A 56,788-nucleotide genomic window follows, 5' to 3' on the forward strand; every position below is an offset into this window, starting at 1 on the left:
TGCGGCGATCGTCATCGCCTCCGGCCTCTATACGTTCTATCGTGAGGCCAAGCGCCGCGTTGCACCGCTGGCGCAGGAATCCGAACCGAGAAGCCCAGTCTGAGATCCACCATGGCCGATTTCCCGCCGCAGAAGACCAATATCCCGGGCGTCATCCTCGCCGGTGGACGCTCCTCGCGTATGGGCTCCGACAAGGCCTCGGCCCGGCTCGGCGGCCGCACGCTGCTCGACCACGCGATATCGCGGCTCTCGCAGCAGGTCTCGTCGATCGCCGTCAACGCCGGCAGCGAACGGCAATGTGGCCTCGCCTTCATTCCGGATATCATCCCCGGCAAGGCAGGACCGATGGCAGGCATCCACGCTGCCATGGCCTATGCGGCGAAGCTCGAAGGCGTCAGCCACGTCGTTACCATCTCGATCGACAGCCCCTTCTTCCCGGCCGAACTGGTAGCAGATTTCATCGGTGCGCTCGATCACCCGGAAAGGGTCGCGATCGCCGCATCGGAAGGCCGCAGCCACCCGGTCTTCGGCCTGTGGCCCGTCGCGCTCGCGGCAGACCTGGAATCCTGGATCGTCACCGACGAAAAGCGCCGTGTCCGCGACTTCCTGTTACGGCACGACGTTGCGGAAGTTCAATTTCCGCTCCGCCCGACTCGTGCCGCTATGCTCGATCCCTTTTTCAACATCAACACCCCTGACGATCTCATCGAGGCCGAGCGCTGGCTGCAGGCGCTGCCGTCATGAGCTGCCCGCGGGTCTTCGGCATCGCCGGCTGGAAGAACTCCGGCAAAACCGGACTTGCCGTGCGCCTCGTCCAGGAGTTCACCCGCCGCGGCTATCGCATCTCCACGATCAAGCACGCCCATCATGACTTCGACATCGACAAGGTTGGCGCCGACAGCTACCGCCACCGGCAGGCCGGCGCCCATGAGGTGACGATCGTCTCGGGTACGCGCTATGCCATCATGCACGAGCTGCGCGGCGAACCAGAGCCCGCCTTTGAAGAGATACTGGCTCGCCTCGCCCCTTGCGACCTGGTGCTGATCGAAGGCTACAAGCACGAAAAGATCCCGAAGATCGAGGCCCGCCGCCTGCAGGCCGCCAAGCGCGAGCCGCTGGCGCCCACTGATCCTTATATCTGCGCCATCGCCGCCGACCATCCCGTCACGGATACGGCCCTGCCGCGCTTCGACCTCGACGACACGCTGGCGATCGCCGATTTCATCGCCGCAACCCTCGGCCTTCCAGCCTTTCAGCCATAGAAAAAGCCGCCGGTCGCCCGGCGGCTCTTATTTCGATATCGGCCCCGCCTCAGTTGTTGGAGGCGACCGGACGCACCAGCGGCGTGACGCGGCGGATGGTGACGCGGCGGTTTTCCTGGTTCGGACCGGCCGTGTTGACCTTCAGGTAGCGCTCGCCATAACCCTGCGTCGCCATGTTTTCAGGCGGGATGCCATAGACATCTGACAGCACGTTGGCGACCGATTCCGCGCGCTGGTCCGAGAGAACCAGATTGCTCTGATCGGAGCCGACGGCATCCGTGTGACCTTCGATCAGGAAGGTCTCGCTCGGATCCTTCTGCAGCACCTCGTTTAGCGCATCCGCGACCTTGCGCAGGCTGCGCGCCTGGCTCATCGGGATTTCGGCACTGCCGGTGGCGAAGGTGATGGTATCGAGGTCGATACGGCGCACCTTGTCGCGGATACGAGCCGAATACTTCACTTCGTTCAGCGAATAGACTCGCTCGACCGGCTCGACCGGTGGCTCGCGCAGGAAGTCGTAATAATCGCGATCCGGATCGCTGCTGGTGTCGATGATGTAGTCGCGAACCGGGATCCGCAGACGCATCGGCGGCAGATCTGCACCCGGATCCTCGAAGTAATCCTGATCCGGATTGTCGTAGAGCTCCGGCGAGTAGTAGAGGACATACTCACGGCCGCGGCTATCGACACGCGAACGCTGGATGATGTCGCCATAGCGGTTGCGGATCGTCACGATGCGATAGCCGTCCGGGCGGTCGATCGTTTCGCGATAGCGGTCACGCGGCAGCTGCTCATACATCGGCCGTTCGCCATCGCGGATGAAGCGGCGGTCGTCGTCGCTGCGCACCACGATATTGTTGTTGATCTGCAGCAGAACGCGGTTGTCGTCGCCGACACGTCCTTCGACCTGCGCGCCGTCAGGACGCTGGAACTGCGGACGGCGGTCGAGCCGGCGGCCTTCCTCGGCGGTAACGGCTTCGATCTTGACCGGCGGACGGGCTTCGCCGCCAGCTGCGCGCTGTGCATCAGCATCAGACTTCGGCACGAAGACCGGCTGCTGCTCGTCCGCACGCTGCTTGTCGCGCTGGCGGCGGCCGTCACGGCCGCCCGAACGGTCGGCATCCTTGTCGCTATCGAGAACGGCCGCACCATTCTCGACCGGCAGAACCACCGTCTCAGTGCTCTTGCTTGGATCGGCAGCGATCTGCTTGCGGCGCTCAAGCTCCTGCGGCGTCACCTTTTCAGGTGCCGGGATTGCCTGCTCGGCCACCGGCTGCTGACCGTTCACGGCGGGCTGTTCCGCAGTATTGGCACCGGGCTGCTGACCGGGAGCCGGCTGCTGCTCACCCTGCTGCGGCTGGCCTTCGACTGCAGGCTTCTGCGCCTGGCCGGGTTCTGCCGGAACCGGCGGCTTTGCCGGTACCGGCGATTCGGCCGGTACGGGTGCCTGATCGGGGGCTGGCGATTCCGTCGGCACAGGCGTCTTGCCTTCGGCAGGCTGCTCGGCCTGCTGAGCATTCTTCTTGCCGGGCTTTGCGGCAGGCTCTTGATGCTGCTCGCCTTCGGTCGCCTGCTGCTTCTTGTCGCCCTTGCGCGGACGCTGCTGATCGGGCTGTGCCTCTTCGGTTACTGCAGGCTTCGCTTCACCGGCCTGCGGCTTGGCCTCTTCTGTCTGCGGCTTGGCTTCTTCGGCCTTTGGCTTTGCCTTTTCTACTTCCGGCTTCGCCTGCTCTACCTGAGGCTGGGCTTCATTCTGGACCGGAGCGGCCTCCTGCTGTGCAGGCTGCTGATCGCGCTTGCGGCGCGGCTTCTCGGCTGGCTGTTCGGTAGGTTCTGCCTGCGGAGCTGCCTGCTCCTGCTGTTGAGCTTCGGGAGCCGCCTCGCGCTTCTTGCGGCGTGGCTGTTCCTGGTTTTCAGCGGGCTGTGCCGGCTCGGCCTGAGGGGCAACCTGCTCCGCCTCGGGGGCTGCTTCCCGCTTCTTGCGGCGCGGCTGCTGCTCTTCCGATGGCTGCGCCTGTTCTGCCTGCGGGGCTGCTTCCTCGGCCTGCGGCGCGGCCTCGCGCTGCTTGCGGCTCGGCGCCTCCTGCTGCTGCTCGGCCTGCGGAGCAGCCTCCTGCTGTTGCTGCTGTTCGGCCTCCGGCTGCTTGTGGCGCTTCTTCAGCAATTCATCTTCCGAAGGCGCATCCTGGGCAACCTCATACGAGCCGCTGATCGCCTGGGGCGACTGCGCCGCGCCGGTGCCGCCGAGCGCTGACGCATGCACCGGCGTGACGGCCAGTGTCAGCGAAAGCAGCGGAAAGGCAGCGCTGGCGAACAATCTCGATTTCATTCCCATAGGGTTTCCTCGTTCCTTATTGGCTTTTCAGAGTGCTTGTTGCGCGCACTCCGCATGTTGAGTCGGGACCGAAATTTCCGAGGCCCGGATTTGTTCCATGCGTTTTTTAGGAACACCTCCATTAACCCGCTATGAACACCTCGGTCCGCCTCCGTTCATCTTCGCCATAGTTTGCGACGCAACAAAGGCGCGCGGATTCCAGTTGCAATTTGCGCCAAAAAGGTTTGATTATCGCGTCAAGGCGGTGCTCATGCCCGCCGCATTCTGGCCGCTGGCGGATAAAAAGAAGACGCAGCGGTCGCCAACAGAGAGGATCTCTATGCGTATCTCCAATCTCCTCGCCGCAGCGTCGCTTGCAGCGTTGTCCCTCTTCGCCGGCTCGGCAATGGCCGATGGCGAGAAGCTCGTGATCGGTACCGATTCCACCTACCCGCCTTTCGAATTCGTCGACGCCAGCGGCGAGATCAAGGGCTTCGACATCGACATCGCCAAGGCTCTCTGCGCTGAAATGAAGGCTGAATGCTCCTTCGTCAGCAACGACTGGGACGGCATCATCCCGGCTCTCCAGGCCAAGAAGTTCGACATGATCGTTTCGTCCATGTCGATCACGCCGGAGCGCTCGAAGCTCGTCGACTTCACCAACAAGTACTACAACACCCCGCCGGCAATCGCCGTGCCGAAGGATTCGACGATCACCGACGTCGCCGGCCTGAAGGGCAAGACGATCGGCGCCCAGACCTCGACCACCCACGCCAACTATGCTGAAAAGCACCTGGCCGACACCGAGCTGAAGCTCTACCCGACCGCCGACGAGTACAAGCTCGACGTTTCGAACGGCCGTATCGACGCCGTTATCGACGACGTCGTCGTTCTCTCGCAGTGGGTCAAGTCTGACGCCGGCGCTTGCTGCAAGATCCTGACCACGCTTCCCGTCGACAAGGAAATCAACGGCATCGGCGCCGGTATCGCAGTCCGCCAGGGTGACCCGCTGAAGGACAAGCTGAACACCGCGATCGCCGCGATCCGCGCCAACGGCAAGTACAAGGAAATTCAGGACAAGTACTTCGATTTCAACGTTTACGGCGATTGAGAAAAACTGTAACTGACCTGTAAAGATGATGGCGGAAGGCTTGCTCTTCCGCCATTTTTGTCTGACAACATGCTAAAGATCAAAACGGCATAAGCCGTGAGGGGAAAAGTGGATGGGCGGATTGTTTTCCGCGCTGGGCTCGCTCTGGGCCTGGATAGGGTATGTTTTCGATCCGCTATGCGGACCTGCCGGTCTTTTCACCTGGTTCGGCCAGTCGACGATCCTCGCCTGCGGCGATACCGGCTGGGGCGATGAAATCGCCGTCGGCCTGAAGACCACGGTCGCCGTCGCGCTATTGACGCTACCCGTCGGTCTGGTGATCGGCTTTCTGGTGGCACTCGGCCAGCAGTCGGAAGAGAAGTCCGTGCGGCTCGCCGCCGGCATCTACACCACGATCTTCCGCGGCCTGCCCGAGCTGCTGACGCTGTTCATCATCTATTACGGCATGCAGATCCTGATCCAGTCGGTGCTCGCCTCTTTCGGCTATGACGAGCGGATCGAGATCAACGCCTTTGTCGCCGGCATGATCGCCCTTTCCGTCGTCTTCTCGGCCTATTGCTCCGAAGTGCTTCTCTCGGCATTTCGCGCTATTCCGAAGGGTCAGTACGAAGCAGGCGATGCGCTCGGCTTCCACCGCGGCCGAACCCTGCGGCTGATCGTTCTGCCGCAGCTGATCCGCATTGCGCTTCCCGGCATGACCAATCTCTGGATGATCCTGCTGAAGGATACGTCCTACGTCTCGATCATCGGGCTCGCCGACATCCTGCGCCAGACCGCCGTTGCCGTACGTGTCACCAAGGAAGCCTTCTTCTTCTATCTCCTCGCCTGCATCATCTATCTGGTGCTTGCAGTCATCTCCTCCTACGGCCTCAGCTATATCGAACGCTGGGCCAAGCGCTCGGAGGTTCGCCGGTGAGCGTCGCAGAAACCCTCATTCCGCCGCAGCCGGCGCCGAAAGACATCGCCAAGCCGCTTTCGGCGGCGCGCGTCACCGGCACGGTTCTCGTCCTCATCTGGCTGGCGCTCGCGGCAACGCTGATCTACATGGTCGTCGCCGGCTGGGATCCGGACAAGTTCACCCGCTACGGACCGCGCTACCTGCACGGCCTGATGACGACGATCATCTTGGTGGCGATCTCAGTCGTTTGCGGCGCTGTCCTGTCACTGCCGCTGGCCTTCGCCAGAATGTCGAAGAACCGGATCCTCAGCACCTTTGCCTATTGCTACGTCTACGTCTTTCGGGGCACGCCGCTGCTGGCGCAGCTCTTCCTCATCTATTACGGCCTCGGCGGCTTCCGTCCGCAGCTCGAGTCCGTCGGCCTCTGGTGGTTCTTCCGCGATGCCTGGTATTGCGGCCTGTTCTCGATGACCATCAACACCGCCGCCTATCAGGCCGAGATCTTGCGCGGCGCCCTCGAAAGCGTGCCGAAGGGCCAGCATGAGGCGGCGGATTCACTCGGCGTGTCCAAGGCAGTATCCTTCCGCAAGATCATCCTGCCACAGGCGCTGATCGTCGCACTCCGCCCCTACGGCAACGAAATCATCCTGCTGATCAAGGGCTCAGCGGTCGTCGCTATCATCACCGTCCTGGACCTGATGGGCGAGACCCGCTACGCCTTCTCGCGCACCTTCGACTACCAGACCTATCTCTGGGCTGCGATCTTCTATCTGACGATGGTGGAAGCGTTGCGCCATTTCTGGAACTGGATCGAGCGCCGCCTGACCAGGCATCTGATCCGCTGACAGCTTTGGCAGCACTCGCGATGCGATGCTGCCAAACTATTGAAATCAAACAAAAATGAATGGTTCTTTTACCCGCTTGGTGTCAATCTTCGGTTAACCACGCCGTGTTTCCATTTTAACTGCCGCTCATCAGCGGGAGTGGGAACGAAAGCGAGACTGACATGACCAAGGACATGGAAAAGCAGCTCCAGGGTTACGGCCTGACGACGGCCCAGATCCTCTATCGCATGCCGGATCACCCGGCGATCCTGCAGACCTATCTCTGGCAGGAATACGACCTCGCCCCGGATTTTCCGGAGATGCGCGGCTTCCTGAAGTTCTGGCAGGAAAAGCTCGACGGCCCGCTGCACTCCGTCCGCTACATCCACCGCAAGCTGATCTCGGCGACCGAATGGCGCGCGCTACGCGGCGAATTCATCATTCACTGAGCGGCCCGCCGCGTTCCATCACCGTCACGCTTGCCATTGCCAAAGCCGCCTCGCCGCCTTAGAGGCATCCATAAAGCGAAAAGGTGGACCGGCAATGGCAAAGAAGATCGACGAAGACGCACTGGCAGAAGCCTATAACCGCGCGCTCGCCCTCGAAAAGGCAGGTGATGTCGATGCGGCCGTCAAGGCTTACGAAGACGTGCTTGCAATCGATCCCGACGACCACGGCGGTGCTGCCGTCCGCATCGCCTCGATGGGCCGCGGCGAAACGCCGGCAAAGGCGCCGGACGCCTATGTCGAGACCCTGTTCGACCAGCATGCCGAAGTCTTCGAAGACGTGCTCGTCGAGCAGCTCGGCTATCATGTGCCGATGATGGTGCGCCAGCGCCTGCAGGAGCTGAAGCTCGGTCCCTTCAAGCGCCTGCTCGACCTGGGCTGCGGCACCGGACTGACCGGCGGCACGCTGCGCGATCTCTGCGAAGACATGACCGGCATCGATCTCTCCGAAAACATGGTCGAGATCGCCCATGAAAAGGATCTCTATGAGACGCTGTTCGTCGCCGAGGCCGAGGATTTCCTCGAAGACAACGACGAAGACGCCTTCGACCTGATCACCGCCACCGACGTTCTGCCCTATCTCGGCGCCCTCGAACCGCTGTTCTTCGGCGCCGCCGAAAACCTGGCGCCGCGCGGCCTCTTCATCTTCTCGTCCGAAAGCCTGCCCGCCGCCGACACCCGCCCCTACGCCGTCGGCCCGCACCAGCGCTTCCTCCACGCCGATACTTATATCCGCGACCGCCTGACGGCGACCGGCTTCGAGCTGGTCGAAATGACCGAGATCAACGTGCGCATGCAGGAAGGTGAACCGAGCCCGGGGCATCTGGTGATTGCGCGGCTCGCTGGGTGATCGCCGAATACAATCTATGAGATCATATCGTTGGTAGACAACGTCTGACAACGGCCAGAAGCTCTCGACGGGAAATCGGGGGCTTTCTTGATGAGCATTTCGGACCAGCATCATGTTTGGGGCCTTATCGTGGCCCTCTTTGCGGATGTCCGGCTTTCGGCCATGGCGCTCGCGCTTTTCGTACCGATACTCCTGCTCTACAGCAGGAACGAAATCCGCGTCCGACGGCTGAGAACCATATCGGACTTCATCGGCACCTATCCCGCCACCAAAGTTCATCACGACGATGGCAGCGATGGCGGCAACCCATCGCTGGAATTCGTCGCATCGAAATACATCGCCGATCTCATCACACCCAAAGCGTCCTCCCACACCAGGAAATGGGACGCCGACAAAATGGTGGAGGAGATCGAGACGGCGATCCGCTCCTCCAGAACGATCGGCAATCTCGGCGATCTCAGGCTTTTCCTGTCGTCGCTTGGTCTTGTCGTCATTTGCTATTTCGGCTTCACCGCGCTCTACGACGTACTGGCCAAAGGCCTGCCGGTCTGGTGTGGACCGACACGCGCGGGCGGAGTTGGTTGCAGCGGCGACGTGGAATCGCTCAAGATTATCGGTGCTCTCGCCTTCGCCGGCGCCTTCGTTGCCGCCGCCCGCCAATTCGTTCGCAGCCTCGCCGTTTTCGATCTCTCGGCCTACACTTTCATCTGGCAGACGGTCGAAATGTTTGCATCGGTCATCTTCGTCCTCATTCTTTTCAGGACATTCCCTGATCCCGTCGGAGACGTGGCCGAGCTTTTGACCGGGCCGAAGACTCAGCCGTCAGGGAGCGGAGTTCCACTGACTTGGGTCGCCTTGGCACCCCTGCTCGGCCTCCTGCCTCAAAGTGCGACCAAATTTTTGGCCTTGCGCATGCAGTCCATCATCTCCTGGGTGAAGATGGATGACGACCGCTTCAACAGCGTGACGCGTCTAACGCCTCTCGATGTCATTGACGGCATAGACTACTTCACGCGCTTCCGGCTGGAAGAATGCGGAATCTACGATGTCCAGAACCTCGCGACCTATAACCCGATCCTGCTGCATATCGAATCGCCGTTCAAAATATTCCAGGCGGTCGATTGGATCAGTCAGGCACAGCTATGCCAGACAGTCGGCCTGGACCGCTTCCTGCTCCTGCGACAGATGAATGTCCGCACCATTTTCGATCTGGAACGTGCGTTGAGCTACAAGCGTAAGGATACCAAGAAAAACGATCCCGACGAGTTCGATAGAATTTTCGCCGGTTTGCTGTTTGCCGCGACAGATGAAATGCGAACGATTGCGAAGATCAGCGGCATGAAACCATTCATGCTGAAATCGGCGCCTTCAATTGAGCAGCCTGCTGACCAAGCGACGACCAGTGCGCAGGCCACAGCTTCTGTCGCTTCAACGCCCCCAACTCCAACGGACACGACCACATCACCGTCACCGTCACCGTCACCGTCACCACCGGAAACGTCACCGGCCGATAAGGTCAAGACGAAAGCATCAAAAGGCTACATCGTCGAGCAGACTAATATCGAGAACTATTGCCGCTGGGTCTGCGAAGTTATCGCAAACCACCCGGAAACGACAACTCGATGTGTCGAACACATGATGAGCTGGATTGCGGACGACCTGCATGTAAGGCGGCTACGGCGCATCTGGCTGGAGATGTCCAAAGATCTGGGTCCGGCATCGAGAACGCTGGATTCCGAGGAGGATACACCATCAAAGAAAGAGGAAGCGAGTGAGACGAAGCAATAGTTACCCAATCAGCAAACTATCCCTTGCCACAACCACCCGATCCTGATACTTAGCCAATCAGCAAAGTTTTATCCCAGCTGAAAGGCCGCCTCATGTCGCTCGTGCTTTACGGACATCCGCTCGCCTCCTTCTGCCACAAGGTCCTGATCGCGCTTTACGAGAACAGCACGCCCTTCGAAGATCGGCTCGTCGATCTCTCGGACGAAAGTTCGCGGGCGGATCTCTTCCGCTACTGGCCGGTCGGCAAGATGCCGATCCTCAGGGATGAGGCGCGTGACAGCACCATTCCCGAAACCAGCATCATTATCGAATATCTCGACCGGCACTATCCCGGCGAAGCGCATCTGATCCCGGTTGATCCGGACCGCGCCCTGCAGGTCCGCCTGTGGGATCGCTTCTTCGATCTCTATGTCCAGACGCCGATGCAGAAGATCGTCGCAGACACGATGCGCGCCGCCGATGCGAACGATCCTCAGGGCGTTGCCGACGCCCGCGGCACGCTTGAGATGGCCTATGACATGATCGAGCGGCAGCTTGCAGGCAATCTCTGGATATCAGGCGATGCCTTCACCATGGCCGATTGCGCTGCCGCCCCTGCGCTCTTCTACAGCGAGACACTGGTGTCCTTCGGTGCGGAACGGCCGAAACTTGCCGGCTACTACCGCCGGCTCGTCGAGCGCCCCTCTTTTTCCCGGGTATTGAAAGAGGCGCTGCCCTATTTCAAATTCTATCCCTACAAGCACCAGCTGCCCGAGACGATCCGCAAGGCTATGCCTGCCGAATGATCATGGAAGCCGCCACACTCGACCGGATGTTCCACGCGCTCTCGGATCGCAGCCGCCGCGGCATGATCGATCGCCTCGGCCGCGGCCCGGCATCGGTGACGGAACTTGCCGAACCCCTGACGATGGCATTGCCGACCGTCTTAAAACATCTGAACGTGCTGGAAGACAGCGGCCTTGTTCAATCTGAAAAGACCGGCCGCGTCCGCACCTACCATCTGCGGCAGGAACGGCTGGCAGAACTCGAGCGCTGGATCGGCGAGCGCAAGGCCGGGTGGAACGCTGCTTTCGACCGCCTGGACCAGTTTCTTGCCGAAGAGGAACCGACACCGTGACCCAGCCATCCGCAACGCATACGACCTTCACGATCGAGCGTCAGCTGAAGGCGAAGCCCGAGCGCGCCTTTCGCGCCTGGGCCAATCCTGCATCGAAGCAGACCTGGTTTGCCTGCCATGACGGCTGGGCGACGATCGAATACCGGCTGGATTTTCGCGCCGGCGGCAGCGAGCGCAACCACACCAGTGATGGCGAAGGATTGCTGCATGCCTATGACGCTCACTATCTCGATGTCGTCGAGAATGCCCGCATCGTCTATGCCTACGAGATGAAGCTCGGCGAGACCCGCATCTCCGCCTCCCTTGCCACCATCACTTTCGAGCCGTCAGCGGCGGGCACCCGCATGCTGTTTACCGAGCAGGTAGTGTTCCTCGACGGCTATCCCGATGATGGCCTGCGCCGCCAGGGCACGGAAATCGGCCTCGACAATTTCGAGGCCTTCCTGGATCGCGAGGCCAGCGGCACCCATTGACGCTTTCAGCGGCCGGTGCCCAGAATGGCGCCGAGCAGCTTGCCTTCGAGTTCGGCGAGCTCCGGATTGCCATGACGGCGCGGATGCGGATGGGGAACCGCAACATCAAGCGCGATCCGTCCCTCTTCCAGCACGATGACGCGGTCAGCCAGATGCACAGCTTCGCTGACGTCATGGGTCACCAGCACGGTGGTAAAGCCGAGTTCGCGCCAGACGCGGTTGATCAGTTCCTGCATGCTGATGCGGGTCAGCGCATCGAGCGCGCCGAGCGGCTCGTCCAGCGCCAGAACGCCGGGCTTGCTCACCAGCGCGCGCGCCAATGCCACGCGCTGACGCTGCCCGCCGGATAGCCGCGAAGGCCATTCCTTCGCCTTCTCCGCCAGCTGAACTTCGGACAGCACGGCCGCCGATTCTGCAAGCGCCCGCCGCTTGTCGACGCCGTCGCCAAGGCCGACCGCTACATTCTCGACAACGCTCAGCCATGGCAGCAGCCGCGGCTCCTGGAAGACGATGCGAGCGTTCGGCTGGCTTTCCTCGCCATTGCTGCTTTCGAAGCGAATGCTGCCCGCCGTCGGCTGGTCGAGGCCCAGCAGCACGCGCAGCAGCGTGCTCTTGCCGCAGCCGCTCTTGCCGATGACGGCGATGAACTGGCCGGCCGGGATATGCAGGTTGATGCCGCGAAGGACGCGGTTGCCGTCAAAGCTCTTCTCGAGCCCCGTCAGGGTGATCGCGGCAGCAGTCCCCGGCGCAATCCGGGCGGCGTCGATGTCTGCCTCGTATTCGGCCTCGACAGGTTCGCGGAAGCGTTCATGGCTGATCACGGTCATCGTCTCGCTCCTACTTCTGATAGATCGGGTTCCAGGTGAGCGTGCGCCGCTCCAGAGCCCGCGCCACGACATCGGCGAGCTTGCCGAGCACAGCGTAGATGACAAGCGCCAGCACCACGACATCCGTCATCATGAATTCGCGGGCATTGTTGGCCATATGGCCGATACCTGAGGAGGCGGCGATCGATTCCGAAACGATCAGCGTCAGCCACATGATGCCCAGCGCATAGCGCAGGCCGACGAAGATCGAAGGCAGCGCGCCCGGAAAAATGACCTTCCGGAACAGCGTCCAGTTGCCCATCCCATAGACCCTGCCCATCTCGATCAGGTCGCGATCGACATTGCGAACGCCATGATAGGTGTTGAGATAGACGGGGAAGAGCACGCCGAGCGCCGTCAGGAATAGCTTCGACTCTTCGCCGATGCCGAACCACAGGATGACAAGCGGGATCATCGCCAGATGCGGGATGGTACGCAGCATCTGCAGCGTCGTGTCGGTCAGCTGCTCGGAGAGTTTCGACACGCCATTGGCGATGCCAAGCAGGAAGCCGATCGAGCCACCAACCAGCAGGCCGGCAAAGGCGCGCCCGGCGCTGACCAGCACGTCATGCGGCAGCTGGCCCGAGGTCGTGGTCGACCAGAAGGCGACGGCGACATCGGCGGGAGACGGCATGATGCGCGAGGAGATGACCCCTGCCGACGAAGCGATCTGCCAGCAGATGACGATTGTCACCGGCAGGAGATATGGCAACAGCGCGGAACCGTCCGGCAGCCGCGGTAGCGCCCTGCCCTTGCTGCTTGCCTGCCCTGTGGCAACGCGTGCGAGCGGCGTTTCGAATACCGACATGCTCTTCTCCTCGCTTATCTGTCTTAGGAGCCCGACACGACCTTCAGGTTGCCGCCATGGCTGCCGCCGCCGAACACCTGCTTCGAGCCAAAATCATTGCGGAGACCGTGACGCTGCTCGCTCTGGCCAAGGCCGAGTTCGGGGAACAGCAGCTCGGCGACACGGTAAGCTTCTTCGAGATGCGGATAACCGGAGCCGATCACCGTCTCGATGCCGAGCTCCTGATATTCGCGAAGCCGCGCAGCAACCGTCTTCGGCGAGCCGACGAGCGCCGTTCCGGCACCGGCGCGCACCAAGCCGACACCGGCCCAGAGGTTCGGAGAAACCTCCAGATTGTCACGGCGGCCGTTATGAAGTGCTGCCATGCGAGCCTGGCCGACGGAGTCGGATTCTTTGGCGAAGCTCGCCTGCGCTTCCTCGATCGTCGCATCATCGAGCTTGGAGATCAGCCGGTCGGCAGCGGCCCATGCCTCCTCATCCGTCTCGCGGACGATGAAATGCAGGCGGATGCCGAAGCTGACTTCGCGGCCCACTTTCGCGGCAGCCGCACGCACGCGCTCGATCTTCTCGCCGACTTGTGCCGGCGGTTCGCCCCAAGTCAGATATTTGTCGACGCGGCCGACCGCAAAATCGATCCCGGCATCGGAGGAGCCGCCGAAATAGAGCGGCGGACGCGGGTTCTGGTAGGACGGGAAACCGAGGCGCGCATTGGTCGCCTTGATATGCTTGCCGTCGATGCTTGCGACGCCCTTTTCGAGAAGCTCTTCCCAAACATCAAAGAACTCGTTGGCATGGTCGTAGCGCTCGTCATGCGGCAGGAAGATGCCGTCACCCGCCAATTCGGCGGGGCTGCCGCCGACGACGATGTTGAGTAGAACGCGGCCGTTCGATACGCGGTCGAGCGTCGTCGCCAGACGTGCGTAATAGGCGGGAGATGCCGTGCCGGGACGGATCGCCACCAGGAACTTCAGCTTCTCGGTATGCTGCGAAAGAGCCGCCGCCGTGACGAAAGATTCCTCGCAGGCAACGCCGGTCGGCAGCAACACGCCGGAAAAACCGAGACGGTCGGCCGCCTGGGCGATCTGCGTCATGTAGCCGATTTCAGGCGCGCGCGTCTGGTCGGACGAACCGAGATAGGCGCCGTCACCTGAGGTCGGGATGAACCAGAGAAAATCGATTGGTTTGGAAGTCATGAAATCTACCTTTCTTCAAAAACGGATCAGCTCGCCTTCGGGCGCCAGACGATGTCGCCCGTCGTCAATTTCTTCGGCACGATGCCCAGATCGTAGAACTCGTCGGCCAATGCCTGCTGATAGGCGGCTGCGCCATCGGTAATCGTCGTCACCGCGCCGAGATCGGCGCCGGGACGGCTGAGCGTCACCCGGGTCACCTCGGCAGGCACTCCGGTGATCTCGGAAAGCTCCTTGGCCGTCTCGTCGAGCTTGCCCTGCGCCGACTTGCCGACCTTGGCGAGTTCGTCGATCACATCGACGATCACCTGGCCGTTGTTGTCGGTGAAATCCTGGTTGGCCAGGAAGAAGCTGTAGGAATCGACGAGGCCTTCAGCCGTCGTAAGGATTCGCGTATCCGGATCGGCTTCGGCAATAGCCAGATAGGGATCCCAGATCGACCAGGCATCGATGCTGCCGGTCTTGAAGGCGGCTGCGGCGTCCGGCGGCGACAGATCCAGCGCCTGCACGTTTTCGACCTTGAGGCCACCCTTGCGCAGCGCCTTGACGGCAACGTTATGGGCGCTCGATCCGCGCTTGAAGGCCAGCTTCTTGCCCTTCAGATCCTCAAGCGTCCGGATCGGTGAATCCTTGTGCACCAGGATCGCGGAACCGGCCGGGCTGCCGCGATAGGTGCCGACGTAATAGAGATGGCCACCGGCTGCCTGGGCAAACAGCGGCGGAACGTCACCGGTGGCGCCGAAATCCAGGGCACCGGCGCCAAGCGCCTCCAGCAACGGCGGTCCAGACGTGAATTCCGACCAGCTGACAGTGATCCCCTTGTCGGCAAGCCGCGCTTCCAGCGCCCCGCGGCGCTTGGCCAGCGCCAGCACGCCATTCTTCTGCCAGCCGATGCGAAACTCCGTTGCTGCGGCGGCACGCGCCGGCTTGATGGACGGAAGCACGGCTACAGCGGCGGCCGCACCAAGGAGACCGAAGGTCTGACGGCGTGAGATCATGGCTTTCCCCTTTTCGGCGGCAGTGCGGACGGCGTGCCTGCGCGTTGTGAAGGCTGATAATGAGAAACTCTATAAATTAGATCGACATTTATATTTGTGAGTTTTGTCCCAACAGAAACTTTCCTCACCTCAAACCGGCGATCCCGCAGAATTTTATTCCCCGGCAGCCGGCAGCGGGCCGTACCGCGCTTGCCCGTGATGACTTTTCAGCAACGGCGGTTTCCGCTAAGCATGCCCCCACATCACGAAAAGGATCTGGCATATGGCAAAAGTCGCTTTCATCGGTCTCGGCGTCATGGGTTTCCCGATGGCGGGTCATCTGAAAACGAAAGGCGGCCACGACGTCACGGTCTATAACCGCACTGCCGCCAAGGCCGCCGATTGGGTCGCCAAGTTCGGTGGCGCCTCCGCACAAACCCCGGCCGAAGCTGTCGCCGGTGCCGATTTCGTCTTCACCTGCGTCGGCAACGACGACGATCTCCGCTCGGTGACCACGGGCAAGGGCGGCGTTTTCGAAGGCATGAAGAAGGGTGCGATCCTGATCGACAACACGACGGCCAGCGCCGAAGTCGCCCGCGAACTCGATGAAGCCGCCAAGGCCAAAGGTTGCGACTTCATCGACGCACCGGTTTCCGGCGGCCAGGCCGGTGCCGAAAACGGCGTGCTCACCGTCATGTGCGGCGGCGACGAAGCCGTTTTCGAAAAGGCCAAGCCCGTTATCGCCGCCTATGCGCGCATGGTCGGCCTGATGGGACCAGCCGGTTCCGGCCAGCTGACGAAGATGATCAACCAGATCTGCATCGCCGGCGTCGTTCAGGGTCTCGCCGAAGGCATCCATTTCGGCAAGCGCGCCGGCCTCGACATCGAGAAGGTTGTCGATGTCATCTCCAAGGGGGCTGCGGGCTCCTGGCAGATGGAAAACCGCCACAAAACGATGAACCAGGGCAAATACGATTTCGGCTTCGCCATCGACTGGATGCGCAAGGATCTCGACATCGTGCTGACCGAAGCCCGCCGCAACGGCGCCAAGCTGCCCGTCACCGCGCTGGTCGACCAGTTCTACGGCGACGTTCAGGCGATGGGCGGCAATCGCTGGGATACGTCCTCGCTGCTCGCCCGCCTGGAAAAATGATCGGGCCTCCGTCCAGCGCAGCGGATTTGATCACGCTGCGCAGGACCTACCACTCGCAGGCGCTAAAAACTGGCTCGCCGCCCTGCGGATGGTTCCGGCAAGACGGCGAGATGGATCGGCAATGATGCAGTGCGCGAACTGGCGAGCGATGCTGTTCATCGCCCGCCTGAAATAACTCAGTCCTCGTTGGACTTGGCGCTGTCGAGCAGCATGTAGTCGAGCGGCAGCTGTGTCGAATACTTGATCTGTTCCATCGCGAAGGCCGATGACACGTCGCGGATCTCGATCTTGGCGATCATCCGCTTGTAGAAGGCGTCGTAGGCGGCAATGTCAGGCACCACGACACGCAGCAGATAATCGACATCGCCGCTCATCCGGTAGAACTCGACCACTTCGGGGAATTCCACAACGACCTCGGAGAAACGCTTCAGCCATTCGATTGAATGCGTCGCCGTGCGGATCGAGACGAAAACCGTGACCTTGGTGTTGACCTTCTCGGGGTCGAGGATGGCAACGCGGCGCTTGATGACGCCATCTTCTTCCATCTTCTGGATACGGCGCCAGCAAGGCGTTGTCGAAAGGCCGACCTTCTTCGCGAGATCAGCGACCGCCAGGGTCGAATCTTCTTGCAGCAGGCGCAGTATCTTACGGTCGAGACGGTCCATATGCGAAAGCCCTTTCGAATTATATTCTCTGTATATCGCGATTCCGGCGCAGGAAAAGAATTTTGTTTCAGTTTATAAGCAGTTTAATTCTACTGCGAAGAACTGGAAGCAACTCTTCCTCGAACCATGGATTGCGCTTCAGCCAGCCACTGTTGCGCCAGCTCGGATGCGGCAGCGGCAAGACCGCGGGTGACCGGTTCGAAAACAGCGTGTCGCGCCACGCCTTGACCGTATCAGTCATGTTGGCCTGCCGCGCCGTGCCCATATGCCAGGCCTGCGCATACTGGCCGACAGTCAGGATCAGCTCGATCTGCGGCATCAAATCCATCGCTTGATTTCGCCATTGAGGCGCACATTCCCGGCGCGGCGGCAGATCGCTTCCTTTCTCGTCATATCCCGGAAAACAGAAGCCCATCGGCACGATCGCAAAACGGCTTTTATCGTAAAAGGTCTCGCGGCCGACCTGCAGCCAGTCGCGCAGCCGATCGCCGGAGGCATCGTTGAACGGAATGCCGCTTTCATGGACGCGAAGGCCCGGCGCCTGTCCCGCGATCAGCACACGCGCGGTTTGCGACAGGATGACAACAGGACGCGGCTCATGCGGCAAAGGTTTCGACGGATCAAGCGGCGCATCCCGGCAGATGCGGCAGGCGGCAATCTCGCCATGCAACGTCTCGATCGTCATTCCCATCCGACCGCCTGCCCGATCATCCTGACGATGCCGCCGGAATGCAGTCTCTCGTCATCGCGAAAGTCCCGCGGCCGCTCGAATGTCCCTGCCCAGAGACCCGAACGCCTGGCGCGTGCCTCGTCCTCCTGCCGCCGGTAATCGCCATAGGAGACGGCCATGCCGGTTCGAACCATCTCGCCATTGATGTCGAGAGTGCCGCTCCGGCAGATCACCAGCAGCCGTTGATACTGGTCGCGCTCGGTCCCGCCGCATTGCGTGTCAGCGCCGACGACCAGCCGCTGTAGCGCATCCCGGGCCTCCCGGCCACATGACCACGGCCTGCCGTTCCGCTCACAGCTCTGCACGAGCTCCGGCGCATCGATGCCTTTCAGCCGCATGCGTTCGCCGCCGATCGCCAGACTATCGCCGTCCGCCGCATGAAACGCGCCGCTATGCACCGTTTCCGGCTGATCGTTGAGCTTGGCCGCGATCAGCCAGATCAGCGCCAGCATGGCAAAGGCAGTCACGCCGTCGCGTATCGTCCTGAAGCCGCGCGTCACGCTTCCGCCTCCTTCAAAAACAAACCGTTGAGAGAAATGGCAAACACCTTCTTAAGATTTGCCGGTTACGGTGGAAACACCCGCGGATCAAGTATTCAAGTGCAAATGAGTAACGGCGTCAGCACATCGACCGATAAGATTATCGTCGACAAGTCCCGCAGTCACCGCAACAAGCCCGTTTCCAAGGCTGTTCGGCAGACACGCGAGCGCTTGCAGTCCGGCCATTCCTCGACCGCAGCTTTCGACCGCGACGTCCTGCGCATGTATATGACGGCCTTCACGCAGGGTGCCGCCCTGATGCCGCTCTTCGTCATCATCATCGCCGCTCTCGGCATCTATTTTACCGGTGACACGCAGATCTTCTTCTGGGCGGTCGCAACGCTGGTCGCCTATGCCGCCAACGTCTATCTCGTCCGCCGCGCCCGCAAACAGGAAATGACGGCAGAATCCGCCCGCAAATGGCGCCGCGCGCTTCTCGCCGGCCAGTTGCCGATCGGACTTGCCTGGGCCTTTTTCGCCTTCCAGAGCTGCCCTGCCTGCGAGCCCTCGAGCTTCATTCTCTACAAGGGTGCGACGCTGCTGATCGCCTTGTCAGTCACGGCAATGTCGAATTTCATGCTGGCGCCATCGGTGCTCGTCACGTTTACGCCTGCGATCATAGCGCTCGCCGCCAAGGCCGGGATTTCCCGCGACGTCCTCGAACTCAGCCTGACGGCACTCTTCACCACCACCGTTATCTTCTTCAGCTATATCAGCGACCGTCTGTTTAAGCAGAACCTGCGCATCCTCTCCTTCCAGTCGGAAAAAGACGACCTGATCGCCGAGCTCGAAGTTGCCAAGTCGATGTCGGACGAAGCGCGCCGCCGCGCCGAAGAGGCAAACCTTGCCAAGTCCCGCTTCCTCGCCTCGATGTCGCATGAGCTGCGCACGCCGCTCAACGCCATCCTCGGCTTTTCCGAAGTCATGTCGTCGGAAGTGATGGGCCCGCTCAACAACCCGACCTACAAGGAATATACCGGCGACATCCACCGCTCCGGCCAGCATCTGCTGAACCTGATCAACGAGATCCTCGACCTCTCCCGCATCGAAGCCGGAAAATACGAGCTCAGCGAAGAGGCGATCTCGCTGCTCGATATTTCCGAGGATTGCATCGGCATGGTGCAGCTGCGCGCCAGCGGCAAGAACATCACCATCAGCCAGCAATTCGAGCCGGAACTTCCCTCCGTCTGGGCCGACGAGAAATCGATGCGCCAGGTGGTTCTCAACCTTCTTTCCAACGCCGTGAAATTCACGCCCCAGGGTGGCGAGATCCACGTCAAGGTCGGCTGGACGGCCGGTGGCGGCCAATATATCTCGATCAAGGACAACGGCCCCGGCATTCCCGAAGAGGAAATCCCGATCGTGCTTTCTGCCTTCGGTCAGGGCTCGATCGCCATCAAGAGCGCAGAACAGGGCACCGGCCTCGGCCTGCCGATCGTCCAGGCGATCCTCGCCAAGCACGACGGCCAGTTCGTGCTGAAATCGAAACTCCGCGAAGGCACCGAAGTCATCGCCATCCTGCCCGGCAAGCGCGTCCTGCAGAGCCTTCCTGCTGTCGAGGAAGCGCATGCCGTGTCCCGTAAGCGCAAGAGCTTCGCCTAACGTCAGCCTGCGAGAAGCGCAAGGAACGCCGGGTCATCACGGAAGTCTCCCAGGTCGTTGTCGATACTATCCAGCCGCGTCAGGTTTCTCAGATTCTCCTTGTAGGACGGGTCGAGCAGGATCGCCTGCTTTGCCGCACTCAGCACCGCCTTCTTCGTCTTCGCCAACTCTTCCGGAGCAGCCTCGCCGACGCGCAGTGCGCGATGCCTCTGCCCGTAGGCCGCAGCCATCAGGAACCAGAACTGGGCGATCTTCGAGGCCGGTGTGCTCGCAAGCTTGGTGCCGATCGCGATCGCCTGCTCATAGCCGCCGGGCTGGTAGAGCAGGTCGAAAATGATCTCGATCCCCTGATTGACGGACAGACGGTCACTGCTCGTCAGGTATGACAGAAAGGCGTCTCGATCCTCGACAGGCACGCTATCGACGATCTGCTTTGTCGTCTGCTCGCCGAGCTTCTGCTCACCCGGATCCTTATCCAGCAGGATCTCCACCTGTTGGAACAGCGGCGACAGATAGATCCTCGTGTAGAGGTAGAAGAATATGAAGCCGGCGATAAGCCCGAAGACAAGCAGGAAAGGCGACGAGACGGTGACCGCATTCAGCAGCGGCGCATTGGCTCCGGCAAAGAGGCCACCGGCCTGCTTGTCGATAAAATCGGCAAATGAATTCAGATGCGAGGGCAGACTCGCCACCTGCGTCAGCCCGACGCCGACCAGCATCGTTGTCAGCCATTCCGAAATTCGCTCCAGGTTGGTATTGGACGCCAGCAACCTCTCGCGCCGCGGCGATTTCCCGCCGTCCGCGCCGGCCTTCACATCCGCAGTTGGAACGGCAGGCGCCTCTTTCGTCATGATACGCGGCACGGAAAACAGGAACCCCATGACGCCGCCGACGGCGGCGGAGGCAGCAACGATAAGCCCGCCGATGCCGATCGCCGACGAGACGCCGCCCTGTTGAGACAGCCATAAGAAGAGAAAGGTCAGGCCAAGCGCGGCCAGCCCCATATAGCCAAGGTCTCTGGCCTTCTGGCCGCCTTCAACCTGGTGAACCGAATTCGCCTGAAGATGTGCCAATGGTCGCCCCCGTATGCACCTGTCGCGCAGAACGAAAACAACCTAAACGTACAATTATTGCTTATACAACCTTAATATTTAAGGGTTGACCTGAATATCAGCCGAAGACGATGGCGATCAGATGCTTGCCGACGGTGAATAGCAGGTAGAGCCCGCAGGCGCCGAGCATGCAGAGCACAGCGAAAGACCCGAGGTCCTTGGCATGCTTGCCGACCATCGAGATTTCAGGCGAAATGCGGTCGATGACCTCTTCGATCGCCGTGTTGAGTGCCTCGACGGCAAACAGTGCCAGCAGCAGGATCACCGCGATCACCAGTTCGGACAGCGTCGCGCCGACGGCGATCAGCAGGATCAGCGAAACGGCGCCGAACAGCAGTTCCTGCCGGAAAGCCGATTCCTTGATCAGACGCTGAAATCCCGCCCAGGAATAGCTCGCAGCGGCAAAGAAGTGGCTGACACCGGTCAGCTTTCGAACGGCAGGTTTTTCCAAGGCGTCCTCGTCTTGCGGTCGGGGACGGCGTCCTGCACCGTCCATCAGTGAAAATGCGAATACCGTTTCCCGGTCCGCGCCGCAAGCGTCCGTCATCAACCTGTCACAAAGCTGAACGCTAGGCGCCCGATCAATGCTTGTTGGTGACACCTGCCTGCGCGAAGGTCGCCATGCCGGAATGGCAGGCGGCAGCCGCCTTGACGATACCGGCCGCCAGAGCAGCACCAGTGCCCTCGCCAAGCCGCATGCCGAGCGCCAGAAGCGGCGTCTTGCCGAGCATCTCGATGGCCCGGAGATGGCCGGGCTCGCCAGAGACATGGCCGATCAGGCAGTGGTCGAGCGCCGACGGATTGGCCGCCTGCAGGATAGCACCGGCAGCCGTCGCCACATAGCCGTCGATCAGGACGGGGATCTTCTCGACGCGCGCCGCTAGGATCGCCCCGGCCATCGCCGCGATTTCGCGGCCGCCGAGACGGCGCATGATCTCCAGCGGATCGTCGAGATGGTCGCGGTGCAGCTCGACGGCGCGCTCGACGGCGGCCACCTTGCGCTCCAGCATCTCGCCTTCCGACCCAGTTCCCGGACCGACCCAGTCGCGGGCCGAACCGCCGTAAAGGGCGTAGTTGATCGCTGCAGCAATCGTCGTGTTGCCGATACCCATCTCGCCGATGCAGAGGAGGTCCGTACCGCCAGCAATCGCTTCCATGCCGAAGGCCATGGTGGCGGCGCAGTCGCGCTCGGAAAGTGCGGCTTCCTGGGTGATGTCACCGGTAGGGTAATCGAGCGCCAGGTCGAACACCTTGAGGCCGAGATCGTAGGCGACGCAGATCTGGTTGATCGCAGCACCGCCAGCGGCAAAATTCTCGACCATCTGCTGCGTGACGGATGGCGGGAACGGCGTGATCCCCTGGCGGGCAACGCCGTGGTTACCGGCGAAGATCGCCACCAGCGGCCGGTTGACGGCAGGCGCCCTGCCCGTCCATGCCGCCAGCCAGAAGGCGATTTCCTCCAAACGGCCGAGAGCGCCCGGCGGCTTGGTCAGCTGCGCGTCACGTTCGCGCGCCGCAACCAGCGCCCGGGCATCCGGTCCCGGCAGCTCGCGCAGCAGCGCACGGAAATCGTCGAACGGCAGGCCTGAAACGCTCATGGATGGGGATTCCTTGTCTTCTTGCTCTTTCCCGGCGATCCGGGGCCAACTTGTCTTTTCGCAGCAAATCGGCTTCTTTCGTCGCGACTCTCTTAAAGCCAGCGGCAGAGGCGAACAACTCCAAAAGCGCCGCAGCTTCCATGCATGAAGTGGGGACATGATCATCAAGGCCTATGCGATCGATACCGCCCGAGCCGTCGCGTTCCTGAGCCGTATTCCCATGCCCTCCTTCGTCTTTGCAGGCGACGACGGCAAGCTCGGCCGGACTGCCCGCGCCTTCCCGCTGGCCGGCCTGTTGATCGGCATCATCCCTGCTGCAATTTTCCTGATGATGCTGGGCCTGCGTGCCGACCGGCTGATGTCGGCGCTGGTGGCGATCGCAGCGCTCACCGTCATCACCGGCGCGCTGCACGAGGATGGCCTGGCGGATGCCGCCGATGGCATCGGCGGCGGACGCGACCGCGACCATGCGCTCCTCATCATGAAGGATAGCCGCATCGGCAGCTACGGCGCCATTGCGTTGATCCTCTCGATTGCGCTTCGCGCCGCCGCACTCGCCGCCATCGCCCGGGAAGCATCGGCCTTCGAGGCCGCGCTCGCCATCCCGGCCGCCGCCTGCCTCGGCCGCGCCGCGCTCGTCTGGCACTGGCACCGCCTGCCCCCGGCCAAGGCAGACGGGATCGCCGCCTCGGCCGGCAAGCCGGGCGAAGGCGCGATGCATGTGGCGCTGGTCTCGGGATGCCTTCTCGCCGCCCTCGTCGTCTGGCCGGCACTCGGTCTGCTGCCGCTTGTCTGCAGCCTGCTGGCCTCCGGAATCTCGGTCCTCGCAGTGACCCTCTATATCCGCCGGAAACTCGGCGGCCATACCGGCGACACGCTCGGCGCCGCCGAACAGATTTCCGAGATCGCCGCGCTCTGCGCCCTTGCCATGGCCTTGTGAAACAACGATATATCCTTCATGCAAACACCCTGCATCCATGTATGCGCCATCGATCCTGCAACCGGTTTTTGCACGGGTTGCGGCCGCACGATCGAGGAAATCGGCGCCTGGATGCGCTATTCCGATGCCGAGCGCGCCCGCCTGATGGCGATTCTGCCCGCCAGGCTCTTCGAAGGCGCGGCGCACGCCGAGAGTAGCCGGCAAAGCATCGATACGGGGCGGCCTGCATGAGCCGTCTGACGATCTTCTTGCTGATCCTCGGCATCGGCCTCGCCATTCTCGTCTTCAATAACGGCAACGACCGGATCATGGGCATGGAGACCGACGACTTCGGGCGTATGGTCTATCTTCTGCCGATCGCGCTGATGCTCTCGGCCGGCATCTGGGCGAGCCGCCGCAATATCGGCGAAACGATGCGCAACCTGACGATCTGGCTTGTCATCATCCTGGCGCTCGCCACCGTCTATCTCTACCGGCAGGATCTCCAGGGCGTCGGCAACCGGCTGCTGGCCGGCCTCGTGCCCGGCCGCGCCGTCGTCGTCACCACCAGCGAAGGCGGCAGCGAGATCATCCTGCATAAGCTGCTCAACGGCCATTTCGAGGCCGATGTCGCCGTTAATGGCCAGACCATCCAGATGCTGGTCGACACAGGCGCCAGCATGGTCGCACTCTCTCATGCCGACGCCGAGCGCATCGGCATCATCCCCGAAAACCTCGACTACTCGATGACCGTCATGACCGCCAACGGCCGCGCCCGCGCCGCACCCGTGACGCTTGACCGTGTCGCCATCGGCCCCATCGTCCGCACCGGTGTCGCTGCCAGCGTCGCCGAAGACGGCAAGCTCGACCAGAGCCTGCTCGGCATGAGCTTCCTGGAAACACTGGGCTCGATGCAGATGCAGACAGACGAACTGCGCCTGCGGGATTGAGAGCTTGCTATTTGCACTGTAACGGGCTGGTTTCGTGCTGCTTTCAATCTCAGCGGCAGCGCCAAAGAGAAACGAAGGCGCAGGCCCTCAGCTCAACTAGAAGCTGAAAGCCAGAGGAAGCCTGAGCTTCCGTTGGTGTGGCTATCGCTTGTCTTCGAATGATTGTAGCTGACCGCAAATGCCAGCGAACACATCGCAACCATGAACGCGACGGCGAATAGAATGTGAAGTCTGATCATAATCGGCGTCCGTATTCTAATGGCGGTAGAATATCGAAGCCCACCAGGTGGCAGGCCAGGAACGGAAACGCTAGCGATCCCCTCGCTTCGCAGGGCTTATTAAGCACACTATCGATAAGCTTGTCGCGTGACGAAGGCGTGACACGGGGCGATTTCCACACCTCTATCGCGATTTACGCCACCATAGGTGAAATATTCCCTGCCGGCACCAGACATTGCACAGCCATGCATTGCAAAATGGCTCATGACGGGACAGCAGGGCGGCGGCTGAAAATCAGCGGCAGAAGCCCCAGATAAACGGCAGCACCGAGCACCCAGACAAGTCCCGGAAAGATGTCCCGTGAGGCGAAATAGATGGTGCTGATCGCCAGCGGCCCGGCGATCGAGGCTAGGCTGACCATGCTTGCCAACAGGCCCTGGACCCTGCCCTGCGCCTCCGCATCGACATTCGCCGTGACGAGCGATTGCAGCGCCGGCGCGCCGATGCCGCCTAGGCAAAACAGCGGCATCAGGAAAAACACCATCCACCCCTCGCTCAGGAAGGCGATCGTCACATAGGCGATACTGTCGGCAATGACGCCAATTAGCACTGCACGCCGCTCCCCCCAGCGTTCGCTGACTGGTCCGGCCACGAAAGCCTGTACCACCGCATGGAAAAATCCGAAGGCGGCCAGCGAAATGCCGACCATCATCGCCGACCAAGCGAACTTGTCCTGCCCATAGAGAACCCACACGGTGCCGCCGACTTCGCCGATGAAAGCCAGCAGGAAATAAGCCGCCATCAGCGTCAGCAGCGGCTTGAAACTGAACAACCATTTGAAATGCGCGAAGGGCGACAGCGGTTGCCCCTTCTCTCCCTCGCCGCGCTTGCGGGTTTCCGGCAGCAGGAAAATCGCCACGGCAAAGTTCAGACCGTTCAGCACCGCGGCGGCAATGAACGGCAGGCGAACGGAATATTCGCCAAGGATCCCGCCGATCGCAGGCCCGGCAATGAAGCCGACGCCGAAGCAGGCACTCAGCTGTGCGAAGCGGCGCGCGCGCTCATGTTCTTCGGTTACATCCGTGACGCAGGCCGCCGCGACGGCATTGCTCGCGCCGGTAAGGCCGGCAATCGCACGGCCGAGAAACAGCATCCAGAGTGCCGGAGCCAAGGCCATAAACACGTAGTCGATGGCAGCGCCCGCAAGCGAGACGAGCAGAACAGGCTTTCGTCCGAACCGGTCGGATAGCGACCCCAACACGGGCGAAAACAGAAATTGCATCAGCGCATAAAGCGCCAGGAAGGCGCCGAACCGCCATCCGAGATCGTCCGTATGGCCGACATCGCGCAGAAGACGCGGAAAGATCGGCAAAGTCAGGCCGATCCCCGCCGCATCCAGAACCACGGTCGCATAGACGACGCTGAGCGCTTTCTTCATATCGTTCACCAAAATTTATCAATGATAAGTTACTTATCGCTGATAAGGTGAAAACGCAACCAGGATTGCCAACGAGATGAAGATCGACCGCCAGCGTATCGTCGATGAGGCGCTTCTGCTTTTGAACGAAGCGGGATTGGACGCGCTCTCCACCCGCGCGCTGGCCGAGCGCCTCGGTATCCGCCAGCCGGCACTTTACTGGCATTTCAAGGGAAAGCGCGCGCTGATCGACGCGATGAATGCCGAGATTCTGAGACGCGGCCATACGCATGCTGCACCAAAACACGGAGACGTGTGGAGCGCCTATCTGCTCGCCAACTGCCGCAGCTTTCGCAACGCGCTGCTTGCCTATCGTGATGGCGGGCGCGTGCATGCAGGAACGGAGGCCGACCCGCAGGATCTTGCCAAGGTCGAAACTCAGATCGGCCTGCTCGTGGATGCCGGGATGACGCCGGAGACCGCGATGGAGCTTCTCGTCGCCCTCGGGCGCTATACACTCGGCTGCGTGATCGAAGAGCAGGCGGAGCCACAGCCCAACACGAAGCAGCTTGACGAGGCAGCCGCCGAATATCCGCTGACGAGCCGCGCCGTTCTGCACTACCGTGACGGCGGCCCCGGGATTTTCTTCGAGGCCGGTGTCACCCTGATGATCGAGGCCGCGGCGATGCGCCTGGCAAAGCGACAGGCTTGATCCGGCGTCAGTTTCTCAGCCGGTAACCGGTCCTGAACATCCAGCCGAGTGTGCCAAGGCAGATCGCCAGGAACAGCGTGATCATTCCGAGGCTGATCAGCGGATTGACGTCGGCAATCCCGTAGAAGCTCCAGCGAAAACCGCTGACGAGATAAAGTACCGGATTGAAATGGCTGACCGCCTGCCAGAAGGGCGGCAGCATGTTGATCGAATAGAAGCTGCCGCCGAGGAAGGTCAGCGGCGGGACGACCAGCATCGGGATCAGGTTCAGCTGCTCGAAATTGCCGGCCCAGATACCGATCATGAAGCCGAACAGGCTGAAAGTGATCGCCGTCAGCAGGAAGAACAGCATCATCATGAAGGGATGCTCGATCCTCACTTCGACGAAGGCATTGGCTGTCAGCAGAATGATCAACCCGATCAGCAATCCCTTGGTTGCGGCCGCCCCGACATAGCCGAGCAGGATTTCGGTCATTGCCACCGGCGCGGACAGCACCTCGTAGATCGTCCCGGTGAATTTCGGGAAGTAGATGCCGAAGGAACCGTTGCTGATGCACTGGCCGAGCAGCGTCAGCATGATCAGGCCGGGGGTGATGAACGCGCCGTAGGAGACCCCCTCCACCGTCTGGATGCGCGAACCGACGGCGGCGCCGAAGACGATAAAATAGAGCGAGGTCGAGATGACGGGGGACACGACGCTCTGCAGCAGCGTGCGGCGGGTACGGGCCATCTCGAAGAAATAGATGGATTTGACGGCTTCGATATTCATTTGGCGCCTCCCACGAGTGCCACGAAGATATCCTCGAGCGAGCTTTGCCGCGTCGAGAGATCCTTGAAATGGATGTTGTCTGCCGAAAGCCGGGTCAGAAGCGCCGCGATGCTTTCCTGCTCGTTATGCGCATCGAAATTGTAGACCAGCCGCGTGCCGCCCTGTTCCAACGACAGGCCGTTTCCGGCAAAATGCTCCGGAAGTTTTTCAAGCGGCTCGGTGAGTTCGAGGATCAGCTGCTTGCGGCCGAGCTTGGCCATCAGCGCCGCCTTGTCTTCGACGAGCAGCAGCTTGCCGCCGTTGATGACGCCGACACGATCGGCGATCTCTTCGGCCTCTTCGATATAGTGGGTCGTCAGAATGATCGTCACGCCGGACTCGCGCAGCTGCTCGACGACGCGCCACATATCCTTGCGCAGCGTGACGTCGACCCCGGCCGTCGGCTCGTCGAGGAAGAGGATCTCGGGCTCGTGGCTCAGCGCCTTGGCGATCAGCACACGCCGCTTCATGCCGCCGGAAAGCTGCCGCAGGGTATTGTCTTTCTTGTCCCAGAGGGACAGGTCGCGCAGTACCTTCTCGATATGCGCCGGGTTCGGCTTCTTGCCGTGCAGCCCGCGTGAGAAGCTCACCGTGTTCCAGACGGTCTCGAACTGATCGGTCGTCAGCTCCTGCGGCACAAGGCCGATCATCGTCCGCGTCGCGCGGAAATCCTTGACTACGTCGTGGCCGCCGACGAGCACCTCGCCGCCGCTCGGATTGACGATGCCGCAGACGATCGAGATCATCGTCGTCTTGCCTGCACCATTGGGGCCGAGCAGCGCCAGGATTTCGCCCTTCTCGACATCGAGATCGATGCCCTTCAGCGCTTCAAATCCATTGGCATAATGCTTGGTGAGATTGCGGATCGAAATGATGGGTGTCATGCGGCTTTTGGATGTTTCCTCTTATTGGGCCGCTATATAGCCCCTTTGTGACACTTTGACATCCCGTACCCCGTGAACACACTATTCAGCGGGCAAGCCATAGTGGCGCGAAGAAAAGCGGCCAGCGGAAAATCGTCTTTCCACCGCCCTTGTCATCAACCGGTGATCTTCGCGGAGGATAACCGCCACAGAGGCAAGCAACGGTTTCCGCCCCGCCGCCCATCCCTTTGCGGAACCGTCAACGGGCGCTCGTTACGCCCATATTTCCGCTGCCTCTATTTGTAGAGAAATGCCGCCGTAAGCACGAACACTTTTAGAATCCGGTCGATTTCCCCTGAAGACCGGTCAGTCTGAGCCGGCGTTTCGCCGGCTTTCTTTTTGAACGCTCACCACTGTCCGTTGAGGCCGCAGCCGAAGGGCGGCAGCGTCTTGCCTTCGAAACGGCTCTTCAGCATGCCGCAGCCGATCTCGCGGATGGGTTCCGGCATCATCGTGTTGAGGCTGATCCCGACCTCGTCGAAGGGGTCGCTCGCATAGGCGACATAGACATACCAGCGCCCGCCGAAAACGGCGGCGGCGGCAATGACCACGACCAGAACCAGCATGATGAAATTCGGGCGCCTGCGGTCTGCCATCTCTGCTCTCCTCTTGCGGGAGTGCCGTCAGATCAGATTCCCCGGCATGCGCCAAGAAGGCACGCTAGCTGCAATAGACCCGGCCGCTCTTGCGGTCTCTCAGATCGAAGTGGAAGTGATTCCAGTGTTCGGGGTTGCTGCCGGGGCCAAGCACCGTGTTGAAGTATTTGCAGCTGTCGCTGCGCACGGCTTTCAGCAGCCGTCCTTCGCGGAAGGAGAAGAGCCCCTTCTTGCGGATATCGATCTCGTGACCGTTCTTCAGTACGAACTTGCCGACATCGATCGCATTGCCATGCGCATGCTCCGACATCGGATTGTACTTCTGCCGGCTGTTGTTCATGCGCCGGCAGGAATAACCGCCGAGCGGCTCGATCGTCTTGATGCCCGACCAGTAGCGAAAGCGTGCCGACGGCGCGAGCTCGTTCTTCACCCATTTGGCGAAGGCGAGCGTCACCTGGCAGTTCAGCGTCACAGCAGGCCGGACGCCGATATTGCCGGAAAGCCCCTGCAAGGAGATTGGGTAAGGCACCTGGCAGGCGGGACCATTGGAGATCGCCGGCTTGTCGGTGAAGACGACGCCCATGCGCTTCAGTTCGCGGCGGCAGGAAAGCTCCGAGGCCGGCATGACGCTGGGATCAGCGGGCATCGCCGGCGTGCTCATCATCGGATCGTTCGGCCGCAGCATCGCCACTTCCTGGCTCTCGTCCTCTTCGGGAACGCGCTGCGGTGCAACGACTGCGCTGCCGTCATTCCAGACGGCGGCCTGGCTCATCTCGGCCTGTGCGGCCGGGCGCGGCATGCGGCGCTGGTTGGTCTGTACAGGCGCATCGGTGCCGATGCCATCGACCACGGGCTCGGCCGTTTCGCCTTCGGCGATCTGCTGCTGTTGCTCCTGGGCAAGGCCGACGACCGGTTCGGCGCCGAGTTCGGAATCCATGTTGACGCCGCCCTCGGGAACCGAAAGCTGGCGCGTGCCACCCCAGTTGCCGGGCTCATTCTGAGAGCGCGGCACCTGTTGCTGGGCAAGCGCCTCGTCACTGTCGATCATCGGCAGCTTGCGGCCGGGCGCCGGAGCGGCATCGCTGGCGGAACGTCCCTCGCCTGCAAGATTCGGCGTATCGAGATAATCGACCGATCCTCCTGCGCGCGAGACGGGTGCCGAAGCGGGATAGGACTGCGCCGTTTCCATCGGCGCCATGCGCATGGCGGACTGTCTTGGCGGAGAAATGGAGCTGACTTTGGTGCCGCGATCGACATTGGCAGGCGGCACGAGGCCGTCACTGATGGAACAGGTCGTGAGCGCCGTGGAAACCAGCGTGGTCAACACGATACGCCGCAGAAGAGAGACAGACACAATACCCTCCATCGCCCCGCAGCCCTGCTTGCAACCTGAAGAATTCCAATCAAATTTAAATAAAACTGGTGAAGGAAAGCTTACCCCTGGTGGAAAAGGCGGTTTCCCGCCTTTTCCGGATGCTCTCAGGCCGCCCGGTTATAGGCCCGCGGCGCCGTCGCCTGGCTCTGGCCAAGGCGGAAGTTGGAAAGCAGGGTGCGCAGCTGATTGCTCGCGGCAGCCAGCGTCTGGCTGGCTGCGGTCGTCTCCTCGACCATCGCCGCATTCTGCTGCGTCATCTGATCCATGTGATTGACCGAGGTGTTGATCTCCTGCAGCCCGGTTGCCTGTTCGCGTGCCGCAGTGGCAATCGAATTCACGTGGTCATTCACCTTGTTGACCAGCGCCTCGATCTCGACAAGCGCGTCGCCGGTCGAGCGAACCAGCGACACGCCGTTGCCGACTTCGGCAGCCGAATTGCTGATCAGGGTCTTTATCTCCTTGGCGGCGTTGGCCGAGCGCTGCGCCAGCTCGCGGACTTCCTGCGCGACGACGGCAAAACCGCGGCCGGCCTCGCCTGCACGCGCCGCCTCGACGCCTGCATTGAGCGCCAGAAGATTGGTCTGGAAGGCGATCTCGTCGATAACGCCGATGATCTGGCCGATGCGGCTGGACGAATCCTCGATCCGGCTCATCGCCGCAACGGCATTCCGGACGATCTCGCCCGACTTGCCGGCGCTGGTCTTGGTCTCGGACACCATCTCGCGCGCTTCCGTCGCCCGCTCGGAGGCTGTGCGGACGGTCGCCGTGATCTCATCGAGCGCCGCTGCCGTTTCTTCCAGAGCGGCCGCTTGCTGCTCGGTGCGCTTCGAAAGATTGTTGGTCGCTTCGCTGATATTGGCGGCGCTGTCGTTGACGATATGGCTCGATTCGGCGATCGCCTGGATGACGCTGCTGAGTGCACCGGCAGCCGCATTGAAATCCGAACGCAGCTTGGCATATTCCTCGCCGAGATCGCCGACCGTAACCGTCAGATCGCCGGCCGCGAGCCGCTCCAGCCCCTGGCCGAGCGCCATCATCGCGTGGTTCTGGCGTTCGGCGGAGCTACGCATCCGCTGCTCACTGCTGCGGCGCTCACCATCCAGCTCGCGCTGACGGGAATCCTCGCGTGATCGCATCTCGCTACGCTCGATCATCGAGTCCCGCAGAACAAGCAGGGCCTTGGCCATGTGGCCGATCTCGTCGCGGCGTTCGCTGTCGACGACTGCCGCAGCGGAGTCGTCGGCAGCAATGGCATGCATCGCAGCACCGATACGCGCAACCGGACCGGTGACGCTGCGGACGATCGCATAGGCAATGAGGAGGATGACGATGGCGCCCGCACCACAGAGCAGCGCGGCCCAGAGTGCGTTCTGGCGGTAAAGCGCGGCAAGGTCGTCGCCATAGACGCCGGTGCCGACAACCCAGCCCCAGGGCTCGAAGCCGGCGACATGCGAGTATTTCAGAACCGGCTGCTCGGCGCCCGGCTTGGGCCAGTAGTAATCGACGAAGCCCTGGCCATGCGCCTTGACCGTATTGACGAACTCGACGAACAGGAACTTGCCGTTCGGATCCTTGTTCTGCGACAGGTCGGTGCCATTGAGCTCCGGCTTGATCGGATGCATCACCATGTTGGGATGCATGTCATTGATCCAGAAATAGCCGCTGTCGCCATAGCGCATGGAAGCGATGACGTCCTTGACCGCCGTCTGCGCCTGTTCGCGCGTCAGCGTGCCGTCCTGCTCCATCTTGTAGTATTTCTTCATGATGTTGATGGCCGTCGCATCCATCTGCGCCAGACCGGCCTTCCGCTCGGCCTCAAGCTCCGAGTAGGAATAGTTCAGGAAGAAAGCCATCACGCCGACGAAAATCGCCAGTGTAAGCCCGACAAGCCCGTACAGACGGGTCGAAATCTTTGTATTGCGCACGAAGTCCCCTCGCATTCACGCACTGATGATCGGCGCAAATTCTGCAGGGCATGTCTTACCGGCCAGTGAAGCATTATTAGCTCGACTTCACATAACGTAACGGAAACAACCTCCCTGAACCGCCACGCAAGAGATAAATATATGAATTCTATTATATTTAAGCTCAGCGATTTTTTTGCGGGCTACCAAGAATAAAAATTGCCCGGTCAGCCATGGGAGACACACGGAGCACTGTTCCAGCCGTGGGATCCCAAGATCTTACGATACCGCGCCTCCCCCATTTTGAGTATTTCGCTCGCCATCCTAACGCGTCTTGGCGGACACGAAGGGATTGGGGCTCGCGTCTGGGGTCGCGAGCCCCTTTTAACCACGAGGGGGAGCTCCCATGACGGAACGCGCAATCGGTTTTCTGGTAGCCGCCGAGCTTTCGGCGCTCTTCTGGGCCGCACTCTTCTTCACGCTCGGCCGTCTCTGAGAATCCCTCCCTGCATAACCGCCGCATTGCCCTTGCCATCCGGCCGTCAAGCCTGCCATCTTCACCCTCCGTGACATGACAAGGACTTGACAATGAACGACAGCCCGAAGCCGAAAGGTGAACTGACGCTCCGCACGCTCGCCATGCCCGGCGACGCCAATCCGGCGGGGGATATTTTCGGCGGCTGGGTCATGGCGCAGATGGACTTGGCGAGCGGCATCCGCGCCGCCGAGCGCGCCCGCGGCCGCGTCGTCACCGCCGCCGTCAAGGAAATGGCCTTCGAACTGCCGGTCAAGATCGGCGATACGCTCTCCGTCTATACCGATATCGACCGCGTCGGCCGCACCTCGATCACCCTCTGTGTCGAGGCCTGGGCGCACCGCTCCCGTTACAACAAGATGGAAAAGGTCACCGCCGGCACCTTCATCATGGTGGCGCTGGACGAAAACGGTGCGCCGAAGCCTGTCCCTGCCGAGTGACATCGGAGCCAGAGGCGCGATGAGCTATTCCTGAATGAAGATGGACTTGATGGATGGTGCAGCCCCATCCTCAGGCGTCGCGATGACGTAAAGCTTGTCATTGGCGACCGCGCAGCTGACAACCCACAATCTTCCATCAGCATCAACAGCACGGCCCTCGGCGAAAGTCGCCAGGCCCGTGCGGTCCGCCTCCATCGCGGTACCCCACCCCATATTGGTCAGCAGCAGAAGTGCCGAGCCATGCTGGACGATGCTGATAACACAGCCGTTGCAGCCAGCCGTCAGTGAGGACTGATGGTGCCAGCGACCAGCGAATAGCTGCCAATTGCCGGAGAAAGCCAACTGCGTCTGCGCCAGCAGAAACGCACCCGCCATGCCGGCGACACAGGATATATGCCTCATTCGATATCCGCAGCCAGGCCTGCACCAGGGTACGCAACCACCGGCGACATGCAGAGAAAATGCACCTATGCCTTGAGAAACTGCGAACTCTTGTCGAAATTGAGACCGGGAAAGATCTTCGCCGTCAGGTTTTCGGCAGTAACATCGAACTGCCGGTAAAGCATTGCCGCGGCGATCTCCCGGACATCGGCCGTCGGCATCAGATCGCGGTCGTCGAGCAATTGGGCATCGCCGATCCCCGGCCATTTGCCAAGGATACGGCCGCCGTTGATAGCTCCGCCCGCAAGCAGCGCGCAACCGCCCGTCCCATGATCCGTGCCGCCGGAGCCATTCTGCCGCACGGTGCGGCCGAACTCGGTCATCGCAAGGACGACCGTCTTCGACCAGATATCAGCGCCTAGCGTGGTTTTCAGTGTGTTGATCGCTTCCGCCAGATCCTGAACCGGCCGCTTGAACTGCGCGACTTGGCCGACATGCGTATCCCAGCCGGTGATCGAGAAACTGGCAACCCGGTAGTCGCCCTTCAGCATGTTGCCGGCAAGTACGGCGACATCGGCAATCTTCTCGCCGCGCTTGCCGTCGGGTTCGGCGGTGATCGCCGCGCCATTGGCCCGGCTCGCCTCCTCCATCGCCTTGGCAAAGGCGGGGTCCCCGGCATAGAGCCGCATCAGAAACTGCATTTCGTCCTTGGCGGTGCCGAGATTGGAATCCGATGCCCACACATCGACATTGTTCGGACCTGAAAGGATCAGCTCCGTCGATGTGTTCACATCGATCGCCTTGCGCGCATCCGAGCGCGGGATGGCGGCAAGCGCCCTGTTGAGCCAGCCGGTTTTTTCTTCGGCCACATGTTCGCCGCCCGATTCCAGCATATCCTGGCCGTCGAAATGGCTGCGCTGGTCGCGATAGGGCGTCGAGACCGCATGGACGAAGGCCAGCTCCTTCGACTTCCACAATGGCAGAAGATCTGCGCCGGCCGGATTGAGGCCGAAATGACCGTCGAGATCGATGAGCCCCTTATCCGGCGTCAGCGCCAGTGTCGGACGCAGCGTTGCAAAACCGGCCTCGCCATAGGGCTGGACCAGATCGAGGCCATCCATGGCGCCGCGCAGCACGATGGTGACGAACCTGGTGTCGCCCGGCATGGCGGCGAAGGTGACGGGCGTGAAAACCGGGGCAGCGGCGAGACAGCAGGCGGAGGCCAGAAAACCACGGCGGGAAAGCAAAAACTCTGTCATGGCCGGTCTCCTTATCGGCGGTTGAATTCGGGTGAGGCAAGAACCAGCGTCAACCCGCTGATCTTGCTCGGCGCCTGCGAAACGACCTGGATTGTCTCGTCGCGCGCCGCATCCCCGAGCGTTGCCTTGAGGAAGTCGCGAGGATCCTCGTCCTTGCCGAATTGCGCCGAAGCCCGCCGGGCCCAGGCGAGCCGCTCGGCAAGCTGGCTTGCGGTGATCCAGGCGCCGAATGTCTCGTCGAAACCTGCGGGGCTCGGCGGCAGCCAGACCGGCTGGCCCATACGGCGTAACGCACCCTGCCCCAAAGCTCTGGCGGTTTGAGACGCCTTGCGCCGCTTGACCGCCTCTTTACCGGCGGGATCGGCAGGCGCCACGTTCTTCATCGCATCCCCGCCAGCCATCGCCGCAGGCGGTGCGGCCATCGCAGTATTGGCATCGCCGTCATCATCCTGATTGGCTTCCATGAAGCTCCCGGCATTCAGCGCCCGCAGCCCGGCAACCACGAAATCGAAAGGCTGGCGCGCCTTCGAGCCCTCGTCGCGCCAGGCGGCCGGATGGTCGAGCATCGCGCCATAGACAGCCGTCAGATCGCCGTCTGCGCGCTTCCAGACATCCGCCATCGCCGAGATCATTTCGGACGGCGGCTGATCGGAGATGAAATGGACGCAAAGCTTGCGGCAGATGTGCTCGGCCGTCTTCGGATACGCCGCGAGGTCATCCAGCATCGCGAGATAGTCCTTGCGCGTTCGCCGTTCACCGCCGTAGGAGATGCCAAGCACGCTATGCTGCCCGGGCTCGGAAAGACGCGGACGAAAGACGGTATCCACATCGTCACGATCCACGGTAAGTCCAGTCAGCACCATGGCGGCGCCCCGCACGTCGGCCTGCGTATAGCCGCTGCCTGCGCCGAGCGTATGGAGCTCCAGCAGTTCGCGCCCGAGATTTTCGTTGAGGCCTTTCCTCTGCCGTATCCCGCCGGGCGAATCCGGCCCCTGAGACTGTGCCTGATCGAGATAGATCAACATCGCCGGATGCTCGGTCGCCGCTCGCAAGAGATCGCGGAACGAGCCGCCGAGATTCGGACGGATCGCCTCGGCCTCGTAGAGCGGCACCATCATCCGCATCGGCAGGCTCTTGTTGGCGCTGGTCGAGAAATGGTTGGTCCAGAACGTCGCCAGCCGCTCGTAAAAACCGTTGGCCGAAAGCACCGGCTGCATCAGTCGCTGATTGGCATCGCGCTGGAACCCGCGCTGCACTTGCCGTTGCAGATCGCGGCGCCGGTCGCGGCGCTCGCCCTCGTCGCCGCCGGCGTTGGCATCCTGACGCATCGCTTTCAGCTGATCCTGCAGCGCCGTCAGCCGCTGGCGGCATGCATCAGCGCCGCCGGCCGGAAAAGACGGCGGGCTCTGCGCCCCGGTCTTCAGCTGGCCGAGAAGCGCCTGGATGTCCTGCGGCCCAGACTCGCCGGGTCGGAAGCCATAACCGAAACGGATAGCCGCCATCGTCTGAAATGACACGCTCATGGCCGATCACCTCATCATCACCTGACGGTGACAAGGTCTCAACCAAATGCGACTGCATTCAGGCAGATTGCAGACATGGACTATTTGTAATTATTGGGTTTTCGGCCCGCTGAACCGACAGATGCAACAGCATGCTGCTCCAACTCCTCGATCGGAATATACACATCCGTCTCGCCTGCCTTATGATCGGGATGCGAGACCTTGGCATCGATATCATCGGGCAGAGCCAGCGCCTGCTCCGTGTTCATGATGCCCATCGGCACTTTGCCTTCGGCGGTGGATACGACGACTTCGACGAGTGGTTTGTTCTTCTGCATTATTGATCTCCGGTTCTGGAAACCAACGCAGAACGCCTCCACCCGTTCCCCGCTGGCCGGTCACTCGATGTTACCGGCCGTCATGAGGCCACCACCTCGCCGTTGAAAAATACCACGCGTTTTGATGTCGCGGTTGTGTCCGGCGCGATAGGGGCTGCGCGTTTGAAACGCAGATCCAGCCAGCCGACAGTCGATGCCAGATCCCAATCCTCTCAGCGAATATATGCGCGTCGTGCGCACGCTTAACCTCTACAAGCTCCAGCTTCTTGCAATCGAGTCCAAGCTTCGCAAGGGCGGCACGCCGGCGCGCAAGAGTTTGCTGGAACAACGCCACGGCGACATTTCGGCCGAGATGGAAGTGCTGCGAGCAGAAGGCGATGACTGGCTGGACAAGCTCCGCCGCCGCGTCCGCTGAATCACGCCTCGGCGATCCGCAGTCGCAGGGTGGCAAGCGACCGCTCGGTCTCGCTGATCTCGTTGCGGACGAGCGCTTCCCGTCTGTGGTCCATTCCGCCCCCGGCGAGTGCAGCATCGACAAGCTCCAGGATGCCGGTTGCGTCGACAACCACCCGCGTCGCGATGCGCTGGAGGCCGATCGTCTCGGCCGGCTGGCCATCGTGGCCCGCGGCATCAGGCACTGGACGGTCGGCTGCCACGAAACCCGTTTCCTTCAGCAGGCAATTGACGAGCCGCACATCCGGTACCGCCCGCACCAGGGCATTGATTTCGTCGGCCGAAAAGCAGGTCCGGTTGATCAGCCTCGAATGCAAGACGGCATAGGTCATCCCAAGCGCCGCGGCCACCGCCTCGATACCCGGCTTTTTCTCGACGACGAGGACGGTATAGGCGATATCTGCAAACTCGCGGCCGCGCTCTGCCATGGTCCACTCCCTCTATGGGTAAGAGTGTCCATGCAGCAGAAGACAATGGCAAGTGGCAACGTGCCGTTGAAAAGACGGCGCCGATTTGATGGAACTCGCATGCGCCGCCGGCTAGGCAACCGGCGCGCTGCGATCACCACCCCGGTCGCGGCGAAGGCCGCCCGTCCGCTTGTGCCGCATCGCGGGCGGCCGCATCCTCATCCGCGGAAGATGAAGGACGCGCCGAGCGCGATGAGCGCAAAGCCGATCGCATGGTTCCAGGTCAGGTTTTCGCCGAGCCAGAAGATCGAGAATCCGGCGAAAACGATCAGCGTGATCACCTCCTGCATCGTCTTCAGCTGCGCCGTCGAATAGACCTCCGAGCCCATCCGGTTGGCGGGAACGGCGAGGCAATATTCGAAGAAGGCAATGCCCCAGCTGGCAAGAATGGCCAGGAAAATGGCGCTGCTTTTGTGCTTCAGATGCCCGTACCAGGCAAAGGTCATGAAGATGTTGGAGGCAAAAAGCATGATGACCGGCCAGACGGCGGCGGGGCTCAGCGAAAACGGCATATGAGAATCCTTGGAAGGCGTGACTGCTGGCGCCAGCATGTATCCCGAAATTCACGCTCTTCAAGCCCCGCGGAACCCATTGAGCGTATTTGAAGAAAATCGGAGCGGCCCTGCCGCAGGCGCGGAACTTTTGATCCGGGCCGCCGTTCATGGCGAGCGCCGGAAGCGGCCCGCAAACCGCGGAGCCACCTTCAGGACACCACCGTCCTGAAGGAAGAGCAGAGATGCCATCGCCGCAACAATCCGCCCTCAGTCGCCGCTCGCTGGTCGCGCTGGCGACGCTCAATTTCTTTCTTGCCGACGCCCGCGACGGACTGGGGCCATTCCTCGACGGCTTCCTCGCCACGCATGGCTGGTCGCCGATGACGCTCGGCATTGTCGCAACGCTCGGCGGCATCCTCGGGCTGATCGCCACCCCGTTGTTCGGCGCTTTGGTCGATGCCTCGCCACACAAACGGCTGCTGATCATCATCCCGGTCATTCTGGTCACCGCAGCCGCGCTCTGGACGCTGGCCAGCCCCGGAAATGCGTCCGTCTTCGGCGGCCAGTCGGCCACCGCAATCGTTGGCGCCGTGATCGGCCCGGCGCTGATGGGCCTGACGCTCGGTCTCGTTGGCGAGGCAGCCTTTCCGGATCAGGTGGCGCGCAACGAATTCTGGAACCATGCCGGCAATGTTGTCTCGCTGGCCGGTGTCTATCTCGCCACCCTGCTTTTCGGGCTCAACGGCATCATCTGGCTGATGATTGCGACGGCCATCGCCACGATCGGCGCCACGCTGGCGATCGATCCGCGCAGCATCGACAACGCCGTCGCGCGCGGTCTGGCCCACGACGACGGCACGCCCGGCCCGTCGGGCTATTCGATCATTGCCAGCTCGCGCGGCCTCATCCTGCTTGCTGTAACCCTGCTAATCTTCCATTTCGGCAATGCGCCGATGAGCCGCCTGATCGCCCAGGATTTTTCGATCCAGCTCGGCACACCCTTCCGCACTACGGCAATTGTCACCGGCGTCTCTCAGCTGTCGATGATCGCCATGGCGCTGGCCGCACCTTTCATGATCCGCCGTTTCGGCCTCGCGCTCGTCTTCATCATAGCGCTCTGCGCTCTGCCGCTGCGCGGTGCCATCGCCGGAAGCTTCGGCAATTTCGCAGCGATCTATCCGGTGCAGTTCCTCGACGGCGTCGGCGCCGGACTGATCGGCATCGCCACGCCGCTCGCCGCCGAGCGCATCCTCTCCGGCACTGGGCGCTTCAACGCCGGCCTCGCCGCCGTCATGACTGTCCAGGGTATCGGCGCATCTCTCAGCAATATCGTTGCCGGGTGGCTGACCAAGGAAGGCGGCTATGCGCTCGCCTACTGGGTCCACGGCGCCGCAGCCATCGCCGCCATCGGGGTGTTCTGGTATGGGCGGCGGGCGATCGTGCCGGAGCGCCCGAAGGCCCGGACACTCGCGCCGGCCGCTACCACCGCGGCCCTGTAGATCGCCACATCTTATTGTACTCAACTCGTCTAAAATGACCCGTCGACTTTGCAATCGAAAAAGCTCGCCGGCTTCGTCTCGTACGCCGCATTGGAAACGGAAATCGCTATGCCCGCGGTCAGCAAGAATTCATTGGGAAAGGTAACGGCGAAATTTATCGCCTTCATGATACCGGCCATCGTGCAAACCGGATCATAAAAAGTCGCAGTGGAACGCAATACCTGACCACCGCAAGTGAAGATTAGAAGACGCTGGTTAAGAAAAGACTACAGTCGGCGAAGATCGGCGGCGGACGGCTCGCGTCCGCCGCAGTTACTCAGGCCCGGAATGCACCTTCTGGCGTCCCGGCCTTCGCCGCGCCGAAGCGCACATCCTTCTTCTCGTAGCCGAAGCCGGCAAGCAGCGCGACGACGGCGGCGACAATCGCCGCGACGACGAGCAGCGCCGTCGCATAGTCGCCGTTCCAATGGGCGGCCAGGCCCGCCTGCATCGTCGCATTGCCCGAGGCCAGCAGATTGCCGAGCTGGTAGGCAAAGCCGGGGAATGTGCCGCGCATTTCGTCTGGCGACAGTTCGTTGAGATGCACAGGCACGATGCCCCAGGCGCCCTGCACGAAGAACTGCATCAGGAACGCGCCAATCGCCAGCAGCACCGGCCCGGGCGCGTAGACCCATAGCGGTGCCACCGGGATCGCCAGCAGCGCCGCGATAACGATCGCCTTCTTGCGGCCGATCCGCTGCGACAGCGCACCGAAGAACAATCCGCCGCAGATCGCCCCGATATTGTAGACGATGGCGATCGCCCCGGTCGTGTAGCTGTCATAGCCGCGCTGGGTTTCCATGAAGGTCGGATAGATATCCTGCGTGCCATGGCTGAGGAAATTGAACGCAGTCATCAGCAGCACAGACCAGATGAACAGCGGCACGTTTTCACGCAGGATCGTCAGGAACGGCCTGCGCCCTTCCCGCTGCCTCCGCAGAAAGGCCGGGCTCTCCTCGACGTTGCGGCGGATATAGAGCACCAGCAGCGCCGGCAGCGCGCCGACGAAGAACATGCCGCGCCAGCCGATAACCGGAAATAGTAGGAAGAAGACGATCGACGCCAGCAGATAGCCGGACGGATAGCCTGCCTGAAGGATGCCGGAAACGATCCCACGGGATTCGTCTGGCACCGTTTCCATCACAAGCGAGGCGCCGACGCCCCACTCCCCGCCCATGGCGATGCCGTACAGCGCCCGAAGGATCAGGAACATCGTCAGCCCGGTCGAAAAGCCGGTCAGGAACTCGAAGATCGAATAGAGCAGCACATCCGCCATCAGCGTGACGCGGCGGCCGAACCGGTCTGCCGCCAGCCCGAAGACCAGAGCACCGACGGCGCGCATCGCCAGCGTCAGGAAGATTGCCGCCGAGACGGCCGGAACGTCGGTGTGAAATTCTTCGGCAATGTGTTTGAGAACGAAGACGAGAATGAAGAAATCGAAGGCATCGAGGGTCCAGCCGAGATAGCTGGCGATCAGCGTATTGCGCTGCTGCGGTGTAAGTGCACGCAGACTTGCCAATGCGGACATCTGTTGTCCTCCATCCGAAAACGGCGGCGAGGCGGGGCAATTCCGGATGCCGTCGGAAAGAGTGCCCTGGAAGCGGGCGGGAGCGCTGCTTTAAGACAGCGGATCACAACGTCAGCGCTGCTGACATTGTTCCCCCAAGCTGACTGCGGCATTTTGGCAGGCCTCGGAAGGTTTTAGCGGCCGGCTGGCCGGGATGCGACGAGCGCCGGACGGCTCGGCTTTGCGGGCGTGGAATCGATTGCCTGAACCGGCGCCGGGCGGCCGAGATGATAGCCCTGCGCATAGTCGATCCTGAGCTGGCGCAACAGCGACAGCTGATCCGCCGTCTCCACGCCTTCAACGAGGATCTTCGGTCCACGGTTGCGGATCAGCCCGACGATGTCTTCGAGCATCGCCTTGCCGCGCGGCGTGGCACTACCATGCAGGAATGAGCGGTCGATCTTGACGGTGTCGAAATCGATCAGGCGCAGCCAGGAGAGGCCTGCAAAACCGGTGCCGAAATCGTCCAGCCAGATCTTGATGCCCAGCGTCTTGAGGTCGCTGATGCACTTCAGAACGTCTGCATGCATTTCCATTTCCTGGCCTTCGGTGATTTCGAAGGCAAGGCGGTTACCGGCAACGCCGGTCTCATAGAGTACGGCGGCAACGCTGGCAGCAAAGCCCGGCATGCGCAGCTGGATCGGCGAAACATTGACGCTGGCGATCTGTGCCAGGTTCGGAGCCAGAACCTCGCGGCAAGCCGTCTGGATGACCCAGCGGCCAAGCTCGAGGATCATGCCGGTACGCTCGGCAATCGGTATGAACAGGCTCGGCGGGATCGAGCTGCCATCTAGCGTCTTCAAACGCATCAGCGCTTCGACCGCATCGCGGCGGCCGGTGCGGATATCCTCGATCGGCTGATAGACCAGCGACAACAGATCCTGCGCCACGGCAATCCTGAGCAGAGCTGCGATATTCTCGCTCTCATCACTGCTGAACGGATCGTTCGGATCGAACAGGCGGGCGCAGTTGCGACCGGCCGCCTTGGCGCTGTAGAGCGCCCGGTCGGCCTCGTGGATGATCTTTTCCAGCTTGCCGCTCTGGTCACGCGTATAGGCCGCGCCGACGCTGACGGTGACGATCGAGGTGCCGTCGCGGCGCTCCTCGTGGATCAGGCCCATCTGCTCGACCGTATCGCGAATGCATTCGGCCAGATCGGTCACGCGCGCGACCTCGTCGAACTGCGCCAGCACGATGAATTCCTCGCCGCCGTAACGGCCGATCGACGCGCCATAGGGCTCGATCGCGTCCTTGATGGTGCGCGCAACATGAATGAGGCAGCGGTCGCCTTCCTGGTGACCGTAGCCGTCATTGAACTTCTTGAAGAAATCGACATCGACGAGGATGGCGGTGAAGCCGACGCCCTTGCGCTGCCATTCCTTCCAATAGTCGCGCAGCCGCTGGTCCACTGCCCGGCGGTTTTCGAGACCGGTCAGGTAATCGGTGTTCGACATGCGAAGCAGCGCCTCGCCGCGATCCGTCGCTTCCTTCTGCTGCATCCTGGCTTCAAGCGCATTGAGGAAGACATGATAGCGCTCGTGGTTCAGCTTCCAGTTCACATAGGAAGTGAAGACGAAGCACGACACGTAGAACATGCCGAAGGCCATGGCGTAGACGCTCGTTGGCCAGAAGAACACCAGCGAGATCAGGAAGGTCACTAGCACCGCGCTGGAGGCCAGAACCGAAAGGCCGAACCGGAAATTGAAGAACTGGTTGGCGCCCATCATGAAGATGGCACCGAAGATCATGTAATAGGAAAGGCTGTCGGCATGGACGGTGCGGACGGCCGGAAAGCACCAGATCGCGAAGCCCAGCACCAGCGCCAGCGCACTGGTGCGGTCGAGCCACTGGATGCTTTTCTTCAGATAGACTTCCGCTTCCAGGAACAGCAGCGCGAAGCTGCCGACGCTGACGCGGGCCAGAATCGTGAAAGCCGCAACATCGGGGATCAGCAGCAGGTCGGTGGCGGAAAACAGGATATAGACGATAACAGCGATCCACAGCCCCTGCCGTGTCGCCATCTTTCGTTCAGCTTCCCCCTCGATGCGATAGAGATCCCGCAGTTCGCCCGGCGTCGGCCGCAGCAACTTCGGTTCAAGATCGATCTCTGCCGCATAGGCAATTTCGTGCTTCATGCACTGTTCCACCGCTCCGTACTACGCTTCGCCAGAGCTCTCCGCTGATACTCTGGGCGGAATTGACTGACGCATTCGTGCGGTTCGCTTAGCCCCTTCTGATGAGGAAGCACGGCAACACCGGCAATCTAATACCACCAAAATACAGGGGCTCGATTAAAGCTTGCTAAATGAGCGGCAGACCGGCGCCGTTAATCATGTTTATGGATTTCAATGGTTAATGAAAAGTTTCTCGCTAATATACAATTCAAGGTAACGCCCAAAACGGTACAGGTGTGACCCGGTAAAATAACCCCAATTGATTAGAGGACGTATCGCGTGACCCAGCCCAAGATGGATTTCGACGGCCATAGCCTTATTACGCCCAAAGCCATAGCGACCGAGCTCGAAGCGCCGAAGAGCGACCGATTCGAAGAGCATCTGGCCATCAGCAAGGGTGAAGTCGCCCTGCTGCTCGAACTGGCCCGCCAGCAGTTTGCCAAATCCGAAGACCCGACCAAGATTATCGATCGCGTCACGATTTCGCTGCATGAGATGCGCGCCCGCATTCATCCGCGCGTCTGGCAGGAACTGGTGCCGCTGATCCAGAATCACGCCGTCACCAGCTATTTCCTGGAGGATCCGCTGACCAAGTGGTCCTGGGACAAGCCGCGCGGCTATTCCGGCGATGCCACACTGCTCGACTTCATCTACCGTCATGAAAGCGTGATGGATAAGGTCGCGGCATCCTCAGAGCTCGGCAAGGCGCTGTTCGAATATACCAGCACCGCGCCCTCCTCCCAGGCCAACTGGGACCGCCGCGACATCCTCGCCCGGCAGGTCGATGAAGTCGCCGCCGAGCGCGGCCCGGGCACGGAAGTGCTCAGCGTCGCCGCCGGTCACCTGCGCGAAGCCGCCTATTCCGAAGCGATGAAGCAGAAGGCGCTGAAGCGCTGGGTCGCTCTCGATCAGGATCCGATCAGCATCGGCACCATCGCCCGCGATTTTCAGGGCACGGCGGTCGAGGCGATCGATGGCTCGGTGCGCGAACTGCTGATGCGCCGCTCCAATCCCGGCACCTTCGACCTCGTCTATGCCTCCGGCCTCTACGACTATCTGGTCGATCGCGTCGCCATCAAGCTGACGCAGCGTTGCCTGGAGATGGTCAAGCCGGGCGGCACCTTCCTGTTCGCCAACTATTCCTACCCGATCCTCGTCGACGGCTATATCGAGACCTTCATGAACTGGGCGCTGCTGCTTCGTTCGGAAGCCGACATGTGGAAGATCATCCACGAGGCGACCGCGGGCCAGGATTGCGAATCCAAGGTCTTCTTCGGCAAGAACCGCAACATCGTCTACGGCGTCATCAAGAAGCGCGGCTGAGACATTTTTAGAGCATGACAAAGCCGGCTGGGGCGACCCGGCCGGCTTTCCATTTGGCGCCATTATTCGCCGAATCCGAACGATTCATTCGTTTCCCTTTTGTACCCTTTGCCTCTTCACTTTCGCGCTGACTCTCTCCATATTCCGGCCATGGCAAAACCGACGAAGAAATCCCCCGCCCCGAATGCATTCGAGGAAGCTCCCCAGTCGTCTTTCACCGGGACGCCCTTCGCGCGCAGCGGGAAGGATCAGCGGGTCCCGCCGGATGATGCCGCCCCGCTCGAGGGTTCCGTCGCAGATTGGGTGAAGCAGCTGGAGGCCGATGCGGAGGCATCCTCCGTCGAGACGCAGCGCCAGATCGCTTCGAAAGCCGGCAAGCACCGCAAGAAGGTGGAGATCGCCGCGTCGAAATCGGCGCGCGGCACCTCGATGGGCGGCTCGACCGACCCGAAGACCCGCGCCGCCGCCGGCCTCAATCCCGTCGCCGGCATGGACACGACGCTGGAAGAGGCCGCCTCGCTGCAGGCTGGCACCGCGGTGACCGCCACCGTCGAGGCGCTGTCGGCGCTGATCGAGTCTGGCAATCCGCTGCACAAGAACGGCAAGATCTGGACGCCGCACCGCCCGGCAAGACCCGACAAGTCCGAGGGCGGCATCACCATCCGCATGGACTCCGAATATAGCCCCGCCGGCGACCAGCCGACGGCGATCCGCGATCTCGTCGAGGGACTGGAGAATGGCGACCGTTCCCAGGTGCTGCTCGGCGTCACCGGTTCGGGCAAGACCTTCACCATGGCCAAGGTGATCGAGGCGACGCAGCGCCCCGCCGTCATCCTGGCGCCGAACAAGACGCTGGCCGCCCAGCTCTATTCGGAATTCAAGAACTTCTTCCCGGATAACGCCGTCGAATATTTCGTCTCCTACTACGACTATTACCAGCCGGAGGCCTACGTTCCGCGTTCCGACACCTATATCGAAAAGGAATCGTCGATCAACGAGCAGATCGACCGCATGCGCCACTCGGCGACCCGCTCGCTGCTGGAGCGCGACGACTGCATCATCGTCGCCTCGGTCTCCTGCATCTACGGTATCGGCTCGGTCGAGACCTATACGGCGATGACCTTCCAGATGGCGGTCGGCGACCGCCTGGATCAACGCCAATTGCTGGCCGATCTCGTCGCCCAGCAATACAAGCGCCGCGACATGGATTTTGTCAGAGGCTCGTTTCGCGTCCGCGGCGACACGATCGAAATCTTCCCGGCCCACCTGGAAGACGCGGCCTGGCGCATAAGCATGTTCGGCGACGAGATCGACGCCATCACCGAGTTCGACCCGCTGACCGGCGCCAAGACCGGCGACCTCAAGTCGGTGAAGATCTACGCCAACTCGCACTATGTCACCCCGCGCCCGACGCTGAACGGCGCCATCAAGTCGATCAAGGAGGAGCTGAAGCTCCGCCTCGCCGAGCTCGAAAAGGCCGGCCGCCTGCTGGAGGCCCAGCGCCTGGAGCAGCGCACCCGCTACGATATCGAGATGCTGGAGGCCACCGGCTCCTGCCAGGGCATCGAGAACTATTCGCGCTATCTGACCGGCCGCGACCCCGGCGATCCGCCGCCGACGCTGTTCGAATATATCCCTGACAACGCTATCGTCTTCATCGACGAAAGCCACGTCACCGTGCCGCAGATCGGCGGCATGTACCGGGGCGACTTCCGCCGCAAGGCGACGCTGGCCGAATACGGCTTCCGCCTGCCCTCCTGCATGGACAACCGCCCGCTCCGCTTCGAGGAATGGGACGCGATGCGCCCCGACACGATCGCCGTCTCGGCGACCCCCGGCGGCTGGGAAATGGAACAGTCGGGCGGCGTCTTCGCCGAACAGGTCATCCGCCCGACCGGCCTGATCGATCCGCCGGTCGAAGTCCGCTCCGCCCGCTCCCAGGTCGACGACGTGCTCGGCGAAATCCGCGAGACCGCCGCCAAGGGCTACCGCACGCTCTGCACCGTGCTCACCAAGCGCATGGCCGAGGACCTGACCGAATATCTGCATGAACAGGGCGTCCGCGTCCGCTACATGCACTCCGATATCGACACGCTCGAACGCATCGAGATCATCCGCGACCTGCGTCTCGGTGCTTTCGACGTACTGGTCGGCATCAACCTTTTGCGCGAAGGCCTCGACATTCCCGAATGCGGTTTCGTCGCCATCCTCGACGCCGACAAGGAAGGCTTCCTGCGCTCCGAGACATCGCTGGTGCAGACCATCGGCCGCGCCGCGCGTAACGTCGACGGCAAGGTCATCCTCTACGCCGACAACATCACCGGCTCGATGAAGCGGGCGATGGAGGAAACCACCCGCCGCCGCGAAAAGCAGATGGCCTACAATGCCGAACACGGCATCACCCCGGAATCGGTCAAGGCGAAGATCTCCGACATCCTCGACAGCGTCTACGAGCGCGACCACGTCCGCGCCGACATTTCAGGCGTCAACGGCAAGGGCTTCGCCGATGGCGGCAACCTCGTCGGCAACAACCTGCAGGCCCATCTCAACGCGCTTGAAAAGAGCATGCGCGACGCCGCCGCCGACCTCGACTTCGAAAAGGCCGCCCGCCTGCGCGACGAAATCAAACGCCTCAAGGCCGCCGAACTCGCCGTCATGGACGACCCGATGGCCCGCGAGGAAGCCAAGTCGATGGAAGCCGGCAGGAAGGATGCTGCGAGGCTGCGGTCTACTGCGCCAAAGCTGGAAAGCGGAGCGAGCGATCGCGCCCAGCCAATCTCCCCACCCGTGGCGGGGTCTGAAGGACGGGACGAGACCCGTGGCTCGTCCCAGCAGGCCGGCAGGCCAGAGGGGGGCGATCTTGCTCCAACCTCCCTCTTCCGCCGCAACGACCTCGACGAAATGACCGTCGGCCGCACCGAAAAACCGGTCAGCGGCAAGCTGCCGGAAAAACCCGACGCAGCAAAGAGCACCAAGCGCTTCTCGCCCCTGCTTGAGGAGCAGCCGGAGCGCACCCCTCATGGTGAGGAGGCCCAACGGGCCGTCTCGAACCATGACGTCCGTCCGCTGGTTCGCGGCAAGACGGGCGTCGGCAGCTATGAGGATCCGGGCGAGCAGAAGCGCAAGAGCCGGACGAAGGGCAAGACCGGGCGGCCGGGGCGGTGATACAAGGGCTGGCCGGAGAAGTCGCTTCGTCCGCCCGATCAACACTCGGAAAAATAGGCGCCAATTGTTGATAATTGTATTTATGGTTGATTTCAATGTGACTTGAGCGAAAGATATTCGTAATTTGAGATTCGCTCATAGGATGCATCGTGAAGATATTTTGCGCCTACACATCCTCCGCTCCGACCGTGGGTGATATATTTGCCGCGGTGGCGTCCAAATTTCGGAACTCGCCCCGTGAACTACATATATGGCCCGAGAATGATGTCGTGGGCCGGCCCCTAATAGAACCTATCCTTGAGCATATAGACAATTCGGATTTTGTCGTTGCTGATCTGACTAAGATTAATTTTAACGTTGTATTTGAAGCAGGATATGCAATCGGCAGGAATAAACGTGTATTTTTTACAATGAATTCCGGCATATTAAATGATGCAAGAATACTATCCACCATAGGCATATTCGACACTTTTGGCTATTTCAACTATGAGAACTCGGAGGATCTTTCCCGCAAGATTGCAGAGTCGAACGGCGACAAACCTCTTGTCACCAGTTATCCAAAAGATATCAAAAATCCGGTATATGTTGTCGAACTACCAAGAAAAAATGATGCGCAAACTCGCATAATATCAAGGATAAAGCGCGCACGGCTGCGCTACCGAAGCTTCAACGCCCAAGAGCACATCAGGCTTTCGGGAACTGCTGCCATTCAACATGTCGCATCATCATCCGGCGTCGTCGTGCCAATTGCCGCGCAACATGTCGCTGGCGCGGATATTCATAACATTCGCGCAGCTTTCGTGGCCGGACTAGCAAGAGGGTTGAATCGGCCAGTTCTTCTACTTCAAGATTTCGACGGACCAGCACCGTTAGACGTTCGTGACGAAGTCAAAACCTTCAGCGATCTCGACGATATTAACGGCTATATCGCTGACTTTTCCTCCGAAGTAATTGAAGAAATGCAATCCTTTTCTCCTTCAACATCTGAGAAAAAGCTTGCACTTACCGATCTCAATCTAGGCGACCCAATGGCCGAGAATGAGATGACGACCCTCGGCCAGTATTATCTAACAACCGAAGAGTACATGCGCGTCTCTCGTGGCGAGGCGAACATGGTGGTCGGCCGCAAAGGAATGGGTAAGACGGCCCTTTTTATCCAGCTAAGAGATAGGACGAGAAAAGACAGACAGAATATCGTGGTCGATCTTAAGCCTGAAGGATATCAGCTCAAAAAACTGCGAGAGGATTTACTGGACCTATTAAGTGAGGGCTCGGTAGAACATCTAGTAGTAGCATTCTGGGAATATCTTTTATACGTTGAAATCGCGAACAAAATACTTGAAAAAGATGCGAAGAAGTCCGTCTACGACCACAAAATCGGTGAACTTTATAGAGAACTGGAAGCAGCGCAACGTAAAGTAAACATCGCCGAAGAGGGTGACTTTTCGGAAAGACTTCAGATATTAGTTGATGACATACTGCTAAAGATCGACGATTTTCGACTAAACAAGTCAAGCAGCAACAAATTAACAACCGCGAACATAACCGAAATAATTCATAGCTACTCGTTGCCAGAGCTTCGAGAAAAGGTTGCAAGATATCTAGCTCACAAAGACACTCTTTGGATACTATTTGATAATCTGGATAAAGGCTGGCCCGTCCAAGGGATTGACAAGACAGATGCGACGATATTGCGATCGCTAATTGAGGCAGGAAAAAAGATTAAGCGAGAACTTACTCGCAAGAGCATAGCAGCATACTCGGTGGTTTTCGTAAGAAATGACGTATATCAGATATTGATGCAGAATACCGCTGATTTTGGAAAGGAGATCCGTGTACAGCTTGACTGGTCGGACAGAGATCTTCTGCGAGAGATGGTTGCAAAGCGGCTTTCCCCTTATAACGGCAGCGATTTCGAGCAGATATGGGAAAAATTCTTCGTGAGGTTATACAAGGGAGAGTATAGTTTTGACTATTTGATAGATAGATGCCTCATGCGTCCGCGAAACATCATTAAAATGATGTTTCATGCCCGTGGATTTGCGATCAATATGCGGCACGAGAAGATACTTGATGACGATCTCAAGAAGGCACTTAATATCTATTCGAATGATGTTCTTGAGGAAGCCGACGAAGAGCTAACTGACATAGAACCCGCCGCACGCGGCCTAATCTATAAATTTATAGGCGAACCTGCCAAAATGGAACTTAGTAAGCTTACAGCTCTAATTGCCAGGTCGATGCCGCCGGATTCAGACGCCACGAAGGTCGTCCAATATCTTTTGTACTTTGGCTTTTTCGGGGTAATGACGACAACGACCGAACCACGATTCATCTATAATTTTAGCTACAATATGAATCTTCTAAACAATTGGATCGAGAAGAACGCTGAGAACGTGATTTATTATCTCAATCCAGCCCTCTGGCCGGCATTGGAGGTTCAGTCGGATTGATTGTAGACCCTCACTCCGCAGCCTCCCCCCTCCTCACCACCTGCGGCTCGCTCTCCCGCTCCGCCACCATCACCAACGCCTCCAGCTCATAGCTATACCCCTCGAGCATCTGGTAGGCATGCTCGATCGCCTCGATCTGCCCTTGCGCCTTCTGGATGGCGTCGGTGATCGATTGGCTGCGGGCGCGCAGCATGGAGCCGAGGACGTCGGTTTCGGGGCGGCGGCCGAGGCGGTCGATGTGCTGGCGGACGCGGTTGCGGTGGCGTTCCAGTTCCAGGATGTGAAAGCGGTTCTTGACGATGTCGTCGGAGAGTTTGCGGCGGATGGCAGCCACCGGGTCGAAGCTGCCCGGTTCGCGCTCGTCGAGGATGATGTCGTTGACCAGCTTTTCCAGCATCAGCACGCCCTCGAGATCCTTGGGGTCGGCGAGCTGCGGGTCGTAGCCGGTATCGTCATAGACGCGGCGGCGCACCGGGTCCTTCAGCAGATCGTAGGCGGCCTGCAGCTTGCCGAAATGCTCGGCATCGCCGCCGGAATCGGGATGCGCGGTCTTGGCGGCCTTGCGCCAGGCGCTGCGGATCGCAGGCTCTCCGGCATCGCGGTCAATTCCGAGCATAACATAGGGATCAATCAAACCGCCCACCTGTCCTTCCGCATTCCCATTCCTGTCTCTGGCCACCCGTCAAAGCAGCCCGGTGCCGGCCGCCGTGAGGCCGCATTTGCGCCGAAAGCGGCACGCGCGACAGCGCCTGCCTCTGACCTACGCCCTCACCCTGATTGCATCAAGTCCCGGCATCCGGCGCCCACATTATTCCGCCGGTCGGGACGAAATTGTGAACGGCAGGCGATTTTCACAGCCAGAACGCCGCCCGGCATCCGGATTTTGCCGCTCGCCATGCCGGGATTTGTTCTGTATAGGACCTCGTCCCCGGCGGTTGCGCATCGCGCGCCGTATTCCCATCTGTGATGGGCCATTTGATGGCGGGACCACAGCGAAACAGGATCAGGACGGCATGACGGCGCAGGGCGGCGGCACATCGGTGACGGAAGGCAAGGCTCATTATGCGAATGGGCCGGTGTTCTCCGTCGCTCCGATGATCGACTGGACGGATGCAAGAGAAAATACCTTATAAACAATACCCTTATATGTTTAGTAGCAATTTCGTAGCGCTACATTTCAATTCGATCGGGCCGCAGCTGCCGTAGCTCAGTGGTAGAGCACACCCTTGGTAAGGGTGAGATCGGGGGTTCAATCCCACTCAGCAGAACCATATGGCAGCCGACACCTTGGGCGAGCGTTACGAAATGGCGAGACGGCTCGGCGTGCGCCGATGGTCTTAGAACACGCCCGGCGCACCTCATTACGATATCAGCAAGCGAACCGTTCGCTGGCGATCAGCTTTTGCGCAGTCGACAGTTTTGCGCGAAAAGAAGGGTCATGGGAATAAGTGAGGCAGACCAATAGGCAGCAACTACAGATTTATTTTGTTGGAAGCACTTAGTAACATTGACGCACAGTCGCTCTTATTTAATAGATGGTTTTATCTCACACTTGTGGAGAACCTACTAGATGAAGCCCACCTACGTGCTTGCCACGCTCGGCATTCTTTGTTTTGTCGGAAATGCAGAAGCGGCAATGACTTTCGATCAATGCGCTGCGCTCAACAAGGGTGAGACCGCAAGTTACATTCAAACCTATGTTGCTGCTGACAAACGCCAGTACAAGACGTTTCTCGATATTGGGGAGCAAGTGGTGGTGGAGCGATCCGAGAATGCAAATGCCCGCTTCGTAAGCGAGAAGCCCTACGGCTTGATCATGCCTAACTCGTCTGGAAAAAGCAAAACCGAAAGAGCGACCGGCCAGGTTGAGAGCATGGACGTTGAGGCTGACTTTGGGACTGACTTAGCGACTATTCTCGCCACTCCAGGCTCGACTGTATACGAGCGCAACGTGCGTGCACGGCAAAACGATGGAAAGTGGAACAGTGCGCCGGTCGGGAAAGTTCAAATAACCATCTCAGACAATCCTCCAGTCGTCATTGGTGGGTGCAGCGTCAACACAAAAGTTATAGAGGTGGCGCTCGCACGAAATGACGGAAGTTTCGGAGAAGCTTCAACTCGGTTGATTTACGCCCCAAGCGCAAAACTTACGATCAAATGGCTTGAAGTACGTAGCAATCTTCTAATGCGCGAACTCATAAACATCGAGCCGAAGCCCTAGTCGTCTTAATGTGGCAGCCCTAAGGCTGCCGCTGATTAATTCACCGCCAACTTGTAGATCATCGCGTCGGCCTTATCCTCAAAGCTTCCGAGAACCACGCTTAGATAGTCTGGCGCATGGAACGCGTCTGCATTAGCAGAACCACTCAACGCAGGATCTGGCTTGGCCAAGCGCGAGATCGTCAACTTGCTCGCGTGGCATCCGTCATTGGGCATGCGGTCGAACGATCAAAGAAATCCATTGCGAGAAGATTGTCGCGGGCTCGTTGCGTATCCGCTAGTGGAACCTCCGCGATCACCGGCTGCGCTACTATTCGAATATGAACCGTTAAGCTCAGATGTGGCTCTGCACTCCTCAGTTCAAGACTGAAAGGCAAGTGGGCCACTGAACTGCTTCACCGAGACTTTAACGCCCCCCTTATGACCAAGTGTTTGAATTCGCTCCTTTGGGTTACCCAGGCAGCATCAGTTCAACTCGACGCGACAAAAGCCGAGCCGATGTTAAAGGGGATGCGTCTGCGGAATAGTCGCGGCCCAGGTGAAAAGAGCGCCGGCCAGAAATGCAGCACCTGATGTATAAGCAGCGATCTCAGCAGCGAATGCGAGGCGCTTATCTTTCTCTGATCCGGCTTGAAGCGCTGCGACCCGCGCGTTGTCGTCATCAGCGGTCAAAAATGTCATGAAGGCTCCCGAGATGCCGAGAGTCTGTTTTCTGGCGGCGATACCCGAAAGAACAGCGATTAGTGCGCCAAGAACAAAACAAATGGGCGCAAATAAATGCCGTAGCTCCGGCGCAATCGTGGCGATTTGGCAAAACACAATCAACGCACCGGCGTTTAAGGTAAGTAGGGAGGCAAGTTTCCATTTGGAATGTTCAGTGTAAGCCGCGAGCTGAGCAGTGAACGCTTGCTCAGCGACTTTCTGATATCTGGCCAGCAGTTCTTGCCCCATCCGCACCCTCCATGATTTAAGCGCCATTTGAGGATGAACCAGCACCCAAGTCAACTTCAGGAGCAACTTCAGGAACAAGAGGAAGGATAAGGGGAGCGCCCCATACCGGAACAGCTTAGGAAGGGGCAGCTATTATAAAACCCGACGATCTCGCGTTTACATCGAAGCCCGCCCTCCTGACCCCGCGTCGAAGTCAGGCCTCACTCTTTTCCACCGCTGGTAGTTGAGTATTGTTCGCTAGTTCACTACCGTCGAGCCAACGAATTTGGGAGATCTAAGCATGGCGATCGCTAGTCACATAAAGTGGCTCAAGGAAGGCGCAGACAAGTGGAATGAGCGACGAGAGAAACGTCACTTTATTCCTAGCCTACGCAAAGCGAACTTAGCAGGCATGAACCTCTATGGGGTCAACTTACGGGGCGCGCAGCTGGGCGGCGCAAACCTCAAAGGCGCCAACCTTCGCCTCGCAAACCTCATTGGAGCGGATTTAACTGGCGCCGATCTGTCGGACGCTGAACTTGCGATTTCGCGATGCAACGCAGCAATTTTCAAGCGCGCCATCCTGAAGAACGTCAACGCGGTAGACGGGTCCTTTTCTCAAGCGGATTTCGCTTCGGCTGATCTGAGTGACGCGGATTTTCGCCATGCATACGTGACTGGATGCAATTTCTCCCAAGCTCGTCTGAAAGGGTTGGACTTTCGGTCCGACGAGGAGGGACGCCCCACGAGCATTGATCTTTCAACGGTTAAAGGCCTCACCCAGCGACAACTTGCAGATATTATAGGAGACACTGGCATCGAGCTTCCCGAAGGTCTGTATTTTCCAATAAGTTGGTCAACTTGGGGGGAAGCCGTTTCGGAAGCCGAAGTCCAGGTCGAAAACCTCTTCTCAGCAACTGCGCCAAAGCGGACGCTATTCATATCCTATGCGAAAGACGATCGCGATAGAGCGCGGAGAATTCGGTCGGTTCTTGAAGGTGCCGATATCGAAGTGTGGTGGGATGGGGATATCCCTCCTGGTAACCCGTGGCGAGAAACCATCCAGCGCGAACTAGATCACGCGTCAGCCATTCTCACTATCTGGACAGAAAACAGTGTCCTGTCGAAAGCTGTTGCCGAGGAGGCGGCCGTGGCTCAACGCGCAGGAAAGTTCATCCATGCGCGTCTTGATAGCACTCCGGTACCTTACGGATTTTCAGAGATCCAGTATGCCGACCTCCGAAATTGGGACGGGTCGCCAGGGCACCCGGAGATGCGGCGGCTGATCCAGGCTATCGTAGATAAACTCAATCCGCCATCGCCCCAAGAGATACGTGATAGGCTCATATCCGCGACGCCTTTAGCGGCGCTAGTGGAAGACGGGCACATCACGGCGAGGGATAGCCCTCCGGATGCTAGGCCACCGATTAGTGATCACATTAATCTCGAACAAAGGCTGGTTGCCCAAGAAGTTTTGGCAAAAAAAGCGCTCACAGCTCTTCAGACTCTCGACAACAATCTGGGTGAAGCGATTCGCCTCGATCTCTCTCATTTTGTGACGCAGATCGAGCGGCGGCCTGCGTCGTGGTACATTTTGTCAGACAGCGTAGCTGATATCCAGATACACCTCGAATTAGACGACGTTCCATGGCCGGGAAGTACAAGGAACAGTATCGAAAATCTCTGCAGGAACCACGAAGCGCTTAGGCCGTTTCTACAGCCAACCCAGCCTCTGCCATTCGCGCCAAACGCGCCACTTCAGCCGCCGGAGCTGGATGCGAGCAGCGAAAACCACCGGGATTTGCTAACTCTCGCAGAATCGGCGGTGCATGCCTTCCAAAGCGCAGAGGCTGAAACTGTATTAGCGGAGCCCGCGAAGCGAGCGGGTGAGTACCTTGCCGCCGAGGTGGCGGAAGCAAGTGCCACTCAACATTCGTACGGCGAAGAGATGGCGCAGCGACGCACAAAGAAGATAAAAAAAGCAATTCTTGCGCTCGCGGGGTTCGTTGGATCTACTATCGTAGCGATTGGGAGCGGCGTGAGCGGAAACCTTCTCACATCTCCCGATGCAGCAAAGGTCTTTCTTGGGAGGTTGCAACAGCTCTTTGATAACTTAGCAGCCCTTTTTTTATAGACCCCTACCGGACGGGGTCGTGCCCCATGCCGGAGCCGGGCAATCAAGCGCGATCAGGCGCTTGCGGTAAAGTGAGACACGAAGGCCGTCCACGAAAACACTTTGCTTTTCGCCACGCCTGTCTCACATTTCGGCCCCATGAGCGAGACCATACAACGCTACCAACCCCTTTACCGCTGGCGCCGAACCCAGATCGACGAGAACGATCCGCCGGACGACAACGACTGGTCCGGATATGACGGCGAATATTGTATCGGCCGCATCCAGAAGCAGTTGCACGGGCCGATGAAGGGAAAATGGATGTGGGACCTGCTCGCCACCCACGTTCGGCAAAGGATCATGCCGCAATCGGGCTTCATCGACGAAGGCCGGGAGGCTATGCGTCGGGTGGAAGAGCGGTATCATGATTTGATGCGAGCGAATGATCAGAGGGGAAGCAAAGATGGGTGATCTCGATCGACCCCAACAGCAGACCTCCGGTCACCACGAGCATTATTGCTCGCATGCCGGCTGCTCGAAATGGGGCGGTTATGGTTTCTCTTCGTCGGCAGYGGTCGAGACTCGCTGGTGGTGCTGGGAGCATTATCCGCACAAGGAACCAATTGGTCAGAAGCCGCGTTGACGGCACACTGGTACTTTCCCTACCAGCTAGTCCACTCTCGCAACTTTGCCCCGCCCAGCGCGGGGCTTTCTTTTGGCGGGGAATTTAAACCGCGAGCAGATACAGGCCTGCGTAGAGCGCCAGGGCGAGCAAGAGCACTGCTTTGGGGTTGAGCAACATCGTTGACATCCCGTTCGGACGGCGGATGAGGCAGTATGCCACCAGCAGTCTCAAGTGTCACGCCACACCCGATGCAGTATGTCCGGATGCGTACGAAGCGCCCCGTCATGCTGATGTCGTGGGACTCTCATCATTCTATGTGATTAGCTCCCGCTGCTGATGCGTCTTGGCGGACACCCTGGCGCATGAAGGGCTCGCCAGTGTATTGAGTGGCGAGCCCTTTTTTTATGGCCGGATCAAAAACGGTACCGGCGGCGACGTGACGTTGATCGGCCAGCCAATGCGGTGGAACACGTTGCAGTGATAGTCGAGGCTCACCTCGTACCAAGCAGGACCGAGCGCGGCCGCCAGGGGGATCGTTATCGATCGCTGATACGTCTCCCTGCCGGCAAGCAGTTTGACGCCGACCGTGTAAGAAGGGATCGCGT

At 60.4% G+C, this 56,788-nt stretch carries 55 protein-coding genes (2 of these 55 only partly in view); 27 read left to right on the forward strand and 28 right to left on the reverse strand.

The genetic code is table 11. The features are described from left to right. The 3 genes in view from AC1DNK_RS20535 to mobB are tightly spaced (at most 8 nt apart) and all read left to right on the forward strand, a layout consistent with a single transcriptional unit that may run on beyond the window. Positions 1-103, forward strand: partial view of a DMT family transporter gene (locus AC1DNK_RS20535; protein ID WP_112539287.1) — the end only. 806 nt of this gene lie to the left of the window's left edge; 103 of the gene's 909 nt are visible here — the last part of the coding sequence; its start codon lies beyond the left edge, outside the window; its stop codon occupies positions 101-103. Positions 104-111: 8 nt separating this feature from the next. Next, on the forward strand, positions 112-744 hold the full coding sequence (gene mobA / locus AC1DNK_RS20540; RefSeq protein ID WP_477943095.1) for a molybdenum cofactor guanylyltransferase MobA: 633 nt from the start codon (positions 112-114) through the stop codon (positions 742-744). Beyond that, a complete protein-coding gene (gene mobB / locus AC1DNK_RS20545; RefSeq protein ID WP_477943096.1) occupies positions 741-1,262 on the forward strand; it encodes a molybdopterin-guanine dinucleotide biosynthesis protein B in 522 nt (173 codons plus the stop codon). The genes mobA and mobB overlap by 4 nt, the downstream gene beginning before the upstream one ends. A 49-nt stretch (positions 1,263-1,311) precedes the next feature. Here mobB and AC1DNK_RS20550 read toward each other — a convergent pair whose 3' ends face one another. Continuing rightward, positions 1,312-3,597: an OmpA family protein gene (locus AC1DNK_RS20550; RefSeq protein WP_477943097.1), complete on the reverse strand. Its 2,286-nt coding sequence runs from the start codon at positions 3,595-3,597 to the stop codon at positions 1,312-1,314. Positions 3,598-3,916: 319 nt separating this feature from the next. On the opposite strand from AC1DNK_RS20550, the gene AC1DNK_RS20555 reads away from it, so the two are divergent. From AC1DNK_RS20555 to AC1DNK_RS20595, 9 genes are all read left to right on the forward strand, one after another. Continuing rightward, entirely contained in the window at positions 3,917-4,687 is a 771-nt protein-coding gene (locus AC1DNK_RS20555; protein ID WP_112387471.1) for an ABC transporter substrate-binding protein, read from the forward strand. Between the two features lie 112 nt (positions 4,688-4,799). Next, positions 4,800-5,603, forward strand: a complete 804-nt coding sequence (locus AC1DNK_RS20560; RefSeq protein ID WP_477943098.1) for an ABC transporter permease — start codon at positions 4,800-4,802, stop codon at positions 5,601-5,603. Next, a complete protein-coding gene (locus AC1DNK_RS20565) occupies positions 5,600-6,430 on the forward strand; it encodes an ABC transporter permease (RefSeq protein ID WP_477943099.1) in 831 nt (276 codons plus the stop codon). Before AC1DNK_RS20560 ends, AC1DNK_RS20565 begins: the two co-directional genes overlap by 4 nt. Before the next feature lie 161 nt (positions 6,431-6,591). Beyond that, entirely contained in the window at positions 6,592-6,858 is a 267-nt protein-coding gene (locus AC1DNK_RS20570) for an usg protein (RefSeq protein ID WP_112387181.1), read from the forward strand. A gap of 94 nt (positions 6,859-6,952) precedes the next feature. Then, positions 6,953-7,765 carry a methyltransferase domain-containing protein gene (locus AC1DNK_RS20575; protein WP_112516052.1) on the forward strand — a complete coding sequence of 271 codons (813 nt, stop codon included), beginning with the start codon at positions 6,953-6,955 and terminating at the stop codon, positions 7,763-7,765. A gap of 162 nt (positions 7,766-7,927) precedes the next feature. Then, a complete protein-coding gene (locus AC1DNK_RS20580; RefSeq protein ID WP_477943100.1) occupies positions 7,928-9,553 on the forward strand; it encodes a hypothetical protein in 1,626 nt (541 codons plus the stop codon). 92 nt (positions 9,554-9,645) lie between these two features. Beyond that, on the forward strand, positions 9,646-10,338 hold the full coding sequence (locus tag AC1DNK_RS20585; protein WP_477943101.1) for a glutathione S-transferase family protein: 693 nt from the start codon (positions 9,646-9,648) through the stop codon (positions 10,336-10,338). Then, a complete protein-coding gene (locus tag AC1DNK_RS20590) occupies positions 10,335-10,670 on the forward strand; it encodes a metalloregulator ArsR/SmtB family transcription factor (protein WP_112516050.1) in 336 nt (111 codons plus the stop codon). Before AC1DNK_RS20585 ends, AC1DNK_RS20590 begins: the two co-directional genes overlap by 4 nt. After that, entirely contained in the window at positions 10,667-11,143 is a 477-nt protein-coding gene (locus AC1DNK_RS20595) for an SRPBCC family protein (RefSeq protein WP_112516049.1), read from the forward strand. Before AC1DNK_RS20590 ends, AC1DNK_RS20595 begins: the two co-directional genes overlap by 4 nt. 5 nt (positions 11,144-11,148) lie before the next feature. Here the strand turns inward: AC1DNK_RS20595 and AC1DNK_RS20600 are convergent, their stop codons facing one another. The 4 genes from AC1DNK_RS20600 to AC1DNK_RS20615 are packed head-to-tail and all read right to left on the reverse strand — an operon-like array spanning position 11,149 to position 15,005. Beyond that, the gene (locus tag AC1DNK_RS20600) at positions 11,149-11,970 is read right to left on the reverse strand and encodes an ATP-binding cassette domain-containing protein (RefSeq protein ID WP_112516048.1); all 822 of its coding nucleotides are present in this window, start codon (positions 11,968-11,970) and stop codon (positions 11,149-11,151) included. Between the two features lie 10 nt (positions 11,971-11,980). Continuing rightward, positions 11,981-12,817, reverse strand: a complete 837-nt coding sequence (locus AC1DNK_RS20605) for an ABC transporter permease subunit (RefSeq protein WP_477943102.1) — start codon at positions 12,815-12,817, stop codon at positions 11,981-11,983. A gap of 23 nt (positions 12,818-12,840) precedes the next feature. Then, positions 12,841-14,010: an FMNH2-dependent alkanesulfonate monooxygenase gene (gene ssuD, locus AC1DNK_RS20610; RefSeq protein WP_477943103.1), complete on the reverse strand. Its 1,170-nt coding sequence runs from the start codon at positions 14,008-14,010 to the stop codon at positions 12,841-12,843. 26 nt (positions 14,011-14,036) lie between these two features. Continuing rightward, positions 14,037-15,005, reverse strand: a complete 969-nt coding sequence (locus AC1DNK_RS20615; RefSeq protein ID WP_477943104.1) for an aliphatic sulfonate ABC transporter substrate-binding protein — start codon at positions 15,003-15,005, stop codon at positions 14,037-14,039. Between the two features lie 262 nt (positions 15,006-15,267). Here AC1DNK_RS20615 and AC1DNK_RS20620 point away from each other — a divergent pair, with 262 nt between their 5' ends. Continuing rightward, positions 15,268-16,137 carry an NAD(P)-dependent oxidoreductase gene (locus AC1DNK_RS20620; RefSeq protein ID WP_112516045.1) on the forward strand — a complete coding sequence of 290 codons (870 nt, stop codon included), beginning with the start codon at positions 15,268-15,270 and terminating at the stop codon, positions 16,135-16,137. Between the two features lie 176 nt (positions 16,138-16,313). Here the strand turns inward: AC1DNK_RS20620 and AC1DNK_RS20625 are convergent, their stop codons facing one another. The 3 genes from AC1DNK_RS20625 to AC1DNK_RS20635 form a co-directional block, all read right to left on the reverse strand. Further along, positions 16,314-16,802 (reverse strand): Lrp/AsnC family transcriptional regulator, encoded by a 489-nt coding sequence (locus tag AC1DNK_RS20625; protein ID WP_112387170.1) that lies wholly within the window; start codon positions 16,800-16,802, stop codon positions 16,314-16,316. Positions 16,803-16,869: 67 nt separating this feature from the next. Next, entirely contained in the window at positions 16,870-17,493 is a 624-nt protein-coding gene (locus tag AC1DNK_RS20630; protein ID WP_477943105.1) for a uracil-DNA glycosylase family protein, read from the reverse strand. After that, positions 17,484-18,032 carry a thermonuclease family protein gene (locus tag AC1DNK_RS20635; protein ID WP_477943106.1) on the reverse strand — a complete coding sequence of 183 codons (549 nt, stop codon included), beginning with the start codon at positions 18,030-18,032 and terminating at the stop codon, positions 17,484-17,486. Before AC1DNK_RS20635 ends, AC1DNK_RS20630 begins: the two co-directional genes overlap by 10 nt. A 105-nt stretch (positions 18,033-18,137) precedes the next feature. On the opposite strand from AC1DNK_RS20635, the gene AC1DNK_RS20640 reads away from it, so the two are divergent. After that, positions 18,138-19,673 (forward strand): sensor histidine kinase, encoded by a 1,536-nt coding sequence (locus AC1DNK_RS20640; protein ID WP_112516042.1) that lies wholly within the window; start codon positions 18,138-18,140, stop codon positions 19,671-19,673. A gap of 2 nt (positions 19,674-19,675) precedes the next feature. Here the strand turns inward: AC1DNK_RS20640 and AC1DNK_RS20645 are convergent, their stop codons facing one another. The 3 genes from AC1DNK_RS20645 to cobT all read right to left on the reverse strand — a co-directional run bounded on the left by AC1DNK_RS20645 (position 19,676) and on the right by cobT (position 22,383). Further along, complete coding sequence (locus AC1DNK_RS20645; RefSeq protein WP_477943107.1) at positions 19,676-20,746, reverse strand: hypothetical protein; 1,071 nt, start codon at positions 20,744-20,746, stop codon at positions 19,676-19,678. Between the two features lie 97 nt (positions 20,747-20,843). Next, a complete protein-coding gene (locus AC1DNK_RS20650; protein WP_477943145.1) occupies positions 20,844-21,281 on the reverse strand; it encodes a diacylglycerol kinase in 438 nt (145 codons plus the stop codon). A gap of 85 nt (positions 21,282-21,366) precedes the next feature. Further along, positions 21,367-22,383, reverse strand: coding sequence for a nicotinate-nucleotide--dimethylbenzimidazole phosphoribosyltransferase (gene cobT / locus AC1DNK_RS20655; protein ID WP_112387164.1), 1,017 nt, complete (start codon positions 22,381-22,383; stop codon positions 21,367-21,369). Between the two features lie 157 nt (positions 22,384-22,540). Between cobT and AC1DNK_RS20660 the strand changes: the two genes are divergently transcribed. From AC1DNK_RS20660 to AC1DNK_RS20670, 3 genes are read left to right on the forward strand one after another with little or no spacing between them, the layout of a single operon-like run. After that, on the forward strand, positions 22,541-23,323 hold the full coding sequence (locus tag AC1DNK_RS20660) for an adenosylcobinamide-GDP ribazoletransferase (RefSeq protein WP_477943108.1): 783 nt from the start codon (positions 22,541-22,543) through the stop codon (positions 23,321-23,323). Positions 23,324-23,341: 18 nt separating this feature from the next. Continuing rightward, the gene (locus AC1DNK_RS20665) at positions 23,342-23,554 is read left to right on the forward strand and encodes a DUF1289 domain-containing protein (RefSeq protein WP_477943109.1); all 213 of its coding nucleotides are present in this window, start codon (positions 23,342-23,344) and stop codon (positions 23,552-23,554) included. Then, entirely contained in the window at positions 23,551-24,252 is a 702-nt protein-coding gene (locus AC1DNK_RS20670) for a TIGR02281 family clan AA aspartic protease (protein ID WP_477943110.1), read from the forward strand. Before AC1DNK_RS20665 ends, AC1DNK_RS20670 begins: the two co-directional genes overlap by 4 nt. A gap of 481 nt (positions 24,253-24,733) precedes the next feature. On the opposite strand, the gene tet is transcribed toward AC1DNK_RS20670, so the two are convergent. Further along, positions 24,734-25,909, reverse strand: a complete 1,176-nt coding sequence (tet, locus tag AC1DNK_RS20675; RefSeq protein ID WP_477943111.1) for a Tet(A)/Tet(B)/Tet(C) family tetracycline efflux MFS transporter — start codon at positions 25,907-25,909, stop codon at positions 24,734-24,736. Between the two features lie 76 nt (positions 25,910-25,985). On the opposite strand from tet, the gene AC1DNK_RS20680 reads away from it, so the two are divergent. Then, a complete protein-coding gene (locus AC1DNK_RS20680) occupies positions 25,986-26,600 on the forward strand; it encodes a TetR/AcrR family transcriptional regulator C-terminal domain-containing protein (protein WP_477943112.1) in 615 nt (204 codons plus the stop codon). Positions 26,601-26,607: 7 nt separating this feature from the next. On the opposite strand, the gene AC1DNK_RS20685 is transcribed toward AC1DNK_RS20680, so the two are convergent. The 5 genes from AC1DNK_RS20685 to AC1DNK_RS20705 form a co-directional block, all read right to left on the reverse strand. Beyond that, positions 26,608-27,369, reverse strand: coding sequence for an ABC transporter permease (locus AC1DNK_RS20685; protein ID WP_112387159.1), 762 nt, complete (start codon positions 27,367-27,369; stop codon positions 26,608-26,610). Further along, positions 27,366-28,292, reverse strand: coding sequence for an ABC transporter ATP-binding protein (locus AC1DNK_RS20690; RefSeq protein ID WP_112539333.1), 927 nt, complete (start codon positions 28,290-28,292; stop codon positions 27,366-27,368). The genes AC1DNK_RS20685 and AC1DNK_RS20690 overlap by 4 nt, the downstream gene beginning before the upstream one ends. A gap of 386 nt (positions 28,293-28,678) precedes the next feature. Next, positions 28,679-28,927 carry a hypothetical protein gene (locus AC1DNK_RS20695; RefSeq protein WP_477943113.1) on the reverse strand — a complete coding sequence of 83 codons (249 nt, stop codon included), beginning with the start codon at positions 28,925-28,927 and terminating at the stop codon, positions 28,679-28,681. A 64-nt stretch (positions 28,928-28,991) separates the two neighbouring features. Next, entirely contained in the window at positions 28,992-30,281 is a 1,290-nt protein-coding gene (locus AC1DNK_RS20700) for an extensin-like domain-containing protein (protein WP_477943114.1), read from the reverse strand. A 125-nt stretch (positions 30,282-30,406) separates the two neighbouring features. Continuing rightward, positions 30,407-32,227 carry a methyl-accepting chemotaxis protein gene (locus AC1DNK_RS20705; RefSeq protein WP_477943115.1) on the reverse strand — a complete coding sequence of 607 codons (1,821 nt, stop codon included), beginning with the start codon at positions 32,225-32,227 and terminating at the stop codon, positions 30,407-30,409. Positions 32,228-32,794: 567 nt separating this feature from the next. On the opposite strand from AC1DNK_RS20705, the gene AC1DNK_RS20710 reads away from it, so the two are divergent. Then, entirely contained in the window at positions 32,795-33,181 is a 387-nt protein-coding gene (locus AC1DNK_RS20710; protein WP_112516033.1) for an acyl-CoA thioesterase, read from the forward strand. A gap of 24 nt (positions 33,182-33,205) precedes the next feature. On the opposite strand, the gene AC1DNK_RS20715 is transcribed toward AC1DNK_RS20710, so the two are convergent. The 4 genes from AC1DNK_RS20715 to AC1DNK_RS20730 all read right to left on the reverse strand — a co-directional run bounded on the left by AC1DNK_RS20715 (position 33,206) and on the right by AC1DNK_RS20730 (position 36,661). Further along, positions 33,206-33,583: a hypothetical protein gene (locus AC1DNK_RS20715; RefSeq protein WP_477943116.1), complete on the reverse strand. Its 378-nt coding sequence runs from the start codon at positions 33,581-33,583 to the stop codon at positions 33,206-33,208. 65 nt (positions 33,584-33,648) lie between these two features. After that, the gene (locus tag AC1DNK_RS20720; protein ID WP_477943117.1) at positions 33,649-34,821 is read right to left on the reverse strand and encodes a DUF1501 domain-containing protein; all 1,173 of its coding nucleotides are present in this window, start codon (positions 34,819-34,821) and stop codon (positions 33,649-33,651) included. A gap of 11 nt (positions 34,822-34,832) precedes the next feature. Further along, positions 34,833-36,344: a DUF1800 domain-containing protein gene (locus AC1DNK_RS20725; protein ID WP_112387155.1), complete on the reverse strand. Its 1,512-nt coding sequence runs from the start codon at positions 36,342-36,344 to the stop codon at positions 34,833-34,835. Between the two features lie 80 nt (positions 36,345-36,424). Further along, positions 36,425-36,661: a hypothetical protein gene (locus tag AC1DNK_RS20730; protein ID WP_477943118.1), complete on the reverse strand. Its 237-nt coding sequence runs from the start codon at positions 36,659-36,661 to the stop codon at positions 36,425-36,427. 193 nt (positions 36,662-36,854) lie between these two features. Here AC1DNK_RS20730 and AC1DNK_RS20735 point away from each other — a divergent pair, with 193 nt between their 5' ends. Further along, entirely contained in the window at positions 36,855-37,076 is a 222-nt protein-coding gene (locus tag AC1DNK_RS20735) for a hypothetical protein (protein WP_112539343.1), read from the forward strand. 1 nt (position 37,077) lies between these two features. Here AC1DNK_RS20735 and AC1DNK_RS20740 read toward each other — a convergent pair whose 3' ends face one another. Both AC1DNK_RS20740 and AC1DNK_RS20745 read right to left on the reverse strand, forming a co-directional pair. Then, on the reverse strand, positions 37,078-37,542 hold the full coding sequence (locus tag AC1DNK_RS20740) for a phage regulatory CII family protein (RefSeq protein ID WP_112539345.1): 465 nt from the start codon (positions 37,540-37,542) through the stop codon (positions 37,078-37,080). Positions 37,543-37,739: 197 nt separating this feature from the next. After that, the gene (locus AC1DNK_RS20745) at positions 37,740-38,093 is read right to left on the reverse strand and encodes a DMT family protein (RefSeq protein WP_112387466.1); all 354 of its coding nucleotides are present in this window, start codon (positions 38,091-38,093) and stop codon (positions 37,740-37,742) included. 224 nt (positions 38,094-38,317) lie between these two features. Here AC1DNK_RS20745 and AC1DNK_RS20750 point away from each other — a divergent pair, with 224 nt between their 5' ends. Further along, positions 38,318-39,574: an MFS transporter gene (locus AC1DNK_RS20750; RefSeq protein ID WP_477943119.1), complete on the forward strand. Its 1,257-nt coding sequence runs from the start codon at positions 38,318-38,320 to the stop codon at positions 39,572-39,574. A gap of 316 nt (positions 39,575-39,890) precedes the next feature. Here the strand turns inward: AC1DNK_RS20750 and AC1DNK_RS20755 are convergent, their stop codons facing one another. Both AC1DNK_RS20755 and AC1DNK_RS20760 read right to left on the reverse strand, forming a co-directional pair. Then, entirely contained in the window at positions 39,891-41,141 is a 1,251-nt protein-coding gene (locus AC1DNK_RS20755) for an MFS transporter (RefSeq protein WP_477943120.1), read from the reverse strand. Between the two features lie 173 nt (positions 41,142-41,314). Then, positions 41,315-43,315, reverse strand: coding sequence for a putative bifunctional diguanylate cyclase/phosphodiesterase (locus AC1DNK_RS20760; protein WP_477943121.1), 2,001 nt, complete (start codon positions 43,313-43,315; stop codon positions 41,315-41,317). 318 nt (positions 43,316-43,633) lie between these two features. Between AC1DNK_RS20760 and AC1DNK_RS20765 the strand changes: the two genes are divergently transcribed. The 3 genes from AC1DNK_RS20765 (at position 43,634) to AC1DNK_RS20775 (ending at position 50,295) form a co-directional block, all read left to right on the forward strand. Further along, the gene (locus AC1DNK_RS20765; RefSeq protein WP_477943122.1) at positions 43,634-44,677 is read left to right on the forward strand and encodes a class I SAM-dependent methyltransferase; all 1,044 of its coding nucleotides are present in this window, start codon (positions 43,634-43,636) and stop codon (positions 44,675-44,677) included. A gap of 150 nt (positions 44,678-44,827) precedes the next feature. Next, entirely contained in the window at positions 44,828-47,842 is a 3,015-nt protein-coding gene (uvrB, locus tag AC1DNK_RS20770) for an excinuclease ABC subunit UvrB (RefSeq protein WP_477943123.1), read from the forward strand. A gap of 149 nt (positions 47,843-47,991) precedes the next feature. Beyond that, positions 47,992-50,295, forward strand: a complete 2,304-nt coding sequence (locus tag AC1DNK_RS20775) for a P-loop ATPase, Sll1717 family (protein WP_477943124.1) — start codon at positions 47,992-47,994, stop codon at positions 50,293-50,295. 10 nt (positions 50,296-50,305) lie between these two features. Here the strand turns inward: AC1DNK_RS20775 and AC1DNK_RS20780 are convergent, their stop codons facing one another. Next, on the reverse strand, positions 50,306-50,911 hold the full coding sequence (locus AC1DNK_RS20780; protein WP_112516125.1) for a J domain-containing protein: 606 nt from the start codon (positions 50,909-50,911) through the stop codon (positions 50,306-50,308). Between the two features lie 954 nt (positions 50,912-51,865). Here AC1DNK_RS20780 and AC1DNK_RS20785 point away from each other — a divergent pair. Beyond that, a complete protein-coding gene (locus AC1DNK_RS20785; protein WP_477943125.1) occupies positions 51,866-52,516 on the forward strand; it encodes a hypothetical protein in 651 nt (216 codons plus the stop codon). A 500-nt stretch (positions 52,517-53,016) separates the two neighbouring features. Here AC1DNK_RS20785 and AC1DNK_RS20790 read toward each other — a convergent pair whose 3' ends face one another. Next, positions 53,017-53,466, reverse strand: a complete 450-nt coding sequence (locus AC1DNK_RS20790; RefSeq protein WP_477943126.1) for a hypothetical protein — start codon at positions 53,464-53,466, stop codon at positions 53,017-53,019. A 280-nt stretch (positions 53,467-53,746) separates the two neighbouring features. On the opposite strand from AC1DNK_RS20790, the gene AC1DNK_RS20795 reads away from it, so the two are divergent. Both AC1DNK_RS20795 and AC1DNK_RS20800 read left to right on the forward strand, forming a co-directional pair. Beyond that, positions 53,747-55,579, forward strand: a complete 1,833-nt coding sequence (locus AC1DNK_RS20795) for a toll/interleukin-1 receptor domain-containing protein (protein WP_477943127.1) — start codon at positions 53,747-53,749, stop codon at positions 55,577-55,579. A gap of 102 nt (positions 55,580-55,681) precedes the next feature. Beyond that, positions 55,682-56,029, forward strand: a complete 348-nt coding sequence (locus AC1DNK_RS20800) for a hypothetical protein (RefSeq protein ID WP_477943128.1) — start codon at positions 55,682-55,684, stop codon at positions 56,027-56,029. 556 nt (positions 56,030-56,585) lie between these two features. Here AC1DNK_RS20800 and AC1DNK_RS20805 read toward each other — a convergent pair. Next, positions 56,586-56,788 carry the 3' portion of a hypothetical protein gene (locus AC1DNK_RS20805; RefSeq protein ID WP_477943129.1) on the reverse strand. Its footprint extends 238 nt past the window's final position, so only the last 203 of its 441 coding nucleotides appear in the window; its start codon lies off the right edge, out of view — the gene reads right to left on this strand; its stop codon occupies positions 56,586-56,588.

It is taken from the genome of Rhizobium sp. 01N424 (assembly GCF_056399485.1).

Coding starts and splice junctions, on each gene's coding strand:
- mobA (WP_477943095.1), top strand. CDS start 112: ATGGCCGATTTCCCGCCGCAGAAGACCAATATCCCGGGCGTCATCCTC.
- mobB (WP_477943096.1), top strand. CDS start 741: ATGAGCTGCCCGCGGGTCTTCGGCATCGCCGGCTGGAAGAACTCCGGC.
- AC1DNK_RS20550 (WP_477943097.1), bottom strand. CDS start 3,597: ATGGGAATGAAATCGAGATTGTTCGCCAGCGCTGCCTTTCCGCTGCTT.
- AC1DNK_RS20555 (WP_112387471.1), top strand. CDS start 3,917: ATGCGTATCTCCAATCTCCTCGCCGCAGCGTCGCTTGCAGCGTTGTCC.
- AC1DNK_RS20560 (WP_477943098.1), top strand. CDS start 4,800: ATGGGCGGATTGTTTTCCGCGCTGGGCTCGCTCTGGGCCTGGATAGGG.
- AC1DNK_RS20570 (WP_112387181.1), top strand. CDS start 6,592: ATGACCAAGGACATGGAAAAGCAGCTCCAGGGTTACGGCCTGACGACG.
- AC1DNK_RS20575 (WP_112516052.1), top strand. CDS start 6,953: ATGGCAAAGAAGATCGACGAAGACGCACTGGCAGAAGCCTATAACCGC.
- AC1DNK_RS20580 (WP_477943100.1), top strand. CDS start 7,928: ATGGCGCTCGCGCTTTTCGTACCGATACTCCTGCTCTACAGCAGGAAC.
- AC1DNK_RS20585 (WP_477943101.1), top strand. CDS start 9,646: ATGTCGCTCGTGCTTTACGGACATCCGCTCGCCTCCTTCTGCCACAAG.
- AC1DNK_RS20590 (WP_112516050.1), top strand. CDS start 10,335: ATGATCATGGAAGCCGCCACACTCGACCGGATGTTCCACGCGCTCTCG.
- AC1DNK_RS20600 (WP_112516048.1), bottom strand. CDS start 11,970: ATGACCGTGATCAGCCATGAACGCTTCCGCGAACCTGTCGAGGCCGAA.
- AC1DNK_RS20605 (WP_477943102.1), bottom strand. CDS start 12,817: ATGTCGGTATTCGAAACGCCGCTCGCACGCGTTGCCACAGGGCAGGCA.
- ssuD (WP_477943103.1), bottom strand. CDS start 14,010: ATGACTTCCAAACCAATCGATTTTCTCTGGTTCATCCCGACCTCAGGT.
- AC1DNK_RS20615 (WP_477943104.1), bottom strand. CDS start 15,005: ATGATCTCACGCCGTCAGACCTTCGGTCTCCTTGGTGCGGCCGCCGCT.
- AC1DNK_RS20620 (WP_112516045.1), top strand. CDS start 15,268: ATGGCAAAAGTCGCTTTCATCGGTCTCGGCGTCATGGGTTTCCCGATG.
- AC1DNK_RS20625 (WP_112387170.1), bottom strand. CDS start 16,802: ATGGACCGTCTCGACCGTAAGATACTGCGCCTGCTGCAAGAAGATTCG.
- AC1DNK_RS20630 (WP_477943105.1), bottom strand. CDS start 17,493: ATGGGAATGACGATCGAGACGTTGCATGGCGAGATTGCCGCCTGCCGC.
- AC1DNK_RS20640 (WP_112516042.1), top strand. CDS start 18,138: ATGAGTAACGGCGTCAGCACATCGACCGATAAGATTATCGTCGACAAG.
- AC1DNK_RS20650 (WP_477943145.1), bottom strand. CDS start 21,281: ATGGACGGTGCAGGACGCCGTCCCCGACCGCAAGACGAGGACGCCTTG.
- cobT (WP_112387164.1), bottom strand. CDS start 22,383: ATGAGCGTTTCAGGCCTGCCGTTCGACGATTTCCGTGCGCTGCTGCGC.
- AC1DNK_RS20660 (WP_477943108.1), top strand. CDS start 22,541: ATGATCATCAAGGCCTATGCGATCGATACCGCCCGAGCCGTCGCGTTC.
- AC1DNK_RS20665 (WP_477943109.1), top strand. CDS start 23,342: ATGCAAACACCCTGCATCCATGTATGCGCCATCGATCCTGCAACCGGT.
- AC1DNK_RS20670 (WP_477943110.1), top strand. CDS start 23,551: ATGAGCCGTCTGACGATCTTCTTGCTGATCCTCGGCATCGGCCTCGCC.
- tet (WP_477943111.1), bottom strand. CDS start 25,909: ATGAAGAAAGCGCTCAGCGTCGTCTATGCGACCGTGGTTCTGGATGCG.
- AC1DNK_RS20680 (WP_477943112.1), top strand. CDS start 25,986: ATGAAGATCGACCGCCAGCGTATCGTCGATGAGGCGCTTCTGCTTTTG.
- AC1DNK_RS20685 (WP_112387159.1), bottom strand. CDS start 27,369: ATGAATATCGAAGCCGTCAAATCCATCTATTTCTTCGAGATGGCCCGT.
- AC1DNK_RS20690 (WP_112539333.1), bottom strand. CDS start 28,292: ATGACACCCATCATTTCGATCCGCAATCTCACCAAGCATTATGCCAAT.
- AC1DNK_RS20695 (WP_477943113.1), bottom strand. CDS start 28,927: ATGGCAGACCGCAGGCGCCCGAATTTCATCATGCTGGTTCTGGTCGTG.
- AC1DNK_RS20710 (WP_112516033.1), top strand. CDS start 32,795: ATGAACGACAGCCCGAAGCCGAAAGGTGAACTGACGCTCCGCACGCTC.
- AC1DNK_RS20715 (WP_477943116.1), bottom strand. CDS start 33,583: ATGAGGCATATATCCTGTGTCGCCGGCATGGCGGGTGCGTTTCTGCTG.
- AC1DNK_RS20720 (WP_477943117.1), bottom strand. CDS start 34,821: ATGACAGAGTTTTTGCTTTCCCGCCGTGGTTTTCTGGCCTCCGCCTGC.
- AC1DNK_RS20725 (WP_112387155.1), bottom strand. CDS start 36,344: ATGAGCGTGTCATTTCAGACGATGGCGGCTATCCGTTTCGGTTATGGC.
- AC1DNK_RS20730 (WP_477943118.1), bottom strand. CDS start 36,661: ATGCAGAAGAACAAACCACTCGTCGAAGTCGTCGTATCCACCGCCGAA.
- AC1DNK_RS20735 (WP_112539343.1), top strand. CDS start 36,855: ATGCCAGATCCCAATCCTCTCAGCGAATATATGCGCGTCGTGCGCACG.
- AC1DNK_RS20740 (WP_112539345.1), bottom strand. CDS start 37,542: ATGGCAGAGCGCGGCCGCGAGTTTGCAGATATCGCCTATACCGTCCTC.
- AC1DNK_RS20745 (WP_112387466.1), bottom strand. CDS start 38,093: ATGCCGTTTTCGCTGAGCCCCGCCGCCGTCTGGCCGGTCATCATGCTT.
- AC1DNK_RS20750 (WP_477943119.1), top strand. CDS start 38,318: ATGCCATCGCCGCAACAATCCGCCCTCAGTCGCCGCTCGCTGGTCGCG.
- AC1DNK_RS20755 (WP_477943120.1), bottom strand. CDS start 41,141: ATGTCCGCATTGGCAAGTCTGCGTGCACTTACACCGCAGCAGCGCAAT.
- AC1DNK_RS20760 (WP_477943121.1), bottom strand. CDS start 43,315: ATGAAGCACGAAATTGCCTATGCGGCAGAGATCGATCTTGAACCGAAG.
- uvrB (WP_477943123.1), top strand. CDS start 44,828: ATGGCAAAACCGACGAAGAAATCCCCCGCCCCGAATGCATTCGAGGAA.
- AC1DNK_RS20780 (WP_112516125.1), bottom strand. CDS start 50,911: ATGCTCGGAATTGACCGCGATGCCGGAGAGCCTGCGATCCGCAGCGCC.
- AC1DNK_RS20785 (WP_477943125.1), top strand. CDS start 51,866: ATGAAGCCCACCTACGTGCTTGCCACGCTCGGCATTCTTTGTTTTGTC.
- AC1DNK_RS20790 (WP_477943126.1), bottom strand. CDS start 53,466: ATGGGGCAAGAACTGCTGGCCAGATATCAGAAAGTCGCTGAGCAAGCG.
- AC1DNK_RS20795 (WP_477943127.1), top strand. CDS start 53,747: ATGGCGATCGCTAGTCACATAAAGTGGCTCAAGGAAGGCGCAGACAAG.